The sequence below is a fragment of the Nocardioides oleivorans genome, assembly GCF_004137255.1.
GTDB lineage: Bacteria > Actinomycetota > Actinomycetes > Propionibacteriales > Nocardioidaceae > Nocardioides > Nocardioides oleivorans.
The window spans coordinates 282783-338484 of the sequence record NZ_SDWT01000001.1 but is presented as its reverse complement, the minus strand read 5'-3'; the positions used below and the strand labels follow the sequence as shown (position 1 = coordinate 338484).

Genomic DNA, 55702 nt, shown 5'->3' with positions numbered 1-55702 from the left:
GCGATGCCCACGCCGTCGTTCTCGAGGGTGCCGATGTAGGGGTCGAAGGTGAACGAGTCGTCGCCCGCAGCCATGATCGCCTCGTAGGTCGAGATCTTCATGTTCTTCAGGACCGAGGTGAAGATGACGTCCTGCGTGGTCGGGTCGGTCTCGAACACGTCTGCGTCGGCGCCGAGCATGACGACGTCCTTGCCGGAGTCCTCGATGGCGGTGACGGCGCCCTGGTAGATCGGGCCACCGACGGGCAGGATCACGTCAGCGTCCTGGTCGATGAGCTGCTTGGCGGCGTTGGTCGCGGCCTCGTTGGCCTCGAAGCCACCGGTGAAGGAGCCGTCCTTGCCGTCCCAGCCGACGACCTTGATGTCCTTGCCCTTCTCCTCGGCGTAGTACTCCGCACCCTGCTTGAAGCCGTCCATGAAGATCGTGACGGTCGGGAACGGCATGCCGCCGTAGGTGCCCACGACGCCGGACTTGCTGTAGTCGGCGGCGGCGTAGCCGGCCAGGAACGCGGCCTGGGCCGTGTTGTAGAGGAGGGGCTTGATGTTGGGCTCGTCGGCCTTGCCGTCGAAGGTCGCGCCGTCGTCGCCGCCGTCGGCGGAGTCGTCGATCAGGACGAACTCGATGTCGGGGTTGGCCGCAGCGGCCTCCTTGGTCGCCGCGGCGAGCGCGAAGCCGACCGTGACGATGACGGTGCAGCCCTGGCCGACCAGGCTCTCGATGTTCGGGGCGTACTCGTTCTCGCTGTTGGACTCGACCGGCACCATCTCGACGCCGAGCTCCTCGGCGGCCTGCTCGACGCCCTCGTAGCTGAGCTGGTTGAACGACTTGTCGTCGAAGCCACCCGCGTCGGACACGATGCACGGCTTGACGTCGCTGGCGGGGGCGGAGCTCTCGGAGCCGCTGCCGCCGGTGGTGGTGTCTTCCTCGGGAGCGTCTCCACACGCAGCCAGGGTCGCGGCCGCAAGCAGCGCCACGAGGCCGCTCGAGACGACCTTCCTCGTCTTCAACACAAATGCCTCCAAGTTCGTGCACCCCGGGGTGGGGTCAGCGTTCGGCGTCATGATGCCTGCCCCCACGCTCCCCGTCACGTGGATGGCGCGTTCCGAAATGCGTTTGAGACCTAAAACGTGCAGGAGATCTTTCGGCGAAACATGCCCGTGACCTGCCGATCACGAGATGGTCCATAGTTGCGGCGTGGAACAGACGGACTGGGACGAGCTGAAACGCGCCGCGGTCGAGGTGATGGGGCGGGCCTACGCCCCCTACTCGCACTACCCGGTCGGCGCCGCCGCGCTGGCCGACGACGGCCGCCTGGTCGTGGGCTGCAACGTCGAGAACGCGGCGTACGGCGTCGTGCTGTGCGCCGAGTGCGGACTGGTCTCCCAGCTGCACGCGAGCGGCGGCGGCCGGCTGACCCACTTCGTGTGCGTCAACGGGGCCGAAGAGGTGATCATGCCGTGCGGCCGGTGCCGCCAGCTCCTGTTCGAGCACGGCGGCCGCGACCTGCTGGTCTGGACCGTCTCGGGCGTGAAGCCGATGTCCGAGGTGCTGCCCGACGCCTTCGGCCCCGACGACCTGACCCACATCACCCAGTCCACCCCCGACGCTGGAGGGAACCAGTAGTGCCCGCTCACGACGCCGTCGAGGTGATCCTCGCCAAGCGCGACAAGCACGAGCTCAGCGACAGCCAGATCGACTGGGTGATCGACGCCTACACCCGCGGCGAGGTGGCCGACGAGCAGATGTCGGCCCTGGCGATGGCGATCCTGCTCAACGGGATGAACCGCACCGAGATCGCCCGCTGGACCGCCGCGATGATCGCGTCGGGGGAGCGGATGGACTTCTCCACGCTCTCGCGGCCCACGGCCGACAAGCACTCGACCGGCGGCGTCGGCGACAAGATCACCCTGCCGCTGGCGCCCCTCGTGGCAGCGTGCGGCGTCGCCGTGCCGCAGCTCTCCGGACGCGGCCTCGGCCACACCGGCGGCACCCTCGACAAGCTCGAGTCCATCCCGGGATGGCGCGCGGCGCTGAGCAACGAGGAGATGTTCGCGATCCTCGAGGACGTCGGCGCGGTGATCTGCGCGGCCGGCGACGGGCTCGCCCCGGCCGACAAGAAGCTCTACGCGCTGCGCGACGTCACCGGCACCGTCGAGGCGATCCCGCTCATCGCGAGCTCGATCATGAGCAAGAAGATCGCCGAGGGCACGGGCGCGCTGGTGCTCGACGTCAAGGTCGGCAGCGGCGCCTTCATGAAGGACCTGACCACCGCCCGCGAGCTCGCGGAGACCATGGTCGCGCTCGGCACCGACGCCGGCGTCCACACGGTCGCGCTGCTCACCGACATGGCCACCCCGCTCGGCCTCACCGCCGGCAACGCCGTCGAGGTCCAGGAGTCGGTCGACGTGCTGGCCGGTGGCGGCCCCGCCGACGTGGTCGAGCTGACCCTCGCCCTGGCCCGCGAGATGCTCGCCGGCGCCGGGCGCGACGACGTCGACCCGGCCGACAGGCTCGCCGACGGCTCTGCGATGGACGCCTGGAAGGCGATGGTCCGCGCCCAGGGCGGTGACCCGGACGCCGCGCTGCCGCAGGCGAAGGAGTCGCACGTCGTGGCCGCGCCCGCCACCGGGACGCTCACCCGGCTCGACGCGATGGCCGTCGGCCTGGCCGCGTGGCGCCTCGGTGCGGGCCGGGCCCGCAAGGAGGACCCGGTCCAGGCCGGAGCCGGGGTCGTGTGGCACGCCCGGCCCGGCGACGAGGTCACCGAGGGCGAGCCGCTCTTCACGCTCCTCACCGACGAGCCCGAGCGCTTCGACCGCGCACTCGCCTCGCTCGAGGGCGGGTACGACATCGGCGACGGCTCCGGCTTCACGCGCGGCGAGATCGTGCTCGACCGGATCGGCTGAGCACGGCGCCGGGCCGGTCCGCCTGCTCCGGGCCCCGGTTCAGCGCACGAACGCGCGCGTCACCGTGGCGCGGAGCGCCTGACGGCGACGCTCGTGCACGGTCTCGGGGTCGGCCGCGTCCGCCGTGAGGGTGAGCGAGGCCTGCGCCCAGGTGGCGCAGAGCGCGATGAGCATCGACCACATGTCCTCGACCTCGACGTCGGCGACGAGCCGCCCGGCCGCCTGCGCCTCGAACAGCTTCGCGAGCGCCGGTCCGTCGTGGTGCGGTGCGCTGAACAGGTCGCCGGTGGGCCGGCTCTCGAGCCGCGACCACGTCAGCAGCCGGACGAGGGACGCGTCGGCCAGGTAGGCGTCGTACATCCGGGCGGCGTAGCCGGGCAGGTCCTCGACGGTGAGGGGCACCCGGCCGACGGTGCCGACGACCAGCTCGGCGACGGCGGCCGCGAAGAGGGCGTCCTTGTTGCCGACGTAGTGGTAGAGCTGCGCCTTGTTGATCCGCGCCTGCGACGCGATGCGGTCCACCCGCGCGCCGGCCAGTCCGTGGGCCACGAACTCCGCGGTCGCGGCGGCGATGATCCGCCGTCGGGTGTCGTCGGCCTTGCCCATGGGGCTAGCGTAGGCGACAGGAAACCAACCAGTTGGTTAGAAGAAGGAGCTCGCATGTCCCGTGCCACCGGCTACCGCGCGACCAGCACCCCGGGCGAGGTGGAGCTGTTCGAGCTCACCCGCCGCGATCCCAGGCCCGACGACGTCGTCGTCCGGATCAGCCACTGCGGGGTCTGCCACACCGACCTCCACGCGCTCGGCGGGTCGCCGGCCGACCGGGGTGACACGCCCCTGGTGCCCGGCCACGAGCTCGTCGGGGAGGTCGTCGGGATCGGGGCCGACGTCACGCGCTTCTCCGTCGGCGACCCCGTCGCCGTCGGCAACATCGTGGACTCCTGCGGCGTGTGCGGCATGTGCGTCGCCGGGCAGGAGAACATGTGCGAGGAGTTCCCGACGCTGACCTACGGCGGCACCGACCGGGTCGACGGGACGCCGACGCTGGGCGGTTGGTCGTCGTCGTACGTCGTGCGCGAGGACTTCGCCTACCACCGCCCCGCCGGGCTCGACCCCGCCGCCGTCGCGCCGCTGATGTGCGCCGGCGTCACCGTGTGGGAGCCGCTGCGGGTCTGGGGCGCGGGTCCGGGCGTGCGCGTCGGGGTCGTCGGACTCGGCGGCCTCGGCCACCTGGCCGTGAAGCTCGCGGTCGCGCTGGGTGCCGAGGTCACGGTCTTCACCCGGACGGCCGACAAGACCGACGACGCACGCGCGCTGGGTGCGCACCACGTGGTGGTGTCGACCGACGAGGCCGCGATGGCCGGGATCGGACTGGGCCTGGACCTGGTCGTCGACTGCGTCCCGGCGACGCACGACCTCGGTCCCTACCTGCGCACCCTCGCCCTCGACGGGACGCTCGTGGTCGTGGGCGACCTCGGTCGGTCGGGCTTCGAGGGCATGGACCTGGTCCGCGCCCGGCGCCGCATCGCGGTCTCGGGGAGTGCGGGCCGGACCTCGACGCAGGAGATGCTCGACTTCTGCGGCGAGCACGGCATCGTCGCCGACGTCGAGGTGCTGCCGTCCGCCCAGGTGGGTGTCGCCCTCGAGAGGCTGGCGCGCGGTGACGTGCGCTACCGCTTCAGCCTGGACCTCGGAGACCTCTCACCAACTCTGACGATGACCGGCCAGTAGTCGCCAGCGGGAGCCCGTGCGCTCGTAACGTCGTTTCGTCAAGAAACTGTCTAGAGCTTGGGGGAGCCATGGACATCCCGGACGAGCGCGCCCCAGGCGGCTCACCACTCCCGACGCCCGTGCTGGTCGTGCTGCTGCTCGTGCTCGGCCTGACCGTCGGCGGGGGCGGCGCCTACCTGGTCCTGGCGCGGGGGACCTCCGCGGCCGCCGACACCGAGACGTGCGGGGCCTATCGCTCGGTCGACGTCACCGTCGCGCCGGAGCTCTACTCCGTGGTCGTCGAGGCCCTGGACTCGGTCGCGCCGGCCTGCACCCGCGTGGTGCCCACCTCGCGGAGCGGGATGGAGGTGGCGCAAGGAGTCTCGATGGGCGGTGCGCTGCCCGACGTGTGGATCCCGGAGTCGCGGTTCCTCACCACCCGGGCCTACCTCGGTCCGGCCGCGCGACCGCGGACGATCACGCAGACCCTGGCCCACACGCCCGTGCTCCTGGTCGGCGGCTCCGCTGCCCAGCGGTTCGCCTCCTGGGGCGAGGCGGAGGCGTCGGGACGGGTGTCGGTGCCCGACCCCGAGTCGTCCGCCGCCGGCGCCCTCGCCCTCGTCGCACCGCAGGTGGAGGCCGGGTCGGTGGGACGCACCCGCGCGGCCGCCCGCGAGCTGGTCGTGCCGTTCGCCCAGAAGGTGGGCGCCCGGAGGGCACGCGGCGCCGACACCAACGTCAGCCCGTCCGTGTTCGCCCGCCGCTCGCCCCGGCTCGTGGTCACCACCGAGCACGAGCTCGACGGCGTACGCGCGCAGAGGCCGGACCTGCGTGACCTGACCCCCGGGTCCGGGACGCCCGTCCTCGACTTCCCGCTGGTGCTGGGTCGCGATGCGGCGGAGGGCTCGCGCGCGGTCGCCACCGCCCTCGTCGAGCACCTCGGCGGTCCGGAGGGCCGGGCGATGCTCGCCGACGAGGGCCTGCGCACCGGCGCCGACCCGGGCGCGGGGATGCTGCGCACGCCGTCGGCGGCCACCATCTCCTCGGCCGTCCAGTCGTGGCGCACGCTCGCGGTGCCGTCGGCGATCCTCGCGGTCGTCGACGCGTCCGGCTCGATGGACGCCGAGGCGAGCGGTGGCACCCGGATGGACCTGCTCGCCGACGCGGCCGGCATCGGGCTGTCGTTCCTCCCCGACCACGCGCGGGTCGGGCTCTGGATCTTCTCCATCGACAAGGGCGGGCCGGGCCAGGACTGGCGCCAGCTCGAGCCGATGCGCCGCCTCGACGACCTGCGCCGCGGCCGGACCCAGCGCTTCGCCCTCCGCCAGCGTGCCGAGCAGCTGCCCGCCCTCATCGGGGGCGGGACGGGGCTGTACGACACCGCGCTGGCGGCCTACCGGGCGGCGGTGCGCAGCTACCGGCCGGAGTACTCCAACGCCGTGGTCCTGATGACCGATGGTCGCAACCAGGACCCCGGGTCGGTCGAGCTGGCCGAGCTGCTCGACCGGCTGCGCGACCTGCGCGACCCCGACCGCCCGGTGCGGGTGGTCGGCATAGCGATCAGCGGCGACGCCGACCTCGACGCCCTGCAGCAGATCGCCCACGTCACCGGTGGTGAGGCCTACCTCGCCGCGCAGCCCGAGGACGTGCTGGGGGTGTTCGCCCAGGCCGTGCTCTCCCGCTGACCGGTGTCGCTCAGGAGAGGAGGAGCACCACGTGCGCGGCGACGCACGCGGGCTTGTCGTGGCCCTCGATCTCGACCGTGTGCTCGATGACGAGCTGCTTGCCGGCGGGCAGGTCCCGGACCTCGCCGAAGCGCACGTGGGAGCGCACCCTGCTGCCGACGGGGACGGGGGAGGGGAAGCGCACCTTGTCGAGGCCGTAGTTGAGCCGGGCGCCCGGCGTCTCGAAGCTGAAGACCTGCGAGGCGAAGCGCGGGAGCAGGCTCAGCGTGAGGAAGCCGTGCGCGATCGTGGAGCCGAACGGACCGGCTGCGGCCGCCTCGACGTCCACGTGGATCCACTGGTGGTCGAGGGTCGCGTCGGCGAAGGCGTCGATCCGGGCCTGGTCGATCTGGAGCCAGTCGCTGGTGCCGATCTCGGTGCCGGCGGCCGCGGCGACGTCGTCGAGCGAGGTGAAGGTGCGCATGCGGACGAAGATAGCCAAGGCTGCTTGGATGGGACGGTGAGCACCCCGACGCGCGACCAGGTCCACGCCGCACCGAAGGTGCTGCTGCACGACCACCTCGACGGCGGCCTGCGCCCGCAGACGATCGTCGAGCTGGCGGCCGAGATCGGCCACGAGCTCCCCGCGCCGGACGCCGAGTCGCTGGGCCGGTGGTTCACCGAGTCGGCCGACTCCGGCTCGCTCGTGCGCTACCTCGAGACGTTCGACCACACGGTGGCGGTCATGCAGAACGGTCCGGCCATCGCGCGCGTCGCGCGCGAGTGCGTCGAGGACCTCGCCGCCGACGGTGTCGTCTACGCCGAGGTCCGCTACGCCCCCGAGCAGCACGTCGAGGGCGGGATGACGCTCGACGAGGTCGTCGCCGCGGTGCAGGAGGGCTTCGACGCGGGCATGGCAGCCAGCGGCGGCAGGATCGTCGTACGCCAGCTGCTGACCGCGATGCGGCACCAGGCCCGCTCGATGGAGATCGCCGAGCTCGCCGTCGCGTGGCGCGACCGGGGCGTGGCCGGCTTCGACATCGCCGGCGCGGAGGCCGGCTTCCCGCCCACCCGCCACCTCGACGCCTTCGAGTACCTCCAGCGCGAGAACGCCCACTTCACGATCCACGCCGGTGAGGCCTTCGGCCTGCCCTCCATCTGGGAGGCGATCCAGTGGTGCAGCGCCGACCGGCTCGGCCACGGCGTCCGCATCATCGACGACATCACCGTCCATGACGACGGCTCCGTCGAGCTCGGCCGGCTGGCGGCCTACGTCCGCGACCAGCGGATCCCGCTCGAGATGTGCCCGAGCTCCAACATCCAGACCGGCGCCGCGGAGTCCTTCGCCGAGCACCCGATCGGTCTGCTGACGAAGCTCCGGTTCCGGGTGACGGTCAACACCGACAACCGGCTGATGAGCGGGACCTCGATGACGCAGGAGATGTTCGGGCTGGTCGAGGCCTTCGACCACACCCTCGAGGACCTGCGCTGGTTCACCATCAACGCGATGAAGTCGGCGTTCCTGCCCTTCGACGAGCGCCTCGCCATCATCGACGAGGTCGTCAAGCCGGGCTACGAGGCGCTGATCGGCCAGCAGTGACCGTCAGGCGGTGAGCTCGGCGTAGGCCTGGTCGCCGGTCGCCCTCCGGCAGCCCTGCCGGGTCGCGGTTGCCACCACGCGCTGCTGGTCACGCATCAGGGCGAACCCCCGGCGGACGAGCACCAGCGGTGGCTTGCGGTGCTCGCGCAGGTCACGGGTCAGGCGCCGCCAGAACGTCACGAGCGGGTGCTGGGTGATGCAGTACGCCGCCGCGAGCAGGCCCTCGTCGCGGCAGGCCGCCACCACCTCGGGGGCGAAGATCCCCTCGGCGACGAAGCGTGGGCTGCCCGCCAGGTCGACCGTGCGCGACCCGCACCGGCCGTTCCGGGCGATCTCGTAGACCGGGACGTCGCTGCGGCCGGTGGCGCACAGCTCGCGGAGCGCGGCCATCGCGTCCTCGCGGTGCCAGGAGTCGGGATGGTCCCAGTCGACGATCCCGGAGTTCGCCCCGTGGGTGATGCGGGGGAGTGACGGATCGTCGCCGTCCTTGTAGAAGTCGTCCAGGCGCAAGATCGGGAGGCCCAACCGCTCCGCGAGGCGAGATTTTCCGGCCCCGCTGGGTCCGGACAGGATGATCACCTGTGCCCGGGTCACTGTTCCGCCTCGAATCCTTCAGTTCTCGCAAATTTCCGGTCAAGCGGAACTACTCTCGCCCCCGACGTCGAATGTGACGCCCTTAACAGGAGGAACCCCATGAGTCTCGACGACTCGACCACCCCCGCAAGCGTAGACAACCCCGAGCCCACCTCGCGCGGCGGCCTCTCGGGCAAGGCCCCGCTGCTCGTCGGACTGGCCCTCCTGCTCGTCGGCGGTGGGATCGCCGTGTTCGCCCTCGGTGGGAACGACGCCGAGGCCGGCGCGTCCGACTGCGTGTCGGAGCAGGTGACCCTGACGACCGCCCCCGTCATGGAGGACCTGGTCAAGGCCGCCGTCGAGGACGTCAACGCCGACGAGCCGTGCATCGACGTCGTGGTCACCGCCGGGACCGTCAAGGACGTCGTCGCGCTCCTGGCCGACCCGAACGCGAAGCTCCCCGAGATCTGGATCCCCGACAGCCCGACCTGGAAGGGCCAGCTGACCCAGGCCGGCTGGACCGGCACGGAGGTCGCCCCCGTCCTCGCCCAGACTCCCGTCGGGCTGATCGGCGGCCCGGCCGCCAGCGCGCCCGCGTCGTGGGCCGTCGCCCTCGACGGCGGCAACCTGGCCATGGCCGACCCGAACGGCGAGGGCGCCTCCGCCCTCGCACTCCTCGCGCCCTTCGCCGAGATGAAGAAGACCGGCGAGACGCCCGAGTCGATCAGCGAGAAGACGGTCCCGGTCGCGCAGACCTACGGCGAGCGTGCCGTGGAGGGTGCCACCGGCGAGACCGACCTCTCCACCATCACCGCGTCGAGCACCCAGCTGGTGCCCGCGACCGAGCAGGCCTACCTCGCCGCCCGCCGCAGCAACGACCAGCTCTCGCTCGTGGCCCCGCAGACCGGCGTACCGATGCTGCAGTACCCGCTCATCGACGTGAACCGCGGCAGCAAGGACATCCTCGCCCAGGGTGGGGACCTGTCCGCCCGCGTCGCCCGCGCGATCGGGCGCTGGTTCACCTCCGGCGCCGGCATCGACGCCATCGCGGCCGCCGAGCTGCGCGGCCCCGACGGCGCCCCGCTGCCCAACGAGATCGGCCTCGGCGACGCCGCCGTGCTCAGCACGGTCAACCAGAAGACCACCGACGACACGCTGCGCCAGTGGCGCGTGCTGGCCGTCCCGTCGAGCATCCTCGCGGTCGTCGACCTGTCCGGCTCGATGAAGACCGTCATCGGTGACGTCTCCCGCATCCAGCTCGCGGTCAACGCCTCCAAGCTCGCGCTCGACGCCTTCCCCGAGCAGGCCCGCATCGGCATCTGGGGCTTCTCCAAGAACCGTGGCGACAACGGCGCCTCGTGGGAGGAGTACGCCACCCTCGACCGCCTCGACGCCCCCGCGGCCGACGGCCAGACCCACGGCGACGTGGTGCGCGCCGAGGCCGACGCGCTCGTCGGCCGGGTCAAGGGCGGCACCGGCGTCATGGACACCACGCTGGCGGCCTACAAGTACGCCCAGGAGCACTGGGACCCGGCGTGGTTCAACTCCGTGGTGATCTTCACCGACGGTGCCAGCGACGACTCCAGCTCGCTCTCGCTCGACTCGCTGGTCAACCAGCTCAAGTCGATCCGCGACCCTGCGAAGCCGGTCAAGGTGATCATCGTCGGCATCTCGCAGGACGCCGACACCGGCGAGCTCGACCAGATCGCCGCCGCGACGGGTGGCCAGAACTACCTGGTGGACAACCCCAACGAGATCCTCGGCGTGCTGTCCCAGGCCCTGCTCAACCGCTGACCGGGACGTCGTACGGCACCAGGCGATGGACTTCCACCCGCACGGGTGGAAGTCCATCCACGACGCCTCGCAGCGCTGACGGCTCAGACGCCGATCGGGTGCCAGACGGTCTTGGTCTCGAGGAACTGCGTCATCCGGTCGAGGCCGGGCTCGGCGAGCCAGTCGGTGTCGGGCGCGGGACGGCGGACGCGCTTGAGGTTGTCGGCCGCTGCCGCCTCGAGCTCGGTCGCGAGGGCCTCGTCGGTGATGCCGGTGAGGTCGATCCCGTTCACGTCCATGTGCGAGGCCAGCCAGGGCGCGATCTCGGCCTGGGTGCCGGTGAGCACGTTGACCACGCCGCCGGGCAGGTCGCTGGTGGCCATCACCTCACCGAGGGTGATCGAGGTCAGCGGGTGCTGCTCGCTGGCGATCACGACGACGGTGTTGCCGGTGACGATCGCGGGCGCGACGACGCTGACCAGGCCCAGGAGGGGACCGGCCGGCGCGACGACGGCGATCACGCCGCTCGGCTCGGGGGTCGAGAGGTTGAAGTACGGCCCGGCGACCGGGTTCGCGTTGCCGACGACCTGGGTGATCTTGTCGGCCCAGCCGGCGTACCAGACCAACCGGTCGATGGCGGCGTCGACGTAGGTGCGGGCCCTGGCCGCCGAGATGCCCTCCGAGGCGCGCATCTCGGCCTCGAACTGCTCGCGACGCCCCTCGAGCACCTCGGCGACGCGGTAGACGACCTGCGCGCGGTTGTACGCCGTCCGCCCGGACCAGCCGCCGAAGGCGGCGCGGGCTGCCACGACGGCGTCGCGGGCGTCCTTGCGGGAGGCGAGCGAGGCGTTGGCGAGGAGCGTGCCCTTGGCGTCGTTGACGACGTAGGAGCGGCCCGACTCCGAGCGGGGGAACTGCCCGCCGATGTAGAGCTTGTAGGTCTTGCGGACATCGATGCGCGACATCAGTTGTCAGCCCCCTTCAGGTAGGCCTCGAGCCCGTGGCGACCGCCCTCGCGGCCGTAGCCGGACTCCTTGTAGCCGCCGAACGGCGAGGTGGGGTCGAACTTGTTGAACGTGTTGGCCCAGATGACGCCGGCCCGCAGCCGGTTGGCCATCGAGAGGATCCGCGAGCCCTTGTCGGTCCACACGCCGGCCGAGAGGCCGAACGGGGTGTTGTTGGCCTTCTCGACCGCCTCCGACGGGGTCCGGAAGGTCAGCACGGACAGGACCGGGCCGAAGATCTCCTCGCGCGCGATGCGGTGGGCCTGGGTGACGCCGGTGAAGACGGTCGGGGCGAACCAGTAGCCGTTGGACGGCAGCTCGCACGGGGCGGACCAGCGCTCCGCGCCCTCGGCCTCGCCGATCTCGGAGAGCTCGCGGATCTTGGCGAGCTGCTCGGCGGAGTTGATCGCGCCGACGTCGGTGTTCTTGTCGAGCGGGTCGCCCACGCGCAGCGTGGCCATGCGGCGCTTGAGCCGGCTCATCACCTCGTCGGCGACGGACTCCTGCACCAGCAGGCGCGAGCCCGCGCAGCAGACGTGGCCCTGGTTGAAGAAGATGCCGTTGACGATGCCCTCGACGGCCTGGTCGAGCGGGGCGTCGTCGAAGACGATGTTGGCGGCCTTGCCGCCGAGCTCGAGGGTGACCTTCTTGTCGGTGCCGGCGACGGCGCGGGCGATGGCCTTGCCGACCTCCGTGGACCCGGTGAAGGCGACCTTGTCGACGTCGGGGTGCGAGACGATCGCGCGGCCGGTGGCGCCGGCGCCGGTGACGATGTTGACGACCCCCGGCGGGAGGTCGGCCTGCTGGCAGATCTCGGCGAAGAGCAGCGCGGTGAGCGGCGTGGTCTCGGCCGGCTTCAGAACGACGGTGTTGCCGCACGCCAGGGCCGGGGCGATCTTCCACGCCAGCATCAGCAGCGGGAAGTTCCACGGGATGACCTGGCCGGCGACGCCCAGCGGCGTGTCGCCGTAGCCGGCGTACTTCAGCTTGTCGGCCCAGCCGGCGTAGTAGAAGAAGTGCGCCGCGACGATCGGGACGTCGACGTCGCGCGACTCCTTGATCGGCTTGCCGTTGTCGATCGACTCCAGGACGGCGAGCTCGCGGCCGCGCTCCTGGATGATCCGGGCGATGCGGTAGAGGTACTTCGCGCGCTCGGCGCCCGACATCCGCGACCAGACGCGGGTGTAGGCGCGGCGGGCGGCCTTGACGGCCTCGTCGACGTCGGCGTCGCTGGCCTCGGCGACCTCGGCGAGCACCTCCTCGGTGGCCGGGTTGACGGTCTTGAACGACGTGCCGCTGCCGTCGACGAACTCGCCGTTGACGAACAGGCCGTAGGACGGCTTGATGTCGACGACGGCGCGCGACTCGGGAGCGGGGGCGTACTCGAACGGAGAAGTCATCGGCCTCAGTCCAGCGTGAAGTAGTCGGGACCGGAGTAGCGACCGGTCGTCATCTTGGTGCGCTGCATCAGCAGGTCGTTGAGCAGCGTGGACGCACCGAAGCGGAACCAGTCGGGGTCGAGCCAGTCCTCGCCGCAGGTCTCGTTGACCATCACGAGGTACTTGATGGCGTCCTTGGTGGTCTTGATGCCACCGGCGGGCTTCACCCCGACCATCTGGCCGGTCTGCTCGCGGAAGTCGCGGACGGCCTCGAGCATGATCAGGGTGACCGGGAGGGTCGCCGCCGGCTGCACCTTGCCGGTCGAGGTCTTGATGAAGTGGCCACCGGCCATCATCGCGAGCCAGCTGGCCCGGCGGACGTTGTCGTAGGTCTGGAGCTCGCCGGTCTCGAAGATGACCTTCAGGTGGGCGCTCGTCCCGTCGGGCCTGGCGCACGCCTCCTTGACCTGGGCGATCTCCTCGAAGACGTCGAGGTAGCGACCGGACAGGAACGCGCCACGGTCGATGACCATGTCGATCTCGTCGGCACCGGCCTCGACGGCGTCACGCGTGTCGGCGAGCTTGATGTCCATCGCCGCGCGACCGCTGGGGAACGCCGTGGCGACCGCCGCCACGTGGACGCCGCTGTGGCCGAGCTGCTGCTTGGCGACGGAGACCATGTCGGGGTAGACGCACACCGCGGCCGTGGCCGGGCAGGTCGGGTCGGCGGGGTCGGGCCGCATCGCCTTCGAGGCGAGCGCGCGGACCTTGCCGTGGGTGTCCTGGCCCTCCAGCGTGGTCAGGTCGACCATCCGGATGGCCAGGTCGATGGCCCAGGCCTTCGACGTGGTCTTGATGGACCGGGTGCCGAGGCCGGCGGCGCGTGCCTCGCACCCGACCTGGTCGACCCCGGGGAGGCCGTGGAGGAATCGGCGGAGCGAGGAGTCCGAGCGCACGACGTCGTCGAAGACGCCGTGGGCGGACGCGGAGCTCTCCGTTGAGCTGGCAGTCACCGCCCCAGCATAGGGTTGCGTCCGAGGCCCCGGCCAACCCGCGGAGGCCCAAACCCTGCTCAAATCGACGAGGTTGACATGGCACCCCTGCAGGACGGCGACAACGAGGTCGTCGAGCGCTTCCACGCGACCAGCGGGCGCATCACCGGCTGGCTGAGCGTCGTCGTGGCGGCCCTCGTCGCGGTCGCCGGGGTGGTCTACCTCGACGACGGCTTCCCCGCCTGGGTCGCGGCCGCCGCCCTGCTCGCCGGGGTGCTGGCATGGGCGGCGATGCTGCGCCCGGCGCTGTGGGTGACCCGCGAGCACCTCGTGATGCAGAACATGCTCGAGACCGTCCACGTCCGCCTCGCTGCGGTCGAGGAGATGGCCGTGCGCCAGGTGCTGGTCGTGCGCGCCGGCGACCGTCGGCTGGTCTCGACGGTCGTCGGACGCACCTGGCGCAAGGCCCTGCTCGCCCGGCGCGGCCCGGGCAGCGACCGGACGCGCGAGGACATGCCCTACCCCGACTTCGTGGAGAACAGGGTCTACGAGCTCGTCGACGCCGCCCGCACCAGCGCGGGCGTGAAGGCCGGCTCGAAGGAGCAGCTGGCGCTGCCCGACGCCGTACGCCGGGAGCCGGCGATGCTGACCGTCTCCCTGGTCGTGGCCTCGGTGCTCGTGCTGCTGGTCAGCTTCTTCGTGTGACGGCGGTCGTCAGGACGTGACGGCCGGCCGGGGCTTCCTGGGCGAGCCGAGCCGCAGGACGACCACACCGGCGAGGATGAGCACCATGGCGACCCCGTCCAGCGCGTGCAGCTCCTCGCCGACGAGCAGCCAGCCGATCAGCACGGCGACGACCGGCGGGATGTAGGTCGCGCTCGCGGCCGTCACGGCGCCGAGCTGCTCGACGATGAAGTAGTAGAGGACGAAGGCCACGCCCGTCCCGAGCAGGCCGAGGCCGACGACGATCCCGAGGGTCGCGCGGGTGTCGTGCGTGATCGCGGTGATCCCGTCGAGGTCGGTGAGGACCAGCACCATCACCAGCGCGAGCCCGACCTGGTAGGTCGTCAGCGCGGCGGCCGGGATCTCGAGCGGGCTGATGAAGCGGCGCGCGTAGACGAACGACAGTCCCACGCTCGCCGAGCCGAGCAGCAGGAAGGCGACGCCCTTCGGGTCGACGGTCCCCGAGGTCGCCCACGGCCGCGCGATCAGCACCACGCCGGCCAGGCCGGTGAGCACCCCGGCCAGGCGGATCAGGGTGATCCGCTCGCTGCGGAGCAGGACGGCCGCGCCCAGGAACGAGAACAGCGGGATCGACGCGCTCAGCGCCCCCGCGATCCCGCTCGGCAGCAGCTGCGTGCCCGCGGCGAACAGGAAGTAGTAGAGGCTCGTCGCCAGCACGGACATCACGACGAAGTGGTGCGCGTGGCGCCAGTGCGAGCGGGCGAACGCGCGGCGGAAGAGGCCGTACGCCAGCACCGGCACGAAGCCGAACAGCACCCGCAGCAGGGTGACCTGCCCGGCGCTGATCGTCTCCAGCGCCCACTTCATGGTGATGAAGTTCGTGCCCCAGATGAGACCGACCACGACGAAGGCGACGCTCGCGGCTCGGGACACGGGAGGAGTGTGGCACCGGGCGGACCTCCGCCCGGTGCGGTCTCACCGCGAGCTCACGCCGGACGGCGCGCGGCCTCCGTGCCCGGGGTCGGGAACCAGCGCATGACGACCGCGGACTGCGCCAGCGTCCACGTCGAGCTGAGCACCCAGTAGCCCAGGAGGGCGACCGGCACCACGCCGCCGGCGACCACCAGACCGACCGCGGAGAGCGTCGGCATCAGGCGGTGTGCCGTCGCCACCGCCTCGGGCATCCCGTCCAGGACGGTGTTGGGAGCGACGAAGAACTTCTGGGTGGCGTACGACAACGCGGCCGCGGTCAGCGCGAGGCCGAGCACGACGGCGAGGTGGGCGGGACCGCCGCCGAGGTAGCCGGTGCCGGCGAGCGAGACGCCGAGGAGCGAGGCCGCGCCCAGCGACGCGACCAGTGCCGGTCCCATCGCGCCGACGGCCGAGCCGCGGGCGACGTCCGAGATCAGGTGGTAGAGCGTGAGCCACACGGGCAGCTGCACGAGCAGGGGGAGGCAGCCGAGGCGGCTCACGCCGTGCTCGGCGGACACCGCGCGGCGCTCCGCGATCATCTGCCGGACGCTGTCGGCGTCGGTCCTGCCCCGGTAGCGGTCGGCGATCTCCCGCAGGTGCGGCCGGGCGCGTGAGGCGGCGTGCGCCTGCCGGACGCCGTGGACGGTGAAGGGGAGCAGCGCGGTGCGGACGAGGACGACGACGGCCCCGATGCAGAGCAGCCAGGTGAGGGCCGAGTCGGCCGGTAGACCGAGGGCCGAGAGGCCGTCGTGGGTGGCCGCGAGGACCGCGGCGAGGGCGCGCGAGAAGGGGTCGAGCAATGACATGGGTGTCTCCTGGACGAGAGGTCGGATGGGCCTGTACGCCGTCGCGCGGGGCGACGGGTCAGACGCGTCCAGGAGCGCGCGGGCGCGCCGGGTGGTGGACCACGTCGGTGGTCCGTCCGGCGAGCACGAGGGGTACGTCGGCCGCACGACGCGGCGGACGCAGGGAGCCGAGCCCGGCGTCGGGCACGGTCAGCAGGCAGTGGACACCGGCCAGCGCCGTGGCGGCGGACAGGGCGGCGACCAGCACGACCGACTGGGTCATGGCCGGGGACAGGGCCGCCGCCGACAGGACCGAGGCGACCCCCACCAGCGCCACGACGAGCGCGAGCCGCCCGCGTGCCACGGCGTCGAGCGTGCGGTCCATGCGCATCAGGATAGCCAGGCTCAGCGGAGCTCGTGGGCCCCGAGGTCGGGGCGCCCGACGGTCGGCCGGCGCACCCGGTCGGCGGGAGCGGCGTACTCCCAGCGCGGCCGCCAGCGCCTCGGGACCGGCCCCCCGCGGTCGACGGCGGGCGACGAGGCGAGCAGGCGGTAGTCCTCGCGGTCGGGGTCGACGAAGCTGTCGGGACCGACGCGCCGGTTGGCGCGGAGCTCGACGGTGGCGGAGGTGAAGGCGGACGTCAGGTCGCCAGGGCCGACGAAGAGGTTGTTGCGCAGGTGGGCGCGGGCACCTGCGGCGAGGCTCACGAACGTGCCCGAGCTGCGCTGGTTGACGAAGGTGTTGTGCACGACCCAGAGCGTGTGGCCGGGGTTGGTGAGGCCCTCGGCGCCGTAGGAGACCAGGGCCGGGTTGTCCGAGCGCGGGCCCTGCACGACGACGTTGCCGGCGACGAGCGAGAGGCCGCCGTCGGGCAGGTCGATCGAGTAGCTCGCGGTCGCGTCGCCGTCGCTGATCCGGTTGCCGACGATGGTGTTGCGGGCCGCGCGCGACTTGATCTCGTGGCCGGTGTCGGCGCGCGAGAGCCAGCTGCCGGTGACGGTCAGCGAGCGGACGGCGCCGACGTAGAGGTTGTGCGAGTAGCCGTCGCCGAACCCGTTGCGGAAGAACCGCGACCGGCTGACCACGATGTCGCTCTCGGGGTCGGCGCCGGTGAGGATGCCCATCTCGTTGTGGTGGAACCAGCTGCGGGTGACGGTGAGGTCGGTGCCCTCGGCGCGGATGCCGGCGCCGTTGCGGTCGGGGACGGCCGCGCCGCTGAGCTCGATGCGATCGACGGTGGTCCGGTCGCCGGCGATGACCCAGATCGCCTTGCCCTGGGCGTCGTTGCCGTCGGCGCGCAGGTGCGCCCGCCCGCCGTCGCCGCGCAGCGTCAGGTCGTCCTGGGTCCAGGTCGCGACGTCGCCGGAGTAGGTGCCCGGGTCGATCAGGACGGTGTCGCCGTCACCTGCCACCGCGGCCGCGGCGCTGGGAGCCTCCAGGTCGCGGTCGGGACCGACGTGCCAGGTTCTCGGGGCGCGCGGTGCCGGCGCGCGGGAGGAGTCGTCGTACGACGCACCCGCGGGTGCCCCGACCAGCAGCCCGGCGGCCAGGGCGAGGACGAGGGCGTGGACGAGGGGGCGCACGTCAGGCGCCGAAGGCGGAGGTCCGGAGGTCGGCCTTGATCGCGTCGAGCCGTCCGGCGGCGGAGATCCGGGCGGCGTCGACGCCGCCGCCACCGGTGCCGGGCTCGACGGGGACGACGACCTCGAGGTAGCACTTCACCTTCGGCTCGGTGCCGCTCGGGCGGACGATCACGCGTGCGCCCTCGGCGAGCGAGTACCGCAGGCCGTCGGTGGGGGGCAGCAGCTCGGTGCCCTCGGAGAGGTCCTCGGCCCTCTCGACGGTGAGCCCGCCGAGCGTGGTCGGGGGAGCCGCCCGCAGGCGGTCCATCGTGGCCGGGATGTCGGAGAGGTCCTCGAAGCGCACGGAGAGCTGGTCGGTGGCGTGGAGGCCGTGCTCGTGGGCGATGTCGTCGAGCAGGTCGGTCAGCGTGCGCCCCTCGGCCTTCGCGGACGCGGCGAGCTCGCACACCAGCAGCAGCGCCGAGACGCCGTCCTTGTCCTTCACGTGCTCGGGGTCGCAGCAGTAGCCGAGCGCCTCCTCGTAGCCGAACGCCAGGCCCTCGACGCGCCCGATCCACTTGAAGCCGGTGAGCGTCTCCTCGTGCGGCTGCCCGGCGGCGGCGGCCATCTTGCCGAGCAGGCTCGAGGACACGATCGAGTTGGCGTAGGTGCCGGTGCGACCGCGCCGGATCAGGTGGTGGGCGAGCAGCGCGCCGACCTCGTCGCCGCGCAGCATCCGCCAGCCGTGGGCGTCGGGCACGGCGACGGCGCAGCGGTCGGCGTCGGGGTCGTTGGCCACGACCAGGTCGGCCTTCCGCGCGGCCGCGAGGGCCATGGCGAGGTCCATCGCGCCCGGCTCCTCGGGGTTGGGGAAGGACACCGTCGGGAAGTCGGGGTCGGGGTGCTCCTGCTCCTCGACGACGTGGGGCGCCTCGAAGCCGGCGGTCTCCAGCACCTGCGCGACCGTCGTACCCCCGACTCCGTGGAGCGGGGTGTAGACGACGGTCAGGTCGCGCGGGCCGTCCTCGGCGAGCTCGGCGACGGTGTCGAGGTAGCGGTCGACGATCTCCTCCGACACGAGGCCGCCGGCACCGCCGCGCGGCAGGTCGGCCAGCGCGCCGACCGCCGCGATCCGGTCGGCGATCTCGAGGTCGGCGGGCGGCACGATCTGGCTGCCGTCGCCGAGGTAGACCTTGTAGCCGTTGTCCTGCGGCGGGTTGTGGCTCGCGGTCACCATCACGCCGGCCGCGCAGCCGAGCTCGCGGATCGCGAAGGCCAGCAGGGGAGTGGGCAGGGTGCGCGGCATGACGAGCGCCTTGAAGCCGGCGCCGGTCATGATCTCGGCCGTGTCGCGCGCGAAGACGTCGGAGTTGTGGCGGGCGTCGAAGCCGATCACGACCGAGCCGCCGGCGTGGCCGGTGTCCTTGAGGTAGGCCGCCAGCCCGGCCGCCGCCCGGGTGACCACGACCCGGTTCATCCGGTTGGGTCCGGCGCCCAGCGCGCCCCTCAGGCCGGCCGTGCCGAACTCCAGCGTGCCGGCGAAGCGATCGGCGAGGTCGGTCTCCTCGCCGCGCCCGGCGGCGGCGACGACCGCCTCGAGCTCGGCCCGCGTCTGGTCGTCGGGGTCCTCGGCCGCCCAGGCGCGGGCGGTCTCGATCAGGTCGGTCTGGTCGGTCATGGACGCACGCTATCCCCCGGCGGCGACGGCGGACGGTGGCCGGTGTCGGTGCGCGGTGCCACCATCGGTGGATGATCGATCACCTCGGCATCAACTGCACCGACCTCGCACGGGCAGCCGCGTTCTACGACCGGGTCCTCGGGGTCCTCGGCCACCGCCGGATCATGGATGTCGGCGTGGCCATCGGCTACGGCACCGACGAGCCCGACTTCTGGATCGGCACCTTCGACGGCGTCGGCGACAACCGCGAGGTCCACGTCGCCTTCAGCGCACCGGACGCTGCGACGGTCCGTGCCTGGCACGCCGAGGCGCTGGCCGCCGGCGCCGAGTCGCTGCACGAGCCGCGGCTGTGGCCGGAGTACCACCCGGCCTACTACGGCGCCTTCGTCCGCGACACCGAGGGCAACAACATCGAGGCGGTCTGCCACTCGGGCGACTCCTGAGCAAGGGTCGGCGCACTGGCCGAAAGGCTGAGGGAGTCCGGCCTGCGGGCCGAGGTGCCGGCCGCCGGGCTCCGTGATCGTGGACCCACCGAACCACCACGTCCACATCCACGGAGGCCGCCATGACCACACCCCAGCCCACAGTCGCCGCCCTGCACGACCAGCCGATCCCAGTGCGGATCAGGCTTGCCGCCGCGTGGACGAGCTTCATGTTCCTCTACGCCTACGTCGACATCCTCAACTTCTTCACGCCCGGGGTCGTCGAGGAGATCCTCGACGGCAAGGTCTTCGAGCTCGACCTCTCCCAGACCTTCTCGACCGCGGCGCTGTCCCTCATGGCCGTACCCATCCTCATGATCGTGCTGTCGACGACGCTCCCCGCCCGGGCGAGCCGCGCGGCGAACCTCGTCGTGGCGTCGCTCTACGTCCCCGTCACGGTGTTCAACATCGTCGGCGAGTCCTGGGTCCTCTTCTACGGCCTCGGCATCGTGCTGGAGCTGGCCCTGCTCGCCCTGGTCGTGCGGCTCGCCTGGACGTGGCCCCGCACCGGCCCGGCGGAGATCCGGACGACCCCCGCGAGCAGCCGGGCTAGCGTGGCCGGGTGAGTGCATCCGTCCTGTCCGTCAACGCCGGCCGGCTCGCGCCCGTCGCGGGCATGCGCCGTCCGAGCGGGATCGACAAGCGCCCGGTCGACCGCATCGAGGTGCGTGACCCCGGCCCCAAGCGCGGGGGCCTCGGCAGCGGGGTGGTCGACGACGCGATCGGCAGCCGCAAGCACCACGGCGGCGAGACCCAGGCGGTGTACGCCGTCTCCCGCGAGGAGCTCGACCGCTGGGGCCGTGAGCTGGGCCGGGACCTGCCGGCCGGGATGTTCGGCGAGAACCTCACGACCGTCGGCATCGACATCGACGCCGCCGAGGTCGGGGAGCAGTGGCGGGTCGGCCTGACCCTGCTCGAGGCGGCCGGCCCGCGCGTGCCGTGCGCGACCTTCGCCGCCCACATGGGCGAGCCGCGGTGGGTGAAGCGCTTCAGCGAGCACGGCCGCACCGGTGTCTACCTCGCGGTGCGCGAGTCCGGCTGGATCGAGCCCGGCGACCCGATCGAGGTCGTGCACCGGCCCGGCCACGGGCTCACCGTCCCGATGTTCTTCCGGGCCTCGATGGGCGACCGCGACCTGGCCGCCCGGTTCCTCGACGCCCGGATCCTGCCCGAGGTCGAGCACGAGTGGCTCGCTGGGCGACGGTGACGGCCGGGCGCCGAGGTGGGGTGGGTCAGCGCAGGTAGCCGGCCAGGTCGCGACCCAGCTCGGCGAAGACCGCCTGGTTGAGGTCGAACGCCGTGCTCACCTCCGACACGACGCGCGCCTGCTGCTCGGGCGAGAGCTCGAGCGCGTCGAGGCGGGCGCGGTAGCCGTCCTTGTAGGGCTTCGGCTTCGGGACCTCCGGGAAGGCGTAGAACGCCGTGCCCCGGCCCTCGAGCCCGAGCTCGCGGTCGAGCACCCGGCCGATGACCTGGCCGCCGGAGAGGTCGCCGAGGTAGCGCGTGTAGTGGTGCGCGACGAAGAGCGGTGCCCACGTGCGGGCCTCGAGCAGCTGGGTGACGTACGCGTCGGTGGCGGGGCTGTGGAAGACGTCGGGGGCGGGGACGCCGGACGCCTCGGCCCAGTAGGCCAGGTCGTCCTCGATCGCCGGGAGGCGGTCGAGTGCAGGGTCGACGACGGCGGCGACGGCGGGCTCGGCGGCCAGCTCGGTGCCGAGTGCCTCCATCGTGCGGTAGACCTCGCGGTAGCGCAGCAGGTAGTCACGCACCCCGAGCGCGTTGACCCGCGCCGAGGTCAGCTCGGTCATGAACGAGGAGTTCTCGGCCGCGGTGTGCGCGGCCTGCGAGCCCTCGCGCATGGCTCGCGAGAGGGGTGCGGTCTCGACGACGGGATCGAGCAGGGGGTCGAGGAGGGGGGACATGTCGTGGTCTCTCTTCTCTGGGGGAGTTGGTCGGAGGTGGCGCCCCGGCCGGCGTCGCCGCCTGCCGGGGCGCCACCGGGTGTCACCTGACGCGGAAGGTGCGGGTGACCCTGGCCTTCGCGACGTCGTCGTTGCCGGGGACCTTCACCACGAGGGCGTACTTCCCCGTGCCGAGCCGGGGCAGCCTGACCTTCACGACGCCGTCCTTGATGCGGGCGCTGATCGTCCTCAGCTTCTTGCCCGCACCGGTGCGGACGATCGCCGTGACCTTGCCGGTGGCGAGGTCGCTGACCTTGACGACCGCGATGCCCTTCCGGCCGGCCGCCGGCTTCGTGCCCCACGTGACCCTGGCCGTGCCCTTGACCGGCTCGTCGGCGGTGACGGGCCCCGGGGTCGGCGTGGTGGTCGGCGCGGCGGCGACCGTGAGCCGCGTCGTGCCCGAGACGGCCTCGTTGTTGGCGTCACCGGCGTAGGAGGCCACCAGGTCGTGCACGCCCGCGGCCGGCCTGACCAGCGTGAACGAGGCCGAGCCGTCCGTGAGGGTGGCGGTGCCGACGGTCGTGCCGCCGTCCGTCAACGTGACGTCGCCGGTTGCCGCGGCGTCCCCGGCCAGCGTGACCGTGACGGGCACGTCGGCGCCGTACGTCGCTCCGGTGGCCGTGACGGCCACGCTCGGGACCGCCTTGGCGAACGTGATCGGGGTGAAGGTCTCGTGGAGCGGCTGGCTGGCGCCGCCACCGGGGTAGGTGTAGATGCCGTAGGTGCCGGTGCTCGTCTTGCCGTCGACGACGGCCTTGTCGACGGTGACGGTGGCGGTGAAGGTGCCGTCCGCGCGCAGCTCGATCGCCCCCGCGGCGGCGCCGCCGACCGTGGCCATGTCGGCGGCCGGCACGGCCCACTTGAGGCCCGCGCCGCCGGCGTTGACCCGGGCGGTGGACGGCGCGCCCACCGAGGGCCTCCAGACGTCGGCGTACCGGCCGAAGGCGACGTAGGTGCCGCCCGGCCTGCCGGCGAGCGGAGGCCGGGTGGCGGTCGCGCTGGCCGGGTCGAAGCCGGTGCCCTCGACCGTGACCTCCTGCGCGCCGCTCGGCAGCAGGGTCGTCCTCGTGACGGTGACGCTCGCCTGGCCGGGCTCGGACCACGCCACGGTGAGCGGAGTGGTGACCTTGCGGGCGTCGGCGGCGCCGCCGCTGGAGTACCAGTACGACGCCGTGCCGACGCCGCCCTGGAAGTCGATGAACGACTGGGGGAAGGAGCCGGAGGTCGGGCCGCCGGTGACCTGGGGCGAGCTGTTGGCCGGGACGGTGACGTCGACGCCGAGGTAGCTCGGGGTCGTGGTGAGGCCGGTCGAGGTGAGGTCGACGCCGGCGATGGTGCCCAGGGTGACCTGGGTGGCCGGGAGCGGGACCCACTGGGTCGGGTCGGCCATGTCGGAGCCGTAGCCGCTCAGCGTCGCGGTCAGCGTGCCGGTGCCGTTGGTGACGCTCAGCTTCGGGTTCGAGACGTAGAAGAACGACATTCCGGAGTAGTAGACGACCGTGAAGTCGCCGGTCCACTGGAGCGTGCCGGTGTCGGTGACCGGGTCGACGGTGCCGATGCCGTTCCTGAGCGAGAGCAGGTTCTCCGAGCTCACCCCCGACGTGTTGGCGTTGACGCCGGCGGAGTTCTGCCGTGCGCCGAGCCACGTCGTGGGTGCGTAGGTGCCGTTCGCCTGCTTGTCGAGCACGGTGACGTTGCCCTGGGTGTTCTTCCAGCCGGCGACGGCGCCGTTGGCCCAGGTGGCGCCCTGGTCGGCGCTCGTGAGGGTCTGGGACCCGGCGCCGGGGTTGCCCAGCTTGCCCGCGGAGAAGAGGTTCCAGGTGCCGGGGGCGTAGGCGCCGGAGACGCTCTCCTTGTTGAGCTCCCAGCGGAGCTCGGCGTTGCTGATCGTGGTGGACGCCGCCTGGGCGGGCGCGGGGCTCGCCAGGACGGCGGTGCCGCCAGCCAGCAGCACCATGGCGGCGACGCTGCTCACGGAGCGGCGTGCGCGGTGCGCGTGGTTCATGTCGTTCCTTCCAAGGGATGGCTGGTCAGGGAGGTGCTGACCAGGTGGTGCGCGAGCGCTCCGAGCAGCAGTTCGCAGGTGCCGGCCGCGGACGCGACCGGCGTGGGGGGCTTGGGGGTGGTGGGTGGCCTCACCGGCGTCCGCCGCCGGGGGCACGGGTCAGGGAGGTGCTGATGACCGTGGTCGCGAGCGCTCCGAGCAGCAGCACGCACCCGAGCAGCCACAGCACGCGCGACCCGGTGCCGCGGGCCGCGGGTGAGGCCGTCGCGGAGACCTGGGGGTCGGGCGGGGCGGCGGCCGAGACCAGCACCGGCTGGACGGCCATCGGCATCGCCTGGGCCGGCACCTGGGTGCCGCCGGAGCCGCCGCCGTCGGACGAGCCGCTGGAACCGCTCACCCCGGTGTCGTACGACGACCCGGTCGAGGTCGTCGACTGCGTGGTCCGGGCGGTCGGCGTCGCGGTCGGCGTGGTGCTCGCGGAGGGCGTGCCGGTCGGGCCCCTCGTCGGGCTCGGCGTCTTCGTGGGCGTCCGGGTGGGAGTCGCGGAGGGCGTCTTCGTGGGCGTCGCGCCGGCGGTCGGGGTGGGCGTCGCGATGGTCTTGCCTGCCCAGCTCACGGTCAGGGGCAGCGCGGGCTTCCAGGCGTCGGTCGCACCGCCGGTGGAGTACCAGTAGCCGGCGGTGCCGGCGCTCGACAGGAAGTCGAGGAAGCTGGCCGGGAAGGCGCCCTTCCACTGCCCGCCCACCTGGGCGGACTCGTGTGCCGGGGCAGCCCAGGCGACACCGAGGTAGGCCGGGGTGCTGGCGAAGCCGTCGGTCGCGGTCAGGTCGACCTCGGCGCGCGGCAGGTCGGCCAGCACGACCGGGGTGGCCGGCAGCGGGCTCCACTGCGACTGGTCGTCCATCGACGAGGCGAACCCGCCGGCGGTCGCGGTGAGCTGCGCCTTGTCGGCGGTCACGGTGAGCACCGGGTCGGTGACGGTGAAGTAGGACATGCCGGAGTAGTAGAGGACCGTGAAGGAGCCCTGCCACGTGATCGTCGCGGTGCCGGCCGTCGGGTCGACGGTGCCGGAGCCGTTGCTCACCACGACCTGGTGGTTGCTGAACTGGCCGCTCGTCGGGCTCGGGATCGCGGTGCCAGACGGCGTCGTGCCGAGCCCGGCCCACGTGGCCGTGGCGTAGGTGCCGTCGGTCTTCTGCTTCTCGATCCGGACGTTGCCGTCCTCGGCCTTCCAGCCGGCCTGCGGGAGCGTGGTGCCGCCCTTGCCGGGGTCGGGCACGATGCCAGCGGAGAAGAAGTTGTGGGTGCCGGGCGCGAAGGCGCGGTTGTTGGACTCGTTGTTGACGCCCCACCGCAGCTGGGCGCCGCTGACGGAGAAGGCGTCGGCCCGGGCGCTGGCCGGCTCGGCCATCAGCGAGAACGGCGCCACAGCGGCGAGCAGCAACGCCGCCGTGGCGGTCAGGGCGCCGGCCGCGGCGCGCACCCGGGTGCTCATGCGGTCACTCCCGTCGCCCCGGGGGCCAGGGGGGCACGACGACCACGTCGCCGCAGCCGGACGACGAGGAGCACGAGCGAGGCGAGCAGCGCCAGCGCCGAGGCGCCGACGAAGGTGATGGCGGCGAGGTCGGGCCCGTCGGCGGCGACGGCCGGTCCGGGGTCGGTCGCCACTGCAGTGCCGGCGCGGACCGGGAACCGCTCGCTCGGGCGTGCGTCGGACGCCGCGCCGACCAGCCGCAGCTGGTGGGTGCCGACGGAGAGGTCGGCGGGCAGGGCCATCACGCCGGCGACCTCGCCCGAGGTTCCGGCGAGGAGCGGGCCTAGCGCGACGACACCGTCGTCGAGGAGGGCGAGCACCTGCTCACCCGGCGCGAACCCGCTGCCGGTGAAGGCCAGTGCCTGCCCGGCGACGGCGGTGTCGCGCTCGGCGGTGACCTTCGGCCTGCCGCGGCGGACGGTTGTCGTCGGGGTGGAGGTGGCCGGGCCGGTGGTCCCCGAGGAGCCTGCGGTCGTCTCCTCGCCCGTCGTGCCGCCCCCGTCGGTCGTGCCGCCGCTCTGGCCGGGCCTGTCCTCGGTCGGGGTCGCAGCCTCGTCGGCGTACACCTCACCGAAGCGAACGGGGGTGAAGGTCTCGTTGCGGGCGTTCTTCACGCCGTGCGCGCCGAAGGTGATCACGCCGCAGGTGACCGTGCGGCAGTCGACGGCCACGGCGTTGCCGTCGCGGTCGACGGCCTCGAAGGTGGGGCCGGGGACCGTGAGGTCGACGCTGAAGGAGCCGTCGGCCGACATCACGGCCTGCGCCTCGGCCTCGGTGGAGCTGCCGGGGAAGGCGACGAACCGGAGGTACCCGGCGTTGGACCCGGACTCGGAGTCGGGGACGTAGCGGTAGTCACGGCCCGTGATGCCGCCCTCGGACGGGCGCCAGCCGCCGCCGGCGGGGTCGCGGACCCAGCCGAAGGCCACGTAGACGCCACCGAAGCCGCCCCTGATCGACTGGAAGCCCGACCCGCGCAGGGTGAACGTCGTGGCCCGCCTGTCGTCGGCCAGCGCGGTGCCCTGGTCGTTGGTCACGCTGACGCGGGACGCGGCCTGGGCGGGCGGGGCGACCAGGACGGCCGTGGGCAGGGCGAGGGCGCCGGCGGCGACGGTCGCCGCGAGGCGGGTGCGGGTCAGCACGGGTCCTCCTGGTGGAGCAGGTCGGTGGGGCGGGACGCGCGTGAGCGGTCCGCGAGGACGATCGGGTCGCCGGTGCGCGGGTGCGCGACGACCTCGACCGGGTGGCGGTAGACGCGGCTCAGGACCGCGGCGTCGAGCACGTCGTGGGGCGTGCCGGTCGCGACGACGCGACCCTCCTCGAGCAGCACCATCCGGTCGGCGTGGGCGGCGGCGAGGGTGAGGTCGTGGAGCACCACGAGCACGGCCGCGCCGGCGCGGGCACGCTCGACGGCGGTGGCCAGCAGGGTCTCCTGGTGGCCGATGTCGAGCGCGGCGGTGGGCTCGTCGAGCATCACGATCCCGGTCTGCTGGGCGAGCACGCGGGCGAACGACGCCCGGCCCTTCTCGCCGCCGGAGAGCGACCCGAACGAGCGCCCGGCGAGGTGCTCGACCTCGGTGGTCTGCATCGCCGCGGCGACCTCGAGGTCGTCGAGGTCCTCCTCCGGGCGGCCGCGCCACGGGGCCCGGCCCATCTCGACGACGTCGCGCACCGGGAACGGGAAGGAGATCCGCTGCTCCTGCGTCAGCACCGCCCGCTCGCGCGCCAGCGCCGCCAGGCGCCAGTCGCGGACCGGCCTGCCGTGGATCGTCACGCTGCCGGCCTCGGGCTCGAGGTCGCCCGCGACGACGCCCAGCAGGGTGGACTTGCCGGTGCCGTTGGGGCCGACCAGCGCCAGCACCTCGCCGGCGTGCAGGTCCAGGTCGACGTCGTCGAGCACCCGCCGGCTCCCGAAGGAGACGGTGATCGCGCGGACTTCCGCGACGGCGTTCACGCCCAGCCCCCGGCCGTACGACGGGTGCGCCAGAGCAGCCAGAAGAAGAACGGGCCGCCGACGAGCGAGGTGAGCATGCCGAGCGGCAGGTCGGCGTAGGCCACGAGCGTGCGGGCGCAGAGGTCGGCCACGACGATGACCAGGCTGCCCGCGAGCAGGCAGGCGGGGATCACGAGCCGGTGGCCGGGGCCGGTGACCATCCGGACGAGGTGCGGCACCACCAGGCCGACGAAGGCGACGATCCCGCAGAACGACACGGCGGCGGCGGTGAGGAGCGCGACGACCACGATGAGGCCGATGCGCAGCTTCTCGACGTGCACACCGAGGTGGCGGGCGGGGCGCTCGCCGAGGGCCAGCAGGTCGAGGCTCCGGGCGCTGAGCAGCGCGAGGACGATGCCGACGACCGCGAAGGGGGCGACGACCGCGACGTAGGGCCAGCGGCTGCCGTTGAGGCTCCCGAGCTGCCAGAAGACGATCTGCTCGCGGGCCTGGGTGTCGCCGAGGAACATCAGGAGCGCCAGCAGCGCGCCGGCCACGGCGTTGACCGCGATGCCGGTCAGGACCAGCGTGACGACCTCGGTGCGCCCACCCGAGCGGGCGAGGGCGTAGACGAGGAGCGTGGTCACGAGCCCGCCGGCGAACGCGGCGACGGCGACGGTCCAGTCGCCGGCGAAGGTGAGGCCGAAGACGATCACGGTCGCGGCCGCGACCGCCGCCCCGGAGGAGACGCCGACGATGCTCGGCTCGGCGAGCGGGTTGCCGAACACCCCCTGCATGAGGGCCCCGGCGACCGCGAGCGCGGCGCCGACGAGGGCCGCCATCGCGACGCGCGGGAAGCGGACGGTCCAGAGGGTGTCATCGCCCCGCGGGTGGGAGGGCACCGGCAGCCAGTCGACGCCGATCCGGTGGAGCACGGAGCCGGCCACCTCGTCGGCCGGGATAGGGAGCTGTCCCGACCCGGCGGAGACCAGGATCGCGACGACCAGGCCGAGTCCCAGCAGGACGAAGAACCCGGTGAGGCCGAGCGAGCGGCCCCGGGTGAGACGTCGTACGGTCGCGGTCGGCACCGCTGCCGCGGCCGTCGCGGTCACAGGTCCTCCGGCGCGTAGAGCGCGATCGCGAGGGCGTTGAGCACGTCGGCGGTGCGCGGGCCGTAGCTGAGGACCTGGTCGTCGTTCATCGCGACGATGCGCTCGTGCTCGCCGGCGGGGGTCTGCGCGAGCGCCGGGAACCGCTCCAGCAGCCCGTCGACGCCACCGACGGACTCGAGGCCCTCGCTCATCATCAGCACCACGTCGGGCTGGGCGGAGACCAGGCCCTCGTCGGTGAGGGGTCGCATCCCCTTCCAGCCGATCTCCGAGCTGACGTCGTAGGCGCCGACGGCCTCGATGAGGGAGTCGGCGCCGGAGTCCTGGCCGAACATGTAGTAGACGCCCGAGCTGCCGCGGACGTAGAGGAAGACCGTGCGGAGCCGGTCGTTGACGTCCTTCGGCGCGAGCTCGGCGATCTCGGCCTCCATCGCGTCGGCCTCGTCGACGATGCGCTGCCCGAGCTCCTTGCCCTCCTGCGGGACGCCGAGCGCGTCGGCGACCTGGCTGGTGAGCGAGGCCAGGTTGTCGAGGCCGCGGTGGGAGTCGGTGACCACGACCGGGATGCCGGCGTCGCGGACCTGGAGGATCACGTCCCACGGGCCGAGCGAGGTGTCGGTCAGCACGACGGTCGGGTCGAGCGCCAGGATCGACTCGGCGTTGAGCTCGTGGCCGTTGCTGGTGACCAGCGGCCGGTCGGCGATCTCGGGGAACTGCGAGGAGATGTCGCGCCCGACCACGCTGTCGCCGAGCCCGAGCTGGTAGACGGTCTGCGAGAGCGTGCCGTAGATGTCGAGGGCGAGGATCCGCGAGGTGTCCTCGACCGTGACCTGCGTGCCCTGGGCGTCGGTGACGGTCACGGGCAGGTCGGACCGCGGGTCGTCGGCGACCGGGTCGACCTCGGACGCGGGCAGCGCGATGTCGACCACGCCCTCCCACGAGCGCGGGTCGGCGAGCGGCGTGACGTCGGAGACGTGGGGCACGGCGCTCGCGGACGCGGACTCCGTCGCGGACGACGACTGCGTCGTGACGGGCGAGCAGGCGCCGAGGAGGAGGACCGCTGCGGTGGCAGCGGCGAGCGGGGCGTACGTCGTACCCACACGACGTCCGCCCCGGGAGCGGGAGAGGGAGAACATGCCAACCTTTGGTGAGGCTTACCTTAGTAAGTGAAGCCTAACCTTATTTCTGGTCGGTCGTCATCCCTGCCCACCAGCCGCAGCCGGACATGGGTGTGGCCGCGACCCCGGAAGGGGTCGCGGCCACACGCGAGCGCGCTGGGGGAGGTCAGCCCAGGGCGGCGACCGCCGCGTCGTAGTCGGGCTCGTGGCCGACGGCGTCGGTCAGCTGGGTGTGGAGCACGGTGCCGTCGGTGTCCAGCACGACGACGGCGCGGGCGAAGAGGCTGTCCCAGCCGCCGCCGTCGATCGCGACGCCGTAGTCTTGGCCGAAGGAGGAGCGGAACGCCGAGCCGACGAGGACGGCGTCGATGCCCTCCGCGCCGCAGAAGCGGGCCTGGGCGAAGGGGAGGTCGCGCGAGACGCAGACGACCGCGGTGTTCTCCAGGCCCGAGGCGAGCTCGTTGAACTTCTTCACGCTCGCCTGGCACACGCCGGTGTCGATGCTCGGGAAGATGTTGAGGACCACGCGCTTGCCCGCGACGTCGGCGTCGGTGAGCGCACCGAACTTCGCGTCGACCAGGTCGAAGCCCGGAGCCTTGGAGCCGACCGCGGGGAGCTCGCCCACGGTGGAGATGGTGTTGTCGCCCAGAAGAGTGGTTGCCATGTGCCCAACGTAGTGGCCGGCTGCCAGCGACCGGACCCGATCTAGGGTGGCGAGATGGCAGCCACTGATCGCACGACCGTCATCGTCGAGGTGTTGCGCGACGCCTTCGCGCCCCTCATGCGCGCCGACCCGGCCGCGTTCCGGGCGAAGTACCGCAAGATGGCGCGCGACCCGCACGCCTTCTACCGCGGCACCGCGTGCCTGTTCTTCCACGACGTCACCTCCGAGCCCGATGCGCACGACTGGGCGCAGCACGGCGCCGAGCGGATCTGGATCCACGGGGACCTGCACGTCGAGAACTTCGGGACCTACCTGAACTCCGACGGCCGGCTGGTCTTCGACATCAACGACTTCGACGAGGCCTACGTCGGTCGCTTCACGTGGGACCTCCAGCGCTTCGCTGCGAGCCTGGCCCTCGTGGCGTGGCAGAAGGCGCTGCCCGAGGACGCGGTCCGCAAGCTCGTCGCGCGCTACGTCCGCTCCTACCTGGCCCAGGTCAACCACTACGTCGCCTCCGACACCGACGACGACTTCGAGCTCACCCTCGACACCGCCGAGGGCCCGGTGCTCACCGCGCTCACCGTGGCACGCACGATGCGTCGGGCCGACCTGCTCGACGGCATGACGACGCTGAAGGACGGCCGGCGCCGGTTCGCCGAGGACGCCTCCACGCGGCGGCTGCCGCGCGAGGAGCGGGCCGAGGTGGTCGCGGCGTTCCGGGCCTACCTCGACACCATCCCGCAGTCGAAGCGCTTCGACCGCGCACTCTTCTACGAGCTGCGCGACGTCGTCGGGAAGTCGGGCTTCGGGATCGGCAGCGCCGGGCTGCCGGCCTACAGCGTCCTGGTCGAGGGCTACAGCCAGGCGCTCGACAACGACGTGGTGCTGAGCATGAAGCAGGCCAACGTCCCGGCGCTGAGCCGCTTCGTCGACACCAGCGAGGTCGATGCGTACTTCGACCACGAGGGCCACCGCACCGTCGTCAGCCAGCGCGCGCTCCAGGTCCACACCGACCCGCTGCTCGGTCACACCCGCATCGGCGGGGTCGGCTACGTCGTCTCCGAGGTCTCGCCCTACGAGGTCGACCTCGACTGGTCGGAGATCAACGAGCCCGCCGACATGAGGTCGGTCGTCGACCTGCTCGGCCGGGCCACCGCGAAGATCCACTGCGCCTCCGACGAGGACAGCCAGCAGGACCTCGTCGACTTCCAGGTCGAGGAGGCGATCGCCCGCTCGCTCGAGGGGCGGCGCAACGACTTCGTCACGTGGCTGTGCGACTGGGGGATCGCGTACGCCGAGCGGGTCCGCGCCGACCACGCCCTCTTCGTCGACGCCTTCCGCGAGGGCCAGGTCGGCATCGCCGCCACCTGACCCTCGCGGGTCGGTCAGACCTATCAGGCGTCGATCGTGCCCATGTTGCCGTAGCGGTCGCCCTGGACGGCGTCGCGCGGGACGGCCTGCTCGAGGGCGGCGAGGTCGTCGGCGGTGAGCTCGACGTCGGCGGCGCCCACGTTCTCCTCGAGGTACTTCACGCGCTTGGTGCCGGGGATCGGCGCGACACCAAGGCCGGAGTCGCCCTGCGCGAGCACCCACGCCAGCGCGAGCTGGCCGGGCGTGCAGCCCTTGGCCGAGGCGATCTCGCGGACCTTGTCGACGAGGACGAGGTTGGCGTCGAGGGCCTCGCCCTGGAAGCGCGGGAAGTACTCCGAGCGGCGACGGTCGGCCTCGCCGTCGGCGCCGCCGGTCGCGGTGATCGCACCGGTGAGCAGCCCGCGGCCGAGCGGGGAGTACGGCACCAGGCCGATGCCGAGCTCGCGGAGGACCGGCAGGATCTCGTCCTCGAGGTCGCGGGTGAAGAGGGAGTACTCGGTCTGCAGCGCGGTGATCGGGTGCACCGCGTGGGCCTTGCGGATGGTCGAGGCCGAGGCCTCGGACAGGCCGAGGTGCAGCACCTTGCCGGCCTCGACGAGCTCCTTCATCGCGCCGACGGTCTCCTCGATCGGGACGCTCTGGTCGACGCGGTGCTGGTAGTAGAGGTCGATGTGGTCGACGCCGAGGCGCTGGAGCGAGTCGTCGCACGCCTTGCGGACGTAGTCCGGGGAGCCGTTGATGCCGACCATGGTGCCGTCGGGGAGTCGCTCGTTGCCGAACTTGGTGGCCAGCTGGACCTCGTCGCGACGCCCGGCGATCGCCTTGCCGACCAGCAGCTCGTTCGTGAAGGGGCCGTACATGTCGGCGGTGTCGAGGAAGGTCACGCCGAGGTCGAGGGCGCGGTGGATGGTGTCGGTGCCGCCCTGCTCGTCGGGGGTGCCGTAGAACTCCGACATCCCCATGCAGCCGAGCCCGAGGGAGCTGACGGTGAGGGAGGAGGTGGTGCCGAGGGTGCGTGTCTGGATGCTCATGGCACCCACACAACTCCTTGGAGTGCGCTCGAAGTCAAGCCCGGTCAGGCGGTCTTGTCGAGGGTGTTCTCGTAGAGCGCGATCTTGTAGTCGATCGCGCGCAGGTGGGAGGTCACCTCGGCGAGCTGGCGCTCGACGACCTCGCGGTGCGCGAGCAGGAGCGCCAGGCGCTCGGCCTCGTTGCCGTCGCCGGTGCGCACCAGCTCGGCGTAGCGGCGCACGTCGCGGATCGGCATGCCCGTGGACCTGAGCCTGGTCACCATCTCGATCCAGCGGAGGTCGGCGTCGGTGTAGCGGCGGTGCCCGGACGGGGCGCGGTCGACCGCGTGGAGCAGCAGGCCGTCACGCTCGTAGTAGCGCAGCGTGTGGGCGGTGAGCCCGGTCTTCTCGGCGGCCTCGGCGATCGTCAGGCTGGTCATCCGACCAGTGTCCGACTTGGAGTGCACTCCAAGTCAAGGGCTCGTCCCAGGGCGCAGGGCGGGCCGCACGAACTGCGCGGTCGCGAAGGGCCCGCCGACGAACTCCGCCTCGGCCTCGTCGTCGGGGCCGGCCTGCACCCGGTCGACGTACGCCTCCGCGTCGTCCTGCGGCTCGTAGCCCAGCCGCCGGCCGGGCTCGAGGTCCCACCACGCGCGGGTGTTGGCGCTGATCCCGTAGAGGACGGCGAAGCCGGGGGCGGGCGTGGTGAGCGCGGCCTCCACCATGCGCAGGCCGTCGCCGTGGGAGAGCCAGGTCGACAGGCCCCGGACGCTCGCCGGCTCCTCGAGGAACGAGCCGATCCGGCACGCGACGGCGTCGATGCCGTGGCGGTCGGCGAAGAGCCGCATCAGCGCCTCGGCGGCGACCTTGGCCACGCCGTAGTAGGTGTCGGGTCGGGGGAGCGCGGCCTCGGTGAGCTCGCCGGAGGCCCGCGGGGTGCGGCCGACGGCGTGGTTGGAGGAGGCGTAGACCAGCCGCGGCACGTCGTGGGCGACCATCGCGTCGAGCAGCGCGGCGGTCGTGACGACGTGGGAGGTGAGCTCGTCGGGGAGCGAGAGCTCCTCGGGCGCGCCGGCGAGGTGCACGACGGCGTCGAGCCTGCCCCCGGTCGTCAGGGCGGCGACGACGGCCTCGACCGCGTCGGCGTCGGCGCAGTCGGCCTCGTACCAGGGGAACGTGGTGCCCTCCGGGGCCGGCACCAGGTCGAGGCCGACGACGTCGTGGCCCAGCCCCTCCAGGCCGACCGTGATCACCCGGCCGAGGCTGCCGGCCGCACCGGAGACGAGGACGTGCATCGTCAGCTCCTTCCGCTCAGATCCGGGCGACGACCTGGCTGAGCAGGCCGCCCATCCGGCTCGCGGCGGCCTTGCCGGCCTCGAGTACCTCGGAGTGGTCGAGCGGCTCGCCGCTCAGCCCGGCGGCGAGGTTGGTGACCAGGCTGATGCCGAGGATCTCCATCCCGGCCTCGCGGGCCGCGATCGCCTCGAGCGTCGTGCTCATGCCGACGAGGTGCCCGCCCATGATCCCGGCCATCCGGACCTCGGCGGGGGTCTCGTAGTGGGGGCCGGTGAACTGGACGTAGACGCCCTCGTCGAGGCTCGGGTCGACCTCCTTGCACATCGCGCGCAGGCGCGGGCTGTAGAGGTCGGTCAGGTCGACGAAGTTCGCACCGACCAGCGGGCTGTGCCCGGTCAGGTTGATGTGGTCGGAGATCAGCACGGCCTGGCCGGGCTGCCAGCCCTCCTTGAGGCCGCCGCACCCGTTGGTGAGGACGATGGCCGAGCAGCCGGCGGCGGCCGCCGTACGGATGGGGTGGACGACCGCGGCGACGCCCTTGCCCTCGTAGAAGTGGGTGCGCGAGAGGAAGACCAGCAGGTTCTTGTCGCCGTTCCTGATCGAGCGGATCTTGCCGCTGTGGCCGGCGACGGCGGCGGCGCTGAAGCCGGGGACGTCGGTGGTGTCGATCTCGGCGGTCGCCTCGCCCAGCGCGTCGACGGCCGGGAGCCAGCCCGAGCCCAGGACGAGGGCGATGTCGTGGCGCTCCACGCCGGTCAGCTCGGCGAGCTTCGCGGCGGCGGCCTGGGCGAGGTCGTAGGGGGTCTGGTCGCTCATGGCGGCACTCTATGGGTCGGGGGCAGGGGTCAGAGACCGGTGGACCTGCAGGACCGCCGGCGCAGGGCCGCGACGTAGTCCTCCGGGGCGCCGGCCGCATCGGCGGCGTCGGAGATCACGCCGAGGTAGGACGCCGACGGGAGCCCGCCCTCGTAGGCGTCGAGGACGTAGGACCACACGACCAGCTCGCCGGTCATGGTCGAGACCCGGACCTTGGTCTTGCGGTAGAGCCCGGTGTCGGCGGCCTCCCAGCCGTCGAGCGCCCGCTCGTCCTCGGGGGTGACGTCGTAGACCGCCACGAAGACCTGCTCGAAGGGGTCCTGGACGATCGTGGAGAGCGCGCCGTCCCAGCCGTGCTCCTCCCCGCCGAAGGTCAGTCGCCAGCCCGTCAGCCATCCGGTGGAGTGGAGGATCGAGTGCGGGCAGCGCTCGCTCATCCGGGCGGGATCGAGGTTGGTCCCGTAGGCGGCGTAGAGCGTCACGAGCCACAGGGTATCGAGCCCTGACCCTTGGTGTCCGTCCCGTGCACCGGACAACTAGGCTGGGGGGGTGACCGACACGCACTTCGACACCCTCGTCCTCGGCGCCGGCCCCGGTGGCTACGTCGCCGCGATCCGCGCAGCCCAGCTCGGCCAGAAGGTGGCCGTGGTGGAGGAGAAGTACTGGGGAGGTGTGTGCCTCAACGTCGGGTGCATCCCGTCCAAGGCTCTCCTCAAGAACGCCGAGCTGGCGCACACGCTCCAGCACGAGAAGGCCAAGTTCGGCATCGAGGGCGACGCCACGATGTCCTTCGGCCCGACGCACAAGCGCAGCCGCGACGTGAGCGCCGGCATCGTCAAGGGCGTCCACTTCCTGATGAAGAAGAACAAGATCACCGAGATCGACGGCTGGGGCACCCTGACCAGCGCGACCGGGATCGACGTCTCCAAGGACGGCCAGACCACCGGCTACACCTTCGACAACCTGATCCTCGCCACCGGCGCGACCGTCCGGCTGGTGCCGGGCGTCGAGCTCAGCGAGCACGTCGTGACCTACGAGGAGCAGATCCTCACCGACCAGCTCCCGGAGTCGATCATCATCGGCGGCTCCGGCGCGATCGGCGTCGAGTTCGCCTACGTGATGGCCAACTTCGGCGTCGACGTCACGATCGTGGAGTTCCTCGACCGGATGGTCCCGACCGAGGACCCCGACATCTCCAAGGAGCTCGCCAAGCACTACAAGAAGCTCGGCGTGAAGGTGCTGACCTCCACCGCGGTCAAGCGCGTCGAGGACACCGGCTCCGGCGTGAAGGTGACCGTCGCCCCCGCCGCCGGTGGCGACGAGCAGGTGCTCGAGGCCGGCAAGTTCCTCGCCGCCTTCGGCTTCGCCCCACGGGTGAAGGGCTTCGGCCTCGAGGCCATCGGCGTCAACGTGACCGAGCGCGGCGCCATCGAGATCGACGACTACGGCCGCACCAACGTCGACCACGTCTACGCGATCGGCGACTGCACCGGCAAGCTGATGCTCGCCCACGTCGCCGAGGCGATGGGCATCGTGGTCGCCGAGACGATCAACGGCGCCGAGACCATGCCGGTGGAGTACGACTTCGTGCCCCGCGCGACCTACTGCATGCCGCAGATCGCGTCCTTCGGCTACAGCGAGCCCCAGGCCAGGGAGCGCGGCTACGACGTCAAGACCGCGACCTTCCCCTTCACCGCCAACGGCAAGGCGATGGGCCTGGGCGAGGCGGTCGGCTTCGTGAAGGTCGTCGCCGACGCCGAGCACAACGAGATCATCGGCGCCCACATGATCGGCCCCGACGTCACCGAGCTGCTGCCCGTGCTGACGCTGGCCCAGAAGTGGGACCTCACCGCCGACGAGGTCGGTCGCAACGTCTTCGCCCACCCGACCCTGGGCGAGGCCGTCAAGGAGGCCATCCACGGCATCGCCGGCCACATGATCAACCTCTGATGACCGACCGCATCGTCATCGTCGGCGGTGGCCCGGGCGGCTACGAGGCCGCCCACGTCGCGGCCCAGCTGGGCGCCGAGGTCACCGTCGTCGACACCGACGGTGTGGGCGGATCCGCGGTCCTGACCGACTGCGTGCCGAGCAAGACCCTCATCGCCACCTCCGAGCTGATGACCGACATGGCGGCGGCGCAGGAGCTCGGGGTCAACTTCCGCGACCACGAGGGCGACGCCGCCACATCGATCGTGGTCGACCTCGCGCGGGTCAACGCCCGCGTGAAGCAGCTCGCGGCCGACCAGTCGGCCGACATCGCGTCGGGCCTGGCCCGCGACGACGTACGCGTCGTGACGGGCCGCGGCCGCCTCGGGCCCGACCTCACCGTCGTGGTCGACACCGCCGACGGCGAGGAGACGATCCAGGCAGACGCGATCCTCCTGGCGACCGGCGCCTCGCCCCGCACGCTGCCGAGCGCGCAGCCCGACGGCGAGCGGATCCTCACCTGGGAGCAGGTCTACGACCTGACCGAGGTGCCGGAGAAGCTCATCGTCGTCGGCTCGGGCGTCACCGGTGCGGAGTTCGCCAGTGCGTACCTCTCGCTGGGCATCGACGTGACGCTCGTCAGCAGCCGCGACCGGGTGCTGCCCGGCGAGGACGCCGACGCCTCCGCCGTGCTCGAGGAGGTGCTCACCCGCCGCGGGATGAACGTCCTCGGCACCTCGCGCATGCAGTCGGTCAGCCGCGACGGCGACCAGGTCACCGTGACGCTGACCGACGGCCGCACGGTCACCGGTAGCCACTGCATCCTGGCGCTCGGCTCGATCCCCAACACCGCGGGCCTCGGCCTCGAGGAGGCCGGCGTCGTCACCGACGAGGGCGGCTTCATCAAGGTCGACCGGGTCTCGCGCACCTCCGCGCGCGGCATCTACGCCGCCGGCGACTGCACCGGTGTGTTGATGCTCGCCTCGGTCGCCGCGATGCAGGGCCGCATCGCGATGTGGCACTACCTCGGTGACGCGGTCGCCCCGCTCGACCTCAAGAAGGTCGCCTCCAACGTCTTCACCTCGCCCGAGATCGCGACCGTCGGCTGGTCGCAGCAGGCCGTCGACTCCGGCGAGATGGCCGCCGAGGTCGTCACCCTCCAGCTGGCCGGCAACGCCCGCGCCAAGATGCAGGGGGTGCGCGACGGCTTCGTGAAGCTCTTCTGCCGACCCGGCACCGGGATCGTCGTCGGTGGCGTGGTCGTCGGCCCGCGCGCCTCGGAGCTGATCCACCCGGTCTCGATCGCGGTCGCGGAGTCGCTCACGGCCGACCAGCTCGCCCACGCGTTCACGGTCTACCCCTCGATGAGCGGGTCGATCGCCGAGGCGGCCCGCCGCCTGCACCGCGTCTGACCCGCGCGTCGGGGCCGGGACCGGGCTGGCAGGTCGCGCACCACCACGTCCAGCGGTTGGCGGCGTCTCCCGGGATCTCCTCCACCGTGCTGACCGGTCCGCCGCACCGGCGACACCCGCGGCGCTGACGCCCGACGACCCAGTGGTCGTCGCCCTTCGCGGACGACCCGGTGGTGACCTGGTAGGCGCCCTCGACCGTCGCCGAGTGTCGCAGCATCGTGGCCGCGCGCTCGACGAGGCGATCCACGTCGACGTCACCGACGGGTGTCCACGGACTCACGCCGCTGAGGAAGGCGAGCTCGTTGGCCCAGAGGTTGCCCAGGCCGGCCATCGACCTCTGGTCGAGCAGGGCGCTCACCAGCGGCCTGGCCGGGTCGTCGCCGACCCGGCGGACGGCCTCCTCCGCGTCCCAGTCCGCGCGGAGCGGGTCGGGGCCGAGGTGGCCGACCAGGTCGTGCTCGCGGTCGGTGGCGACCAGGTCGAGGTCGTGCAGCCGGATGCCGTGCACGGTGCGCCGGTCCTCGAGGCTGAGCACCAGGCGCACGTGCGGCTGGACCCTCCCCGGCAACCGCTTGTCCGGCGCGAGCGTCGACCACGACCCGTCCATCTTCAGGTGGCTGTGCAGCGTGGCCGCGGGCGAGGAGTCGGTGGCGGAGAAGCGGGTGAGGAGGTGCTTGCCGTGCGTGTCGTGGCCCAGCACCGTGCGCCCTCCGAGGTCACGGGTCGCCAGCCGGGGCACCCGGAAGTCGGAGCGCGTCACGACCTGTCCGGCGAGCTGGCGGTCCAGTCGGCGGGCGAGCTTCCAGACGCTGTCTCCCTCGGGCACCCGCCCAGTGTCACAGGCGGGTACGACAGCCCCGGGCCCGCAGCCTCAGCCCCGCGCGACCACCAGGTCGGCGATGCTCACCCAGGTGCGCTCGGCGTCCTGGAGCCAGAAGTCGTGGCCGACCCCGGGCAGACGGCGTACGTCCCAGCCCAGGGCGGCCAGGCGGTCGGCCACGTCGTCGGGGAGGACGGCCGGGGAGTCGTCGGACAGCACGATCGTCGACGGCACGGCCGGCGCCGCCACCGGCGCGGGGTGGTGCGCGACCTCGCGGAACACGCCGACCGCCATCGACTTGTCGAACCTCGCGGTCGCCGCCTCGTGGAGCGCGGCGTCCGCGGGCGACATCGGCGGCCGGCCACGGCTGCGCAGCTTCTGGAGGAGGGCTGCGCCGACGACGCTCACCGGGGATGCCGCCCAGAAGACCCGCCCCGCGAGCCCCGAGGTCGGCAGGCCGAGCCGGAAGCCCGGGTCGAGGTAGACCGCGTGAGCCGGGGCCAGCCGGGCGACGGCTCGCTCGAGGACGGTGCCGCCGAGGGAGTGCCCGACCACGACGTCGAGCCCGGACGGCAGGGTCTCGACGAGGTCGTCGGCGAACGCCTGGACGGAGTAGTCGTCCGCACGCCCGCTCGCGCCGTGGCCCCGCAGGTCGACGGTGGTGACGGTGACGCCGCCGGCGGCGACGAGGCGCTCGGTCACCGCGTGCCAGAGCGCGCCGTCGGCGCCGAGGCCGTGGACGAGCGCGACCCGCTTGGGACCGATGCCGTGCTGCTGGGTCGCGAGCCTCACCGGTCAGCGACCTCGCCGAGGAAGTCCAGCAGCACCTCGTTGAAGCGGTCGGGCTGGTCGATGCTGATCGCGTGCCCGGCGTCCTCGATGACGAGGGCGCGGCCGTGGGCCGTCCCGGCCACGGCGGCCTCCGCGTGCTCGCACGACCAGACCTGGCTCTCGCGACCGGCGAGCATGAGCAGCGGCAGGGGGAAGCGTCGTACGACGTCGCGCCAGTCCTGGAGCGCGTGGTCGCGCAGCAGCGGCAGCGTCTCGGGTGCGGTGCTGTCGCGGAAGGCGGGGAAACCGCCGAGGCGCTCGGCCAGCCGCGCCACGGCCGGGCCCGACCTGTCCACGGTGCGGCCACCGTCGAGCTGGGGGACCCCGTGGTCGAAGTGGGTGGCGGCGTTGCTGGCGTCGTAGCCGTAGAAGCCGTGCGGCCACGAGTCGTCGTTGAGCATCTTCGGCGTCTGGTCGGCGACCACCACGCCGGACAGGCGAGCGGGCCCGAACTGGTCGACGTAGGCCCAGATGGTGTTGCCACCCATCGACGCCCCCACCAGCGTCACCTCGGTCAGGTCGAGGTGCTCGAGGAGCTCGCCGAGGTCGCGACCGTGGCGGGCCATCCGCTGGCCGTGCGCGGGCGTCTCGGACTCGCCGTGGCCCCGGCGGTCGAACGTCACGACCCGGTGGCCGGCGGCGAGGAGCGCGTCGACGGTGAGGATCCACGCGGTCGCGGGTGCGGTGAACCCGTGGACGAGCACGACGGTGGGCCCGCTGCCCTCGTCGGTGTAGGCCAGCGCCACGTCGTCGGTCGTGCGGAAGGTCGGCATGACCCGACCGTAGCCGCGCACGGCCGGTCCCGGGGATGGAGACCTCGCCCGTCGCGGGCGGGGTCAGGTGGAGGGGGTGTCCATGAGCCGGTGCAGCCGCAGGGCGACCTGCAGCTCGAGCGCCCGGCCCGGGTCCTTCCAGCCGGGTCCGAGGAGCGCGGTGACCCGGTCGAGGCGCTGGTAGAGCGTGTTCGCGTGGATGTGCAGCACCTCGCAGGTCCGCGCGTGGTGGCGTGCCTGCTCGAGGTAGGTCTCGAGGGTCACCGTCAGGTCGCGCTGGCGCTCGCGGTCGTGGTCGAGCAGCGGGCCGACCGTGGTCCGGACGAAGGCGGCGATCTCGCCGCGACCGGCGCGGCTGAACAGCGAGCGGTAGAGACCGAGGTCCTCGCTGGTCGCGCACACTCCCGGGCGGTCGAGCGCGAGGAGCAGCGCTGCGGTCTGCCGGGCCTCCTCGTGGGCCGTCCGGACGCCGCTCGGTCCGCCGGTGCCGGCGGCCAGGCCGGTGGTCGGCGTCGTGCCGTCGGCCCCGGACAGGCGGGCCACCACGTCGCGCACGTCCTCGACGCCTGCCGGCAGCAGGACGACGACCTGGCCGGCGTGGGCGGCCGACCAGCCGCGCACCTCGGCCGCCAGCCGGGCCGCGAACGCGGTCGCCGCGGTCGTGCCCACCGGCTCGGGGTCGACGACCGCCACCGTCGCCACCGAGCCGAGCTCGATGCCGATCGCCCGGGCGCGTCGGAGCAGGCTGGCCTCGTCGGCCTCGGAGGAGAGCAGCGCGTGCACGAACTCGCCGCGCGTGCGGAGCTCGGCCTCGGTGACCGAGCGCTCCGAGGCCAGCAGCACGGCGACCGTCGTGGCGCCGATGCGCAGCAGCCGGTCGGACTCCTCGCCCGGGGTGGTCGTCGGGGAGGCGACGAGGTCGCCGGCGTGGCCGCTCGGCAGGTTGACCGGCACGACCGGGCCGCCCTCGGGCGAGCGCTCGCCGGCGAGGGTCCGACCCTCGTGGTCACGGACCTCGACGAGGATGCCCGCCGATCGTTCGAGTGCGGCGACGACCGCAGGCAGGCCGCCTCCCCGGATCACCACGTCGTCGAGCACGTCGCGCAGGTCGCTGGCCCGCTGGCGGCTCTCGCTGACCTCGCGCAGGGTGGCGATGGCCGTCCGCAGCTCGGCCGCGGCCGTCCGCTCGCGGTCGAACAGGTCGGCCGTGCGCAGGGCCAGGGCGGCGTGCGCGGCCAGCCCGGCGAGCAGCTCGACGTCGTGGTCGACGAACGCGCGCGGTCGCCGGTCGGCCGCGAGGAGCACGCCGAGGATCTCCTCGCCCACGACCAGCGGGACGCCGAGGATGCCGCCGAGCTGCTCGCTCTGCGCCGCGGACTCGGTCCCGGGGGTGCGGGGGAAGCGGTCGTCGACGAGGTAGGCCTCGCTCCACAGGGGTCGACCCGTGGAGAGGACCTGGCCGCCGAGTCCTTGCCCCGACCTCAGCTCGATGCCGCGCATCGCCGAGCCCATGGCGCCGTCGACGACCTCGATCCGGAGGACGTCGGTGCGCAGCAGCATGATGTAGGCGACGTCGACGACGAGCAGCCTCCGGGCCTGGCGAGCCACCTCGTCGAGCACGTCACGGGTGTCGTGCAGGGCCGCGAGCCGCCGGGCGAGGTCGTTCAGGACGGCGAGCTCGTCGGCGCGGCGGCGCAGGTCGGCGACGTCGTACGCCGTCTCCTCGCCCGTCGTGCCCACCGCCCCATCCTCGCGCATGGGGCCGGGACCAGTGGTCAGGTGACGACCTTGCCGGGGTTGAGCACCCCGTGGGGGTCGAGCGCCCGCCGGATCGCGCGGTGCATGTCGACGACGGCCAGGGGCAGCTCGGCGGCCAGCCCGGCACGCTTCAGCAGGCCGACCCCGTGCTCTCCCGTGACCGTCCCGCCGCACGCCAGGGCCTCGACGATGATGTCGTCGAAGGCATGCTGGGCGCGCACGCGCGCCTCGTCGTCGCCGGCGGGGGTGATGATCAGCGGGTGCAGGTTGCCGTCGCCCGCGTGGGCGATGTTGGCGATCAGCACGTCGTGGCGCTCCGCGATCGCCTGCACGGCGGCGAGCATCTCGGGCACCCGGCCGACCGGCACGCAGACGTCCTCGGTGAGCACCGGTCCGAGCCGCTCGAGGGCGGGGTAGGCCAGGCGACGGGCGGCGAACATCGCGTCGGCCTCCGCCTCGTCCTCCGAGCGCGCCGCGAACGTCGCGCCGGCGCCCTCGAAGGCGGCCAGGACGGCCTCGGCCTCGGCGATCCCGGCGGCGCCCGGGCCGTCGACCCGGGCGAGGAGGATCGCCTCGCAGTCGGCCTCGATGCCGAGGTTCTTCCAGTCGTTGACGGCCGTGAGGCAGTGGCGGTCGAGCAGCTCGAGCGCGGAGGGGATGGTGCCGGCACGCGCCACCGCGGCCACGGCCTCGCCGGCCGCGACGAGCGAGTCGAAGAAGCCGACGACCGTCTGCTCGGCCGGGCGCGCCGGCCGCAGCCGCACGGTGATCTCGGTGACCAGGCCGAGGGTGCCCTCGGAGCCGACCAGCAGGGAGACCAGGTCGTAGCCCGCGACGCCCTTGGCGGTCTCGCGGCCCACGCGCACGAGCTCACCTGTGCCGGTGACGACCTCGAGGGCGAGGACGTAGTCGCCGGTGACGCCGTACTTCACGCAGCACAGGCCGCCCGCGTTGGTCGCGACGTTGCCGCCGATGGTCGACCAGGGGGAGCTGGCCGGGTCCGGCGGGTACCACAGGCCGTGCTCGGCGACCGCCGCGCGCAGGTCGTCGTTCACGACCCCGGGCTGGACGACGGCCAGGCGCTCGACCGGGTCGATGCGCGTCACGGCGGCCATCTGCTCGAAGCTGACGACGATGCCCCCCGACACCGCGTTCGCCCCGCCCGACAGGCCGGTGCCGGCGCCGCGCGGCACGACGGGCACGTCGTGCTCGACGCACCAGCGCACGAGGGTGCGCACCTGCTCGGCAGAGGTCGGCCGGGCCACGGCCAGCGGGACGGCGTACGGCGCCCACTCGGCCTCGTCGTGGCTGTAGCGGGCCGTCGAGGCCGGGTCGGTGAGCAGCGTGCCGGGCGGCAGCAGCCCGGCCAGGTCGTCGAGGTCGACCAGCACGGCGTCGCGGGCGGTCGTGAGGGTCATCGCACGGCCTTGATCGGGCGGACCAGCACGGCGCCGAGCATCACGAAGACGATCCCGGACACGAACACCGCGGGGTAGCCGCCGGTGATCGTGACGAGCGCGGCGGCGATCGACGGGCTCATCGCCTGGGGGAGCGTGGTCGCCAGCCCGAGGATGGCCAGGTCACGGCCGGCGCTGCTCTCGCCCTGGAGCCGGGCGGGGAGCACCTCGGTCATCAGCGCCAGGTCGATCGAGATGTAGACCCCGAAGCCGAGGCCGAGCAGGAAGGCGTACGCCAGCACGCCGGTCGTGGTGGGCACGAGGAGCGGGATGGCCAGCGCGAGCGACATGACGACCGACGACCAGACGATGAAGGGCTTGCGCCGCCCGACCTTGTCCGACAGCCACCCGCTGCCCAGCGCGGACAGCAGCACGCCGACGAGCAGCACGACGCCCATCGTGGCGGCGAACGAGTTCGACTCGGCGTCGCTGAGACCGATGTAGTCGCGCAGGATGTAGAGGCCGTAGGTCTGCGAGCCGTAGAAGCCGATCACCATGAGGAAGCGCGACGCGAACGCCCAGGCGAAGTCGGGGTGCTGGCGCGGGCTGATCCAGAAGCCGCGCAGGAAGTCCTTCGCCGACGTGCGCTGGCGGGGGAGGTCGGCGCTCGAGGGGTCGCGGTTGAGGGTGACGAAGAGCCCGACGACGACGACCATGAGGACTGCGAGGACGACGTAGGGCAGGAGGCCCCGGGTCGCGGTGCCGCCGGCGACGATCACGCCGACGGCGTTGCCGATGGTGATGCCGACGCCGATCATCGCCGACACCCCGCCGCGCCGGGTCGGGGGATAGCGGTCGGGGACGAGGGCGGTCGCGGCGGCCTGCAGGGCGTTCACGCCGACCTGCACGACCAGCCACACCAGGGCCACGGTGAGCACCGAGCCGGCGAGCGGCAGGCCCAGGAGGAAGCCGCTGGTGAGCAGGGCGCCGCCGACCATCCAGGGAGTGCGGCGGCCGAAGCGCGAGCGGGTCGCGTCCGACAGGGCGCCGGCCACCGGCTGGGCGAAGATGTTGGCGATGAAGGCGATCGTGGTGACGAAGGCGAGGTTGCCGACCTTCGACGCCTCGTCGATGCCGGAGACGATGTTGGGCAGCAGGATGCCGTTGCCCCCGGAGTTCACCGCGAGGATCGCGACGTAGACCATCAGCAGGCCGAAGGACATCCGGCGCAGGCGGGGCTCGGGCGCCGCGGCGCCTGCCTCGGCCGTCGGGGCGGGGGCGGGGGTGGGGATCTCGGTCAGCGCCATGGTCTGCTCCTGGCTCCGGGGCGGCCGGTCGCCGCTGGTGCCGGGGACGCTACGGAGGACGGAGCACGGAGGGGATGGAGAACCTCTCCGTCATGTGACGCTCGTCATGGAGGATCGACGATGTCAACCGGTGTGCAGGCCGCCTGCCCCGTCGGCTCCGCCGGTGGTCTGGTTGAGGTAGGCCTGCGCGAGGTTCTGCTGGCCGTGCACGCCGTGGCCGGGCTGGCGGGCCAGCTGGGCACCGGCGTCGATGGCACCCTCGATGCCCCCTGCGAGGTGCCACGGCACCCAGCGGTCGCCGATGCGGACCATCCGGACGAGCGGCTCCTCGCCCGCGGCCAGCCGGCGCGCGTCGGAGGCGCAGACCGGGATCACGCGCGGAGTGCCACCGGGCGGCGACCACTCGACGTCCCGCATCGAGGGACCGTGCTGCGGGTTGAAGAAGCAGGGGTCACGGCGCTCGGGGAGCGGCTCTCCGTCGCGCAGGGCGATCACCGCGGCCCGGTGGTAGCGCGCGTCGGTGACGACCTGCTCGACCGCGGTGACGTCGTCGGCCGTCCGGCTCGCGGCCAGCAGGTGCGTGGCCTGGTCGTAGAGCTCGAGCGCGCGGCGGTAGTGGTCGCTCGCGTCGGGGCCGAGCTCGTCGGCGAGGGTGTCCACGTGGAGCTCGGCGACCTGCTCGCCGAGGACCGTGACGTCCTCGTCCACCAGCTTGCGCGCGACGCGCCAGCGGTCCTTCTCGACCAGCTCCTGCTCACGTCGACGCCTGCGCTCCGCGAAGAACATCCTCGGAGTCTGCCACGGGGCGCGACCGGCGTACGAGGCGTTCGGGTCCGTGCTTCACGACCCGCCTGTACGCTCGGTGATTCTGCTCGTCGTCCCGCCCGTCACCCCGCTCCTGCCTGCTGGGGGAGGTCCCATGCCCCGCACGACCCACCTGGTCCGCCTGCTGCTCGTGGTCCTCGCGAGCGCGCTGCTGCTCCCCGTCCTCCCCGCGAGCGCCGAGGCGCCGCCGCGCAAGAAGGTCGAGACGTGGACCGTGGCGGGCAGCACCGCCATCACCATCACCGGGCACGGCTACGGCCACGGGCACGGGCTGTCGCAGTACGGCGCCCAGGGCGCGGCCCTGCAGGGGCTGACCTGGCAGCAGATCGACGAGTTCTACTACCCCGGCACCACGTGGGGTCGGATCGCCGGCAAGGTCCGCGTGCTCATCACCGCCGACACCGGCCGCGACGTGCAGGTCGTCGCCCGGCCCGGGATCCGCGTCGGCAGCCTCGAGCGCCCGCGCAACTGGCGGCTGCCGACCAACCGCGCGACGAAGTGGCGGCTCGTCGGCCAGGGCAGCGACACCCGGGTGCAGTGGACCGCGGGCGGTCCGTGGCGCACCTGGAAGAAGCTGCGCGGCCACGCCGAGTTCTCCTCCACCACGAGCGCCCCGCTGACCCTGGTGCTCCCCGGCGGCAGCCGCCGTGACTACCGCGGGACGCTGCAGTCCGCCTCCGCGCGGCAGAGCACCAAGCGCGAGACGGTCAACAGGCTCCCGATGGAGTCCTACCTCCGCGGCGTCGTCCCGCAGGAGGTGCCCGCGCTGTGGCAGCCCGCCGCGGTCAGCGCGCAGTCCGTCGCGGCCCGCACCTACGCCGCCTTCGAGCGCTCGCACCCCTCGGCCGCCCACTACGACCTCTGCGACACCTCGCTGTGCCAGGTCTACGGCGGCGTCGACATCGAGCACCCGGCGGCCACCGAGGCGATCAGGGCGACCGCGAAGCAGGGGCTGTTCTACGACGGCCGGCCGGCCTTCACCCAGTTCTCCGCGAGCAACGGCGGCTTCTCCGCCGCCGGCTCGATGCCCTACCTCGTCGCGCAGACCGACCCCTACGACGGCGTCGACAACCCGAAGTACTCCACCTGGACCTCGACCGTCGACGACACCCAGGTCGAGCGGCAGTGGCCCGCGATCGGCGACCTCGTCGGCATCGAGGTCGCCTCGCGCGACGGCAACGGCGACCTCGGCGGCCGGGTCATCGACATGGCGTTCATCGGCACCGCCGGCACCGTCCGCGTCGACGGCGACGACGTGCGGTCCGCGTTCGGGCTCAACTCCGACTGGTTCACCTTCGCCGTCACGCCCCGGCAGAAGGGCCAGGCGCGCGAGTGAGGCTCCGCCCGGTCTGGACGGGTCTCGCCGCGACCCTCCTGCTCACGACCGCGTGCTCCGCCGGTGGCACGTCACCCGGAGACGACGCCCTGCCCGACCCGATCGTCGACACCGAGGTCACCTCCGACGTCGACTACGTCGCGCTGGGCGACTCCTTCTCCGCCGGGCCCTTCATCGGCACCATGCGCACCGACCCGACCGGCTGCGCGCGCTCGAAGGACAACTACCCGGCCTTCCTCGCCGACTGGCTCGACGTGAAGAGCTACACCGACGTCACCTGCTCGGCCGCCACGACCAGGGACCTCACCGGCACGATGACGCTGTTCGACGGCGGCACCGCCGTCCCGCAGCTCGACGCGGTGAGCGCCGAGACCGACCTCGTCACCCTCGGCATGGGCGGCAACGACTTCGGCATCTACGACTCGCTGATCCGCTGCCAGGACGGCCGGCTCCCGGTCTGCCCGGTCGAGCAGCTGACGACCGACGCCGGCAAGGTGGCGGGCAACATCCGCAAGGCGGTGCGCCAGATCCGTGCGCGCGCGCCCGAGGCCGACGTCTACGTCGTCGGCTACCCCGACATCCTCCCGACCGAGGGCACCTGCAACGCCGTCGGCGTCCCGGCCGAGGTGCTCGGCCCCATCGCCGACGTGGTCGACGTCCTCAACGGCTCGCTCCGCGACGGCGCGACGGCCGGCGGGGCGTCGTACGTCGACATGGAAGCCGTGTCGGAGGGCCACGACGTCTGCGCCAAGGGGCGCGCGTGGGTCAACGGGCCGCGGTTCCGCGCCGGGATCGCGGCGCCCTTCCACCCGAAGATCAACGGCATGCGGGCCGTCGCGTCGACGGTCTACGAGCAGGTCACGGGTGAGGAGCCCGACGTCACGGAGTACGCCGAGCCCGACCCGGACGTGATCGTGCTCAACGAGGGGTAGCGAGCCGAACGGGACCGGGTGCGCGACGTGAGCGACACTGGTGGTCCAGATACCCCACCCCCAGGAGAGCTCGTGTCCCTCACCCAGGTCCCGCTTCGTCTCGCCACCGGCGCGTTCATCCTCAACTCGGGCATCGGCAAGCTCGGGGCCGACGAGGGCACCGCGCAGTTCCTCCACGGCGCGGCCGCGTCCACCTATCCCGCGTTCTTCAAGGACATGGAGCCCGCGAAGTTCGCGCGCCTGCTCGCCTGGAGCGAGATCGGGGTGGGCGCCGCGCTCCTCGCGCCGATGGTCCCGGCCACCGTCGCCGGCGCCGCGCTGACGGGCTTCGGCTCGAGCTTGGTCGGCATGTACCTGCGGACGCCGTCGATGACGCTGGACGACGGCATCCGTCCCAGCCAGGACGGCATCGCGGTGGCCAAGGACGTCTGGCTCGTCGGTGCGGGGCTGACCCTGATGACCCAGGGCATCTCCGCCGCGGCGAAGTCCGGTGCCAAGGCGTCCAGGCGCGCGCTGAAGAAGGCCTCGCCGCTGCCTCGCTGACGTCGTCTCAGCCGATCACCAGCACCAGGTCGCCGCCCTCGGCAGCCTTGGTGGACGGGATCGCCAGCCGCTGGACGGTGCCGGCGACCGGGGCGGTGATCGAGGCCTCCATCTTCATGGCCTCGATGGTCGCGACCGTCTGGCCGGCCTCGACCGTGTCACCCTCGGCGACGGACACGGTGACCGCGCCGTCGTAGGGCGCGGCGACGTGGCCAATGTTGGCCGGGTCGGCCTTCTCGGCGGACGCGACCTCGGCGGAGATGCTGCGGTCGCGCACCTGCACGGGCCGCAGCTGGCCGTCGACCGTCGCCAGCACGTTGCGGTAGCCGCGCTCGTCCGGGTCGCTGATCGCCTCGAGCCCGAAGATCATCTCCCGGCCCTCGCGGACGCGGACCTGGTGCTCCTCGCCGCGACGCAGGCCGTAGAGGTAGTCGATCGTCGAGACGCCCGCGAGGTCGCCGTACTTCTCCCGCGACTCGTGGAAGGCGGCCGTCGGGCCGGGGAAGAGCAGCTCGTTGAGCGTCTCGCGCCGGTCGGTGGCCAGGCTCGCCTGCTGCTCGGTGGTGAGGCTCTCGGCGGGCTGCTTCCAGGTCCTGCCGGCCAGCGCCTTGCTGCGGAACGGCTCGGGCCAGCCGCCGGGCGGGTCGCCCAGCTCGCCGTTGAGGAAGCCGATCACGGAGTCTGGGACGTCGTACGACGCCGGGTCGGCCTCGAACTCGGCCGGGTCGGCCTTCGCCGCGACGAGCGCGAGCGCGAGGTCGCCGACGACCTTCGACGACGGGGTCACCTTGACGACGTTGCCGAGGATGTCGTTGGCCGCGGCGTACATGTCCTCGACCTGCTCGAACTTCTCGCCGAGGCCGAGCGCGATCGCCTGCTGGCGCAGGTTGGAGAGCTGGCCGCCGGGGATCTCGTGGCGGTAGACCCGGCCCGTCGGTGCCGGCAGGCCGGACTCGAACGGCGCGTAGACGCGGCGCACGGCCTCCCAGTAGGGCTCCATCGCGTTGACGGACGCGAGCGAGAGACCGGTCTCCCGATCGGAGTGGTCGGTCGCCGACACCAGGGCGGACAGGGCCGGCTGCGAGGTGCCGCCGGCCATCGAGGCCGAGGCGGCGTCGACCGCGTCGACACCGGCGTCGATCGCCGCGAGCAGCGTCGCGAGCTGTCCGCCCGGGGTGTCGTGCGTGTGCAGGTGGACCGGCAGGTCGAACCGCTCGCGCAGCGCGGTCACCAGCGTGCGCGCCGCCGGGGCGCGGAGCAGACCGGCCATGTCCTTGATCGCGAGCACGTGGGCGCCGGCCTCGACGATCTGGTCGGCGAGGCGCAGGTAGTAGTCGAGCGTGTAGAGCTTCTCGTCCGGCGAGGAGAGGTCGCCGGTGTAGCAGAGGGCGACCTCGGCGACCGACGTGCCGGTGGCGCGCACCGCGTCGATCGCCGGGCGCATCTGGGAGACGTCGTTGAGGGCGTCGAAGATCCGGAAGACGTCGATGCCGGTCTCGGCGGCCTCCTGGACGAAGGCCTCGGTCACCTCGGTCGGGTACGGCGTGTAACCGACCGTGTTGCGCCCGCGCAGCAGCATCTGGAGGCCGATGTTCGGGATCGCCTCGCGCAGGGCGGCGAGCCGCTCCCACGGGTCCTCGTTGAGGAAGCGGAGGGCCACGTCGTACGTCGCCCCGCCCCAGCACTCGACCGACCAGAGCTGCGGCGTCGTGCGGGCCACGTGGTCGGCCACGGCGAGCAGGTCGCGGGTCCGCACGCGGGTGGCGAGCAGCGACTGGTGGGCGTCGCGGAACGTGGTGTCGGTGACGGCGACGGTCTTCTGCGCGCGCAACCGCCGCGCGAACTCCTCGGGGCCGATCTCGCGCAGCAGCTGGCGGGTGCCGTCGGGCACCGGCTGCGAGCGGTCGAGCTGCGGCAGCTTGCTGACCGGGGTCACCGAGACCGGGGCGGTGCCGTGCGGCTGGTTGACCGTGACGTCGGCGAGGAAGTCGAGCAGGCGCGTGGCCCGGTCGCGGCCGAACTCCGCCTTGAGCAGCTGCGGGTGGTCCTCGATGAAGGAGGTCGTGACGCCGCCGGCCGCGAAGTCGGGGTCGGCCAGCACGGCCTGGAGGAAGCCGACGTTGGTGGAGACGCCGCGGATGCGGAACTCCAGCAGCGCGCGACGGGCCTTCTGGACCGCCGCCTCGAAGGTCCGCCCGCGACAGGTGAGCTTGGCGAGCATCGAGTCGAAGTGCGGGCTGATCTCGGCGCCGGTGTAGGTCGTACCGCCGTCGAGGCGCACGCCCGGGCCCCCGGGGGAGCGGTACATCGAGATCCGGCCCGTGTCGGGCCGGAAGCCGTTGGCCGGGTCCTCGGTGGTGATCCGGCACTGCAGCGCGAAGCCGCGCGGGGAGACGGAGTCCTGGGTGAGCTCGAGGTCGGCGAGGGTCGCGCCCGCGGCGATGCGCATCTGCGACTGCACGAGGTCGACGCCGGTGACCTCCTCGGTCACGGTGTGCTCGACCTGGATGCGGGGGTTCATCTCGATGAAGACGTACTTGCCCGACGGGTCGAGGAGGAACTCGACGGTGCCGGCGTTCTTGTAGTTGATCTCGCGGGCGAAGCGGACCGCGTCCGCGCAGATGCGCATCCGGAGCTCAGGGTCGAGGTTGGGCGCCGGGGCGATCTCGACGACCTTCTGGTGGCGGCGCTGCACCGAGCAGTCGCGCTCGTAGAGGTGGATCACGCCGTCCTCGGAGCCGGTGCCGTCGGAGAGGATCTGCACCTCGATGTGGCGCGGGTCGACCACCGCCTGCTCGATGAAGACCGTCGGGTCGCCGAACGCGCCCTCGGCCTCGCGCATGCAGGTCTCGATCGCCTCGCGCAGGTCGGCGCGGTCGTCGACGCGGCGCATGCCGCGCCCGCCACCGCCGGCGACGGCCTTGACGAAGAGCGGGGCCTCGATCGCCTCGGCGGCCTCCAGCAGCTCGTCGACGTCGGTCGAGGGGGGCACCGACTCCAGCACGGGTACGCCGGCGGCCTTGGCCGCGGCGATCGCGCGCGCCTTGTTGCCGGTGAGGGTGAGCACGTCGGCGCTCGGGCCGATGAATGTGATGCCGGCCGCGGCGCACGCCTCGGCGAGCGCCGGGTTCTCGGACAGGAAGCCGTAGCCGGGGTAGATCGCGTCGGCGCCGCAGTCGACGGCGACCTGCACGATCGCCTCGGGGTCGAGGTAGGCCCGGACCGGGTGGCCGACCTCACCGATCTGGTAGGCCTCCTCGGCCTTCATCCGGTGCTCGGACCCGCGGTCCTCGTGGGGGAACACGGCCACCGTGCGGGCGCCGACCTCGCGCGCCGCACGGAAGGCCCGGACTGCGATCTCGCCACGGTTGGCGACGAGCACCTTGGAGAACATGGGGCGAACGCTATCCAGTGCGCGTGTGAGGCAGGTCATGTGTCCGTCACCCGGGCACGACGGTGCTCCCGGCAGGCCCCGAGGATGCGGCGTTGCTCAGGCGGCCTGCTGGTCCTGCGCACGCCACCACGCGACCGTCGTGGCGAGCCCGTCGTCGAGCGACGTGGGGGAGAGGCCGAGTCGTCCCTCGCTCGCGCTGGAGTCCATCACGAAGGGCCGGCTGAACATGTAGCCCGTCTCCGCCATCTCCCGCATCGTCCGCGACGCGACGCCCATCGCGCTCATCACGCCGACCGGGATCGACGCCACCTTCGGGGTGGGGACGCCGGCCGCCTGCGCGACCCTCGTGATCAGCTCCCGCTGCGTGAGGGCGGGCGCGGTCGGGGCGTGGAGGAAGGAGTTCCACAGGTCCTCGCGACCGGCCGCGGTGACCATTGCCGCGGCCAGGTCGGGGACGTAGGTGAACGAGTGCGGCTGGTCGAGGCTGCCGAGCACCCGCATCGTCCTCCCGGCCAGCACGGTCGGGACCAGCCGCTCGCCGGCGTGGGCGGTGCGCACGACCGGGCCGTAGAAGTCGGATGCCGCGACGCTGACCGTCGGGGTGCTCGACGCGTCGCGCTGGGCGAGCAGCTCGGTGCGCACGCCGAGCTTGCCCGTCGTCGCGGTGCGGGGGGTGGCCTCGGTGATCACGCCGTCGACCTGGCCGTAGGAGTAGAGGCTCTCGGGGAAGACGACGACGGCGCCGACGCGGCCGGCCGCCTCGAGGACGGCCTGCTCGGCCTGCGGCAGCTCCGCGCGCCAGACCTTGGAGTCGTACGCCGACCCGTGGATGCAGTGGTGCACCGCGACCGCACCGGCGAAGGCCTCCACCAGCGCCCCGGGCTGCGAGACGTCGACACGGCAGCGCTCGATGAGCGGGTGGACCGGGCCGCTGCCGGACCGGGTGAGGAGCCGGACCTGGTGGCCGGCGTCGGCCAGCTGCTGCGCGACGGTCGAACCGACGGGGCCGGCTCCGGTGACGACGTGGATCGTGTTCATGGTTGCTCCTGGGGAAAGGGAGAGCGGTGCTCTCGTTTCGACCATCGTGGCCCCTTGGCCGACGAAATGCAAGAGCACTGCTCTCTTTTGTCATGAGTGCTCGCTGTTGTGCCACACTGGCGGGATGGTCGACACCTCCACGCCCCGCGCCCGGGCCCGCGAGCAGACGATGCGCGACATCGTCCGGATCGGTCGTGCGCACCTCGCGACCGACGGCGCAGCGGCCCTGTCGCTGCGGGCGGTCGCGCGCGACCTCGGGATCGTGTCGTCGGCGGTCTACCGCTACGTCGCGAGCCGCGACGAGCTGCTGACCCTGCTGGTCGTCGACGGGTACGACGAGCTGGGCGACGCCGTCGACACGGCCCTCGGGAAGGTCGACCGCCAGGACTTCGCCGGGAGGACGAAGGCGATCGGTCGCGCGGTCCGCGCGTGGGCCCTCGCCGAGCCGGCGACGTACGCCCTCCTCTTCGGCAGCCCCATCCCGGGGTACGAGGCGCCCGCCGAGCAGACGACCGGCCCGGGCGTGCGCGTCGTGGGCCGGCTCGTCGAGGTGTGGGAGGACGCCTGGCGCGCGGGCGTGATCGCGGTCGACGAGGCCCCGCTGAAGCCGCGTCGCCTCACCCGCGACCTCGCCCGGCTCCGCAAGGAGGGCGGGATCAGTGCCCCCGACGCGCTCGTCGCGCGCGGGCTCTTCGCCTGGGCGGCGCTGTTCGGCTGCGTGACGTGGGAGGTGTTCGGGCAGTACGGCTCGGCCACCTTCGCCGATCCTGCCGACCTGTTCGAGCAGCACCTCACGGCGCTGGTGGAGTCGGTGGGGCTGGCGTAGGGCATCAGCCCGCCCTCAGGGCGGCAACCGCCAGCATCGCCAGGGCGCCGGCAGACGTGACGCTGCGGGCGGTGTTCAGCAGGACCCACCGCGACTCGAAGTCCGCCCGCACCGCGGCCAGGTCCTTGATCGCGTCGACCCTGCCGGCGGCCTCGAGCGCGTCGTTGAGCGGGATGTTGCCGGCGACGGTGATCACCACAGTGGCGAGGGTCAGTGCGGTGGCGGCGACCGCCCACGGCCGGGCCTGCGGGCCGCCCAGGACGGCGACCGCGGCGGCGAGGACGGGCGCGCCCACGAAGGTCGCGACGAACAGCGGGTTCACGATGGCGACGTTGATCTGCTGCAGCGCGCCGACGAACGTGCGGTCGTCGACGCGGGCCAGGCCGGGCATCACGCCGGTGGACCACGTGAAGTAGGTGCCGGCCTGGAGCCCGGCGACGAGGACGGCGACGGCGAGGACGACGGTCGACAGCAGCGACTGGGGCGGGAGGTCCTGGGCGGTGGTCATGGCAGTCAGTCCATCGCGCTCGGGCGAGAGTCTCCATGGTCGAGCCGCCCTCCTGCATACGCGAGCGTCTACGGTGTGGTCCATGGATGCCCTCACCGGACTGCTCGACGGACCCCGGGCGCGGGGAGCGTTCCTGCTCCGGATCCTGCTGGACGCCCCGTGGTCGGTGCGGCTGGAGGACGAGGCGCCGCTGTCGGTGACGTCGGTGGTGCGCGGCCACCTCTGGGCGTGCCCCGACGGCGAGGAGCCGGTGCGCCTGGACGCGGGCGACGTGGTGGTGTGGGTGGGAGGTGAGCACTGGTCGATCGCCGACGACCCGGGCACCGCCACCCAGGTCGTGATTGGTCCCGGCCAGGTCTGCACGACGGTGGAGGGCCACGACGTGGTGGAGGAGATGAGCCAGGGCGTGCGCAGCTGGGGCAACAGCGAGGTGGGCGAGACGGTGCTGCTCACCGGTGTCTACCTCATGGAGGGCGAGGTGACGCGACGCCTGCTGCGCGCCCTGCCACGCACGATGGTGCTGCGCGCGGGCGAGCTCGACACCACGCTCCTCGACCTGCTGGGCGAGGAGGTGGTCCGCGACGCCCCCGGCCAGGAGGCGATGCTCGACCGGTTGCTCGACCTGCTCCTGATCAGCCTGCTGCGCACCTGGTTCGCCCGCTCGCGGTCCGACGCGCCGGGCTGGTACGCCGCGCAGGGCGACGCGGTCGTGGGACCGGCGCTGCGCCTCATGCAGCACCACCCCCAGCACCCGTGGTCCGTGGCGGAGCTCGCCGACCGCTCGGGGGTGTCGCGCGCGGCCTTCGCCCGGCGCTTCACCGAGCTCGTCGGTGCTCCACCGATGGCGTTCCTGACCGACTGGCGGATCTCCCTGGCCGCCGACCTGCTCCTCGACCCGGACCTCACGCTGGCCTCGGTCGCGCGGCAGGTCGGCTACGCGACGCCGTTCGCGCTGAGCGCCGCGTTCAAGCGCGAGCGCGGGATCAGCCCGCGCGACCACCGCAGGGCCGCGCTCAGCGCGTGAGCGCCCTGCCCACCGCGCGGCCGGAGAAGATGCAGCCGCCGAGGAAGGTGCCCTCGAGCGCGTTGTAGCCGTGGACGCCGCCCCCGCCGAAGCCGGCGACCTCGCCGGCGGCGTACAGCCCCGGGATGAGGCTCCCGTCGGCGGCGACGCACTGGCCGTCGAGGTTGGTCTCGAGCCCGCCGAGCGTCTTGCGCGACAGGATGTTGAGGCGTACGGCGATGAGCGGGCCGTGCGAGGGGTCGAGGACCTTGTGCGGCTTGGCGACGCGGATCAGCTTGTCGGTGCGGCTGCGGCGGGCGTTGTGGATCGCCATGACCTGGATGTCCTTGGAGAAGGCGTTGTCCATCTCCCGGTCGCGGGCGACGATCTGCCGCTCGAGGTCGTCGGCGTCGAGCTTCGGGCCGCGCGCGAGCTCGTTCATCCCGGTCACCAGCTCGGCGAGGGTGTCGGCCACGACGAAGTCGACGCCG

The 55702-nt window shown here is 72.7% G+C and carries 54 protein-coding genes (2 of these 54 only partly in view); 18 read left to right on the top strand and 36 right to left on the bottom strand.

What is annotated here, in order from left to right; genetic code table 11:
• Positions 1 to 1010: the 5' portion of a BMP family lipoprotein gene (locus EUA93_RS01615; RefSeq protein WP_242497197.1), read on the bottom strand. 112 nt of this gene lie to the left of the window's left edge; the window shows 1010 of its 1122 coding nt (coding positions 1-1010); the start codon lies at positions 1008 to 1010; the stop codon falls past the left edge of the window.
• A 184-nt stretch (positions 1011 to 1194) separates the two neighbouring features.
• Here EUA93_RS01615 and EUA93_RS01610 point away from each other — a divergent pair, with 184 nt between their 5' ends.
• Both EUA93_RS01610 and EUA93_RS01605 read left to right on the top strand, forming a co-directional pair.
• Positions 1195 to 1623, top strand: a complete 429-nt coding sequence (locus tag EUA93_RS01610; protein ID WP_129398158.1) for a cytidine deaminase — start codon at positions 1195 to 1197, stop codon at positions 1621 to 1623.
• Complete coding sequence (locus EUA93_RS01605; RefSeq protein WP_129398156.1) at positions 1623 to 2906, top strand: thymidine phosphorylase; 1284 nt, start codon at positions 1623 to 1625, stop codon at positions 2904 to 2906. The genes EUA93_RS01610 and EUA93_RS01605 overlap by 1 nt, the downstream gene beginning before the upstream one ends.
• 39 nt (positions 2907 to 2945) lie before the next feature.
• On the opposite strand, the gene EUA93_RS01600 is transcribed toward EUA93_RS01605, so the two are convergent.
• The gene (locus tag EUA93_RS01600) at positions 2946 to 3512 is read right to left on the bottom strand and encodes a TetR/AcrR family transcriptional regulator (RefSeq protein ID WP_129398154.1); all 567 of its coding nucleotides are present in this window, start codon (positions 3510 to 3512) and stop codon (positions 2946 to 2948) included.
• A 54-nt stretch (positions 3513 to 3566) separates the two neighbouring features.
• Here EUA93_RS01600 and EUA93_RS01595 point away from each other — a divergent pair, with 54 nt between their 5' ends.
• Together EUA93_RS01595 and EUA93_RS01590 are read left to right on the top strand one after the other, a co-directional pair.
• Positions 3567 to 4637 (top strand): NAD(P)-dependent alcohol dehydrogenase, encoded by a 1071-nt coding sequence (locus tag EUA93_RS01595; RefSeq protein WP_129398152.1) that lies wholly within the window; start codon positions 3567 to 3569, stop codon positions 4635 to 4637.
• A gap of 68 nt (positions 4638 to 4705) precedes the next feature.
• Complete coding sequence (locus EUA93_RS01590) at positions 4706 to 6301, top strand: VWA domain-containing protein (protein WP_129398150.1); 1596 nt, start codon at positions 4706 to 4708, stop codon at positions 6299 to 6301.
• Between the two features lie 10 nt (positions 6302 to 6311).
• Here the strand turns inward: EUA93_RS01590 and EUA93_RS01585 are convergent, their stop codons facing one another.
• Positions 6312 to 6764, bottom strand: a complete 453-nt coding sequence (locus EUA93_RS01585) for a MaoC family dehydratase (RefSeq protein ID WP_129398148.1) — start codon at positions 6762 to 6764, stop codon at positions 6312 to 6314.
• Between the two features lie 36 nt (positions 6765 to 6800).
• Between EUA93_RS01585 and EUA93_RS01580 the strand changes: the two genes are divergently transcribed.
• Positions 6801 to 7880 carry an adenosine deaminase gene (locus EUA93_RS01580; protein ID WP_242497196.1) on the top strand — a complete coding sequence of 360 codons (1080 nt, stop codon included), beginning with the start codon at positions 6801 to 6803 and terminating at the stop codon, positions 7878 to 7880.
• Positions 7881 to 7883: 3 nt separating this feature from the next.
• On the opposite strand, the gene EUA93_RS01575 is transcribed toward EUA93_RS01580, so the two are convergent.
• Positions 7884 to 8474, bottom strand: a complete 591-nt coding sequence (locus EUA93_RS01575; protein WP_129398145.1) for an ATP-binding protein — start codon at positions 8472 to 8474, stop codon at positions 7884 to 7886.
• Between the two features lie 99 nt (positions 8475 to 8573).
• Between EUA93_RS01575 and EUA93_RS01570 the strand changes: the two genes are divergently transcribed.
• The gene (locus tag EUA93_RS01570) at positions 8574 to 10247 is read left to right on the top strand and encodes a substrate-binding domain-containing protein (RefSeq protein ID WP_129398144.1); all 1674 of its coding nucleotides are present in this window, start codon (positions 8574 to 8576) and stop codon (positions 10245 to 10247) included.
• Between the two features lie 83 nt (positions 10248 to 10330).
• On the opposite strand, the gene EUA93_RS01565 is transcribed toward EUA93_RS01570, so the two are convergent.
• Genes EUA93_RS01565 through deoC form a run of 3 tightly spaced genes read right to left on the bottom strand, consistent with a single transcriptional unit; the run spans position 10331 to position 13622 of the window.
• The gene (locus tag EUA93_RS01565; RefSeq protein ID WP_129398142.1) at positions 10331 to 11191 is read right to left on the bottom strand and encodes an aldehyde dehydrogenase family protein; all 861 of its coding nucleotides are present in this window, start codon (positions 11189 to 11191) and stop codon (positions 10331 to 10333) included.
• Positions 11191 to 12630 (bottom strand): aldehyde dehydrogenase family protein, encoded by a 1440-nt coding sequence (locus EUA93_RS01560; RefSeq protein WP_129398140.1) that lies wholly within the window; start codon positions 12628 to 12630, stop codon positions 11191 to 11193. Before EUA93_RS01560 ends, EUA93_RS01565 begins: the two co-directional genes overlap by 1 nt.
• Before the next feature lie 5 nt (positions 12631 to 12635).
• Positions 12636 to 13622: a deoxyribose-phosphate aldolase gene (deoC, locus tag EUA93_RS01555; protein ID WP_129398138.1), complete on the bottom strand. Its 987-nt coding sequence runs from the start codon at positions 13620 to 13622 to the stop codon at positions 12636 to 12638.
• A 78-nt stretch (positions 13623 to 13700) separates the two neighbouring features.
• On the opposite strand from deoC, the gene EUA93_RS01550 reads away from it, so the two are divergent.
• Complete coding sequence (locus tag EUA93_RS01550; protein WP_129398136.1) at positions 13701 to 14306, top strand: hypothetical protein; 606 nt, start codon at positions 13701 to 13703, stop codon at positions 14304 to 14306.
• Between the two features lie 9 nt (positions 14307 to 14315).
• On the opposite strand, the gene EUA93_RS01545 is transcribed toward EUA93_RS01550, so the two are convergent.
• The 5 genes from EUA93_RS01545 to EUA93_RS01525 are packed head-to-tail and all read right to left on the bottom strand — an operon-like array spanning position 14316 to position 19283.
• Positions 14316 to 15218: a DMT family transporter gene (locus EUA93_RS01545; RefSeq protein ID WP_129398135.1), complete on the bottom strand. Its 903-nt coding sequence runs from the start codon at positions 15216 to 15218 to the stop codon at positions 14316 to 14318.
• A 53-nt stretch (positions 15219 to 15271) separates the two neighbouring features.
• Positions 15272 to 16063 carry a membrane protein insertase YidC gene (yidC, locus tag EUA93_RS01540; RefSeq protein ID WP_129398133.1) on the bottom strand — a complete coding sequence of 264 codons (792 nt, stop codon included), beginning with the start codon at positions 16061 to 16063 and terminating at the stop codon, positions 15272 to 15274.
• A gap of 58 nt (positions 16064 to 16121) precedes the next feature.
• Positions 16122 to 16427: a hypothetical protein gene (locus EUA93_RS01535; protein WP_129398131.1), complete on the bottom strand. Its 306-nt coding sequence runs from the start codon at positions 16425 to 16427 to the stop codon at positions 16122 to 16124.
• Between the two features lie 20 nt (positions 16428 to 16447).
• A complete protein-coding gene (locus EUA93_RS01530) occupies positions 16448 to 17626 on the bottom strand; it encodes a right-handed parallel beta-helix repeat-containing protein (RefSeq protein WP_165355021.1) in 1179 nt (392 codons plus the stop codon).
• Between the two features lies 1 nt (position 17627).
• Complete coding sequence (locus EUA93_RS01525; RefSeq protein ID WP_129398127.1) at positions 17628 to 19283, bottom strand: phospho-sugar mutase; 1656 nt, start codon at positions 19281 to 19283, stop codon at positions 17628 to 17630.
• Positions 19284 to 19354: 71 nt separating this feature from the next.
• On the opposite strand from EUA93_RS01525, the gene EUA93_RS01520 reads away from it, so the two are divergent.
• From EUA93_RS01520 to EUA93_RS01510, 3 genes are all read left to right on the top strand, one after another.
• Entirely contained in the window at positions 19355 to 19726 is a 372-nt protein-coding gene (locus EUA93_RS01520; RefSeq protein WP_129398125.1) for a VOC family protein, read from the top strand.
• 122 nt (positions 19727 to 19848) lie between these two features.
• Entirely contained in the window at positions 19849 to 20331 is a 483-nt protein-coding gene (locus EUA93_RS01515; protein WP_129398123.1) for a DUF6326 family protein, read from the top strand.
• Positions 20328 to 20972 (top strand): MOSC domain-containing protein, encoded by a 645-nt coding sequence (locus EUA93_RS01510; RefSeq protein ID WP_207208579.1) that lies wholly within the window; start codon positions 20328 to 20330, stop codon positions 20970 to 20972. The genes EUA93_RS01515 and EUA93_RS01510 overlap by 4 nt, the downstream gene beginning before the upstream one ends.
• Positions 20973 to 20997: 25 nt before the next feature.
• Here the strand turns inward: EUA93_RS01510 and EUA93_RS01505 are convergent, their stop codons facing one another.
• From EUA93_RS01505 to tpx, 8 genes are all read right to left on the bottom strand, one after another.
• Positions 20998 to 21687 carry a biliverdin-producing heme oxygenase gene (locus EUA93_RS01505; RefSeq protein ID WP_129398121.1) on the bottom strand — a complete coding sequence of 230 codons (690 nt, stop codon included), beginning with the start codon at positions 21685 to 21687 and terminating at the stop codon, positions 20998 to 21000.
• 82 nt (positions 21688 to 21769) lie between these two features.
• Positions 21770 to 23731 (bottom strand): Ig-like domain-containing protein, encoded by a 1962-nt coding sequence (locus tag EUA93_RS01500; RefSeq protein WP_129398119.1) that lies wholly within the window; start codon positions 23729 to 23731, stop codon positions 21770 to 21772.
• A gap of 130 nt (positions 23732 to 23861) precedes the next feature.
• Entirely contained in the window at positions 23862 to 25226 is a 1365-nt protein-coding gene (locus EUA93_RS21455) for a hypothetical protein (RefSeq protein WP_165355020.1), read from the bottom strand.
• The gene (locus EUA93_RS01490; RefSeq protein ID WP_129398118.1) at positions 25223 to 26404 is read right to left on the bottom strand and encodes a hypothetical protein; all 1182 of its coding nucleotides are present in this window, start codon (positions 26402 to 26404) and stop codon (positions 25223 to 25225) included. The genes EUA93_RS21455 and EUA93_RS01490 overlap by 4 nt, the downstream gene beginning before the upstream one ends.
• On the bottom strand, positions 26398 to 27216 hold the full coding sequence (locus tag EUA93_RS01485) for a heme ABC transporter ATP-binding protein (protein ID WP_129398116.1): 819 nt from the start codon (positions 27214 to 27216) through the stop codon (positions 26398 to 26400). Before EUA93_RS01485 ends, EUA93_RS01490 begins: the two co-directional genes overlap by 7 nt.
• Complete coding sequence (locus EUA93_RS01480) at positions 27213 to 28307, bottom strand: FecCD family ABC transporter permease (RefSeq protein ID WP_165355019.1); 1095 nt, start codon at positions 28305 to 28307, stop codon at positions 27213 to 27215. The genes EUA93_RS01485 and EUA93_RS01480 overlap by 4 nt, the downstream gene beginning before the upstream one ends.
• Positions 28304 to 29440, bottom strand: coding sequence for a heme/hemin ABC transporter substrate-binding protein (locus EUA93_RS01475; RefSeq protein ID WP_129398114.1), 1137 nt, complete (start codon positions 29438 to 29440; stop codon positions 28304 to 28306). Before EUA93_RS01475 ends, EUA93_RS01480 begins: the two co-directional genes overlap by 4 nt.
• Positions 29441 to 29588: 148 nt before the next feature.
• A complete protein-coding gene (gene tpx, locus EUA93_RS01470) occupies positions 29589 to 30086 on the bottom strand; it encodes a thiol peroxidase (protein WP_129398112.1) in 498 nt (165 codons plus the stop codon).
• A 54-nt stretch (positions 30087 to 30140) separates the two neighbouring features.
• Between tpx and EUA93_RS01465 the strand changes: the two genes are divergently transcribed.
• A complete protein-coding gene (locus tag EUA93_RS01465; RefSeq protein WP_129398110.1) occupies positions 30141 to 31457 on the top strand; it encodes a DUF2252 domain-containing protein in 1317 nt (438 codons plus the stop codon).
• Between the two features lie 23 nt (positions 31458 to 31480).
• Here EUA93_RS01465 and EUA93_RS01460 read toward each other — a convergent pair whose 3' ends face one another.
• Genes EUA93_RS01460 through EUA93_RS01440 form a run of 5 tightly spaced genes read right to left on the bottom strand, consistent with a single transcriptional unit; the run spans position 31481 to position 35061 of the window.
• Positions 31481 to 32488 carry an aldo/keto reductase gene (locus tag EUA93_RS01460; protein WP_129398108.1) on the bottom strand — a complete coding sequence of 336 codons (1008 nt, stop codon included), beginning with the start codon at positions 32486 to 32488 and terminating at the stop codon, positions 31481 to 31483.
• A gap of 44 nt (positions 32489 to 32532) precedes the next feature.
• The gene (locus tag EUA93_RS01455; protein ID WP_129398106.1) at positions 32533 to 32907 is read right to left on the bottom strand and encodes a MerR family transcriptional regulator; all 375 of its coding nucleotides are present in this window, start codon (positions 32905 to 32907) and stop codon (positions 32533 to 32535) included.
• Positions 32908 to 32940: 33 nt separating this feature from the next.
• The gene (locus EUA93_RS01450; protein WP_129398105.1) at positions 32941 to 33762 is read right to left on the bottom strand and encodes an NAD-dependent epimerase/dehydratase family protein; all 822 of its coding nucleotides are present in this window, start codon (positions 33760 to 33762) and stop codon (positions 32941 to 32943) included.
• Positions 33763 to 33778: 16 nt separating this feature from the next.
• Positions 33779 to 34579: a purine-nucleoside phosphorylase gene (locus EUA93_RS01445; RefSeq protein WP_129398103.1), complete on the bottom strand. Its 801-nt coding sequence runs from the start codon at positions 34577 to 34579 to the stop codon at positions 33779 to 33781.
• Positions 34580 to 34608: 29 nt separating this feature from the next.
• Positions 34609 to 35061 carry a gamma-glutamylcyclotransferase family protein gene (locus EUA93_RS01440; RefSeq protein ID WP_129398101.1) on the bottom strand — a complete coding sequence of 151 codons (453 nt, stop codon included), beginning with the start codon at positions 35059 to 35061 and terminating at the stop codon, positions 34609 to 34611.
• A gap of 67 nt (positions 35062 to 35128) precedes the next feature.
• On the opposite strand from EUA93_RS01440, the gene lpdA reads away from it, so the two are divergent.
• Positions 35129 to 36529: a dihydrolipoyl dehydrogenase gene (lpdA, locus tag EUA93_RS01435; protein WP_129398099.1), complete on the top strand. Its 1401-nt coding sequence runs from the start codon at positions 35129 to 35131 to the stop codon at positions 36527 to 36529.
• Positions 36529 to 37920, top strand: coding sequence for an NAD(P)H-quinone dehydrogenase (locus EUA93_RS01430; protein ID WP_129398097.1), 1392 nt, complete (start codon positions 36529 to 36531; stop codon positions 37918 to 37920). Before lpdA ends, EUA93_RS01430 begins: the two co-directional genes overlap by 1 nt.
• Here EUA93_RS01430 and EUA93_RS01425 read toward each other — a convergent pair.
• From EUA93_RS01425 to EUA93_RS01395, 7 genes are all read right to left on the bottom strand, one after another.
• Complete coding sequence (locus tag EUA93_RS01425) at positions 37856 to 38746, bottom strand: DNA-formamidopyrimidine glycosylase family protein (protein WP_129398095.1); 891 nt, start codon at positions 38744 to 38746, stop codon at positions 37856 to 37858. The genes EUA93_RS01430 and EUA93_RS01425 overlap by 65 nt on opposite strands.
• 45 nt (positions 38747 to 38791) lie before the next feature.
• Complete coding sequence (locus tag EUA93_RS01420) at positions 38792 to 39532, bottom strand: alpha/beta fold hydrolase (RefSeq protein WP_129398093.1); 741 nt, start codon at positions 39530 to 39532, stop codon at positions 38792 to 38794.
• The gene (locus EUA93_RS01415) at positions 39529 to 40344 is read right to left on the bottom strand and encodes an alpha/beta fold hydrolase (RefSeq protein WP_129398091.1); all 816 of its coding nucleotides are present in this window, start codon (positions 40342 to 40344) and stop codon (positions 39529 to 39531) included. Before EUA93_RS01415 ends, EUA93_RS01420 begins: the two co-directional genes overlap by 4 nt.
• A gap of 63 nt (positions 40345 to 40407) precedes the next feature.
• Positions 40408 to 42084, bottom strand: a complete 1677-nt coding sequence (locus EUA93_RS01410) for a helix-turn-helix domain-containing protein (RefSeq protein WP_165355018.1) — start codon at positions 42082 to 42084, stop codon at positions 40408 to 40410.
• A 35-nt stretch (positions 42085 to 42119) separates the two neighbouring features.
• Positions 42120 to 43520 (bottom strand): FAD-binding oxidoreductase, encoded by a 1401-nt coding sequence (locus EUA93_RS01405; protein WP_129398087.1) that lies wholly within the window; start codon positions 43518 to 43520, stop codon positions 42120 to 42122.
• A complete protein-coding gene (locus EUA93_RS01400; RefSeq protein WP_129398085.1) occupies positions 43517 to 44806 on the bottom strand; it encodes an MFS transporter in 1290 nt (429 codons plus the stop codon). Before EUA93_RS01400 ends, EUA93_RS01405 begins: the two co-directional genes overlap by 4 nt.
• A 123-nt stretch (positions 44807 to 44929) precedes the next feature.
• On the bottom strand, positions 44930 to 45592 hold the full coding sequence (locus EUA93_RS01395) for a hypothetical protein (RefSeq protein ID WP_129398084.1): 663 nt from the start codon (positions 45590 to 45592) through the stop codon (positions 44930 to 44932).
• Positions 45593 to 45725: 133 nt separating this feature from the next.
• Here EUA93_RS01395 and EUA93_RS01390 point away from each other — a divergent pair, with 133 nt between their 5' ends.
• From EUA93_RS01390 to EUA93_RS01380, 3 genes are all read left to right on the top strand, one after another.
• The gene (locus EUA93_RS01390; RefSeq protein ID WP_129398082.1) at positions 45726 to 46967 is read left to right on the top strand and encodes a SpoIID/LytB domain-containing protein; all 1242 of its coding nucleotides are present in this window, start codon (positions 45726 to 45728) and stop codon (positions 46965 to 46967) included.
• Positions 46964 to 47899, top strand: coding sequence for an SGNH/GDSL hydrolase family protein (locus tag EUA93_RS01385; protein ID WP_165355017.1), 936 nt, complete (start codon positions 46964 to 46966; stop codon positions 47897 to 47899). The genes EUA93_RS01390 and EUA93_RS01385 overlap by 4 nt, the downstream gene beginning before the upstream one ends.
• 72 nt (positions 47900 to 47971) lie before the next feature.
• Positions 47972 to 48442 carry a hypothetical protein gene (locus EUA93_RS01380; RefSeq protein WP_129398078.1) on the top strand — a complete coding sequence of 157 codons (471 nt, stop codon included), beginning with the start codon at positions 47972 to 47974 and terminating at the stop codon, positions 48440 to 48442.
• A gap of 7 nt (positions 48443 to 48449) precedes the next feature.
• On the opposite strand, the gene EUA93_RS01375 is transcribed toward EUA93_RS01380, so the two are convergent.
• Both EUA93_RS01375 and EUA93_RS01370 read right to left on the bottom strand, forming a co-directional pair.
• Positions 48450 to 51836, bottom strand: coding sequence for a pyruvate carboxylase (locus EUA93_RS01375; protein WP_129398076.1), 3387 nt, complete (start codon positions 51834 to 51836; stop codon positions 48450 to 48452).
• Between the two features lie 96 nt (positions 51837 to 51932).
• Positions 51933 to 52874 carry an NAD-dependent epimerase/dehydratase family protein gene (locus tag EUA93_RS01370; RefSeq protein WP_129398074.1) on the bottom strand — a complete coding sequence of 314 codons (942 nt, stop codon included), beginning with the start codon at positions 52872 to 52874 and terminating at the stop codon, positions 51933 to 51935.
• Positions 52875 to 52998: 124 nt separating this feature from the next.
• Here EUA93_RS01370 and EUA93_RS01365 point away from each other — a divergent pair, with 124 nt between their 5' ends.
• Positions 52999 to 53700: a TetR/AcrR family transcriptional regulator gene (locus tag EUA93_RS01365; protein WP_129398072.1), complete on the top strand. Its 702-nt coding sequence runs from the start codon at positions 52999 to 53001 to the stop codon at positions 53698 to 53700.
• 4 nt (positions 53701 to 53704) lie between these two features.
• Here the strand turns inward: EUA93_RS01365 and EUA93_RS01360 are convergent, their stop codons facing one another.
• Complete coding sequence (locus tag EUA93_RS01360; RefSeq protein WP_207208578.1) at positions 53705 to 54208, bottom strand: anthrone oxygenase family protein; 504 nt, start codon at positions 54206 to 54208, stop codon at positions 53705 to 53707.
• A gap of 82 nt (positions 54209 to 54290) precedes the next feature.
• On the opposite strand from EUA93_RS01360, the gene EUA93_RS01355 reads away from it, so the two are divergent.
• Positions 54291 to 55232: an AraC family transcriptional regulator gene (locus tag EUA93_RS01355; protein ID WP_129398070.1), complete on the top strand. Its 942-nt coding sequence runs from the start codon at positions 54291 to 54293 to the stop codon at positions 55230 to 55232.
• Here EUA93_RS01355 and EUA93_RS01350 read toward each other — a convergent pair.
• Positions 55222 to 55702: the 3' portion of an FAD-binding dehydrogenase gene (locus EUA93_RS01350; RefSeq protein ID WP_129398068.1), read on the bottom strand. The gene runs 1208 nt beyond the window's last position; only the last 481 of its 1689 coding nucleotides appear in the window; its start codon lies beyond the right edge, outside the window; the stop codon is at positions 55222 to 55224. The genes EUA93_RS01355 and EUA93_RS01350 overlap by 11 nt on opposite strands.

What these genes read in the sequence shown, in the direction of transcription:
- EUA93_RS01370 (WP_129398074.1), bottom strand. Translation starts at nt 52,874, where the DNA reads ATGAACACGATCCACGTCGTCACCGGAGCCGGCCCCGTCGGTTCGACC.
- EUA93_RS01600 (WP_129398154.1), bottom strand. Translation starts at nt 3,512, where the DNA reads ATGGGCAAGGCCGACGACACCCGACGGCGGATCATCGCCGCCGCGACC.
- EUA93_RS01405 (WP_129398087.1), bottom strand. Translation starts at nt 43,520, where the DNA reads ATGACCCTCACGACCGCCCGCGACGCCGTGCTGGTCGACCTCGACGAC.
- EUA93_RS01450 (WP_129398105.1), bottom strand. Translation starts at nt 33,762, where the DNA reads ATGCACGTCCTCGTCTCCGGTGCGGCCGGCAGCCTCGGCCGGGTGATC.
- EUA93_RS01520 (WP_129398125.1), top strand. Translation starts at nt 19,355, where the DNA reads ATGATCGATCACCTCGGCATCAACTGCACCGACCTCGCACGGGCAGCC.
- EUA93_RS01500 (WP_129398119.1), bottom strand. Translation starts at nt 23,731, where the DNA reads ATGAACCACGCGCACCGCGCACGCCGCTCCGTGAGCAGCGTCGCCGCC.
- EUA93_RS01525 (WP_129398127.1), bottom strand. Translation starts at nt 19,283, where the DNA reads ATGACCGACCAGACCGACCTGATCGAGACCGCCCGCGCCTGGGCGGCC.
- EUA93_RS01445 (WP_129398103.1), bottom strand. Translation starts at nt 34,579, where the DNA reads ATGAGCGACCAGACCCCCTACGACCTCGCCCAGGCCGCCGCCGCGAAG.
- EUA93_RS01430 (WP_129398097.1), top strand. Translation starts at nt 36,529, where the DNA reads ATGACCGACCGCATCGTCATCGTCGGCGGTGGCCCGGGCGGCTACGAG.
- EUA93_RS01455 (WP_129398106.1), bottom strand. Translation starts at nt 32,907, where the DNA reads ATGACCAGCCTGACGATCGCCGAGGCCGCCGAGAAGACCGGGCTCACC.
- EUA93_RS01595 (WP_129398152.1), top strand. Translation starts at nt 3,567, where the DNA reads ATGTCCCGTGCCACCGGCTACCGCGCGACCAGCACCCCGGGCGAGGTG.
- EUA93_RS01505 (WP_129398121.1), bottom strand. Translation starts at nt 21,687, where the DNA reads ATGTCCCCCCTCCTCGACCCCCTGCTCGATCCCGTCGTCGAGACCGCA.
- EUA93_RS21455 (WP_165355020.1), bottom strand. Translation starts at nt 25,226, where the DNA reads ATGAGCACCCGGGTGCGCGCCGCGGCCGGCGCCCTGACCGCCACGGCG.
- tpx (WP_129398112.1), bottom strand. Translation starts at nt 30,086, where the DNA reads ATGGCAACCACTCTTCTGGGCGACAACACCATCTCCACCGTGGGCGAG.
- EUA93_RS01365 (WP_129398072.1), top strand. Translation starts at nt 52,999, where the DNA reads ATGGTCGACACCTCCACGCCCCGCGCCCGGGCCCGCGAGCAGACGATG.
- EUA93_RS01390 (WP_129398082.1), top strand. Translation starts at nt 45,726, where the DNA reads ATGCCCCGCACGACCCACCTGGTCCGCCTGCTGCTCGTGGTCCTCGCG.
- EUA93_RS01550 (WP_129398136.1), top strand. Translation starts at nt 13,701, where the DNA reads ATGGCACCCCTGCAGGACGGCGACAACGAGGTCGTCGAGCGCTTCCAC.
- EUA93_RS01535 (WP_129398131.1), bottom strand. Translation starts at nt 16,427, where the DNA reads ATGGACCGCACGCTCGACGCCGTGGCACGCGGGCGGCTCGCGCTCGTC.
- EUA93_RS01395 (WP_129398084.1), bottom strand. Translation starts at nt 45,592, where the DNA reads ATGTTCTTCGCGGAGCGCAGGCGTCGACGTGAGCAGGAGCTGGTCGAG.
- EUA93_RS01375 (WP_129398076.1), bottom strand. Translation starts at nt 51,836, where the DNA reads ATGTTCTCCAAGGTGCTCGTCGCCAACCGTGGCGAGATCGCAGTCCGG.
- EUA93_RS01565 (WP_129398142.1), bottom strand. Translation starts at nt 11,191, where the DNA reads ATGTCGCGCATCGATGTCCGCAAGACCTACAAGCTCTACATCGGCGGG.
- EUA93_RS01400 (WP_129398085.1), bottom strand. Translation starts at nt 44,806, where the DNA reads ATGGCGCTGACCGAGATCCCCACCCCCGCCCCCGCCCCGACGGCCGAG.
- EUA93_RS01465 (WP_129398110.1), top strand. Translation starts at nt 30,141, where the DNA reads ATGGCAGCCACTGATCGCACGACCGTCATCGTCGAGGTGTTGCGCGAC.
- EUA93_RS01475 (WP_129398114.1), bottom strand. Translation starts at nt 29,440, where the DNA reads ATGTTCTCCCTCTCCCGCTCCCGGGGCGGACGTCGTGTGGGTACGACG.
- EUA93_RS01415 (WP_129398091.1), bottom strand. Translation starts at nt 40,344, where the DNA reads ATGCCGACCTTCCGCACGACCGACGACGTGGCGCTGGCCTACACCGAC.
- EUA93_RS01560 (WP_129398140.1), bottom strand. Translation starts at nt 12,630, where the DNA reads ATGACTTCTCCGTTCGAGTACGCCCCCGCTCCCGAGTCGCGCGCCGTC.
- EUA93_RS01355 (WP_129398070.1), top strand. Translation starts at nt 54,291, where the DNA reads ATGGATGCCCTCACCGGACTGCTCGACGGACCCCGGGCGCGGGGAGCG.
- EUA93_RS01590 (WP_129398150.1), top strand. Translation starts at nt 4,706, where the DNA reads ATGGACATCCCGGACGAGCGCGCCCCAGGCGGCTCACCACTCCCGACG.
- yidC (WP_129398133.1), bottom strand. Translation starts at nt 16,063, where the DNA reads ATGTCATTGCTCGACCCCTTCTCGCGCGCCCTCGCCGCGGTCCTCGCG.
- EUA93_RS01515 (WP_129398123.1), top strand. Translation starts at nt 19,849, where the DNA reads ATGACCACACCCCAGCCCACAGTCGCCGCCCTGCACGACCAGCCGATC.
- EUA93_RS01460 (WP_129398108.1), bottom strand. Translation starts at nt 32,488, where the DNA reads ATGAGCATCCAGACACGCACCCTCGGCACCACCTCCTCCCTCACCGTC.
- EUA93_RS01360 (WP_207208578.1), bottom strand. Translation starts at nt 54,208, where the DNA reads ATGACCACCGCCCAGGACCTCCCGCCCCAGTCGCTGCTGTCGACCGTC.
- EUA93_RS01585 (WP_129398148.1), bottom strand. Translation starts at nt 6,764, where the DNA reads ATGCGCACCTTCACCTCGCTCGACGACGTCGCCGCGGCCGCCGGCACC.
- EUA93_RS01570 (WP_129398144.1), top strand. Translation starts at nt 8,574, where the DNA reads ATGAGTCTCGACGACTCGACCACCCCCGCAAGCGTAGACAACCCCGAG.